The sequence below is a fragment of the Curtobacterium flaccumfaciens genome, from assembly GCF_018598405.1.
Classification (GTDB): domain Bacteria; phylum Actinomycetota; class Actinomycetes; order Actinomycetales; family Microbacteriaceae; genus Curtobacterium; species Curtobacterium aurantiacum.
This window is the reverse complement of record NZ_JAHEWS010000002.1, coordinates 115,212-172,882: the sequence shown is the minus strand read 5'-3', so window position 1 is coordinate 172,882 and position 57,671 is coordinate 115,212. Positions and strand designations below refer to the sequence as shown.

General features: G+C 72.0%; 47 protein-coding genes (2 of these 47 cut by a window edge). 21 read left to right on the top strand and 26 right to left on the bottom strand.

Going from position 1 to position 57,671, the window contains the following annotated elements:
• On the bottom strand, positions 1–613 hold the 5' portion of the coding sequence (locus KK097_RS02330) for a stage II sporulation protein M (protein ID WP_214543577.1). 386 nt of this gene lie to the left of the window's left edge; only the first 613 of its 999 coding nucleotides appear in the window; the start codon lies at positions 611–613; its stop codon lies off the left edge, out of view.
• Between the two features lie 42 nt (positions 614–655).
• Here KK097_RS02330 and KK097_RS02325 point away from each other — a divergent pair, with 42 nt between their 5' ends.
• Positions 656–1,525, top strand: coding sequence for an RDD family protein (locus tag KK097_RS02325; RefSeq protein WP_214543576.1), 870 nt, complete (start codon positions 656–658; stop codon positions 1,523–1,525).
• 129 nt (positions 1,526–1,654) lie between these two features.
• Here KK097_RS02325 and ahcY read toward each other — a convergent pair whose 3' ends face one another.
• Together ahcY and KK097_RS02315 are read right to left on the bottom strand one after the other, a co-directional pair.
• Positions 1,655–3,133: an adenosylhomocysteinase gene (gene ahcY, locus KK097_RS02320; protein WP_214543575.1), complete on the bottom strand. Its 1,479-nt coding sequence runs from the start codon at positions 3,131–3,133 to the stop codon at positions 1,655–1,657.
• 105 nt (positions 3,134–3,238) lie between these two features.
• Positions 3,239–3,454, bottom strand: a complete 216-nt coding sequence (locus KK097_RS02315; RefSeq protein WP_214528333.1) for a DUF3499 family protein — start codon at positions 3,452–3,454, stop codon at positions 3,239–3,241.
• 59 nt (positions 3,455–3,513) lie between these two features.
• Here KK097_RS02315 and KK097_RS02310 point away from each other — a divergent pair, with 59 nt between their 5' ends.
• Positions 3,514–3,954, top strand: a complete 441-nt coding sequence (locus KK097_RS02310; protein WP_214528334.1) for a metallopeptidase family protein — start codon at positions 3,514–3,516, stop codon at positions 3,952–3,954.
• Positions 3,955–3,976: 22 nt separating this feature from the next.
• Here KK097_RS02310 and KK097_RS02305 read toward each other — a convergent pair whose 3' ends face one another.
• The 5 genes from KK097_RS02305 to manA form a co-directional block, all read right to left on the bottom strand.
• On the bottom strand, positions 3,977–5,380 hold the full coding sequence (locus KK097_RS02305) for a DUF5719 family protein (protein WP_214543574.1): 1,404 nt from the start codon (positions 5,378–5,380) through the stop codon (positions 3,977–3,979).
• Positions 5,377–8,214 carry a glycosyltransferase gene (locus KK097_RS02300; protein WP_214543573.1) on the bottom strand — a complete coding sequence of 946 codons (2,838 nt, stop codon included), beginning with the start codon at positions 8,212–8,214 and terminating at the stop codon, positions 5,377–5,379. The genes KK097_RS02305 and KK097_RS02300 overlap by 4 nt, the downstream gene beginning before the upstream one ends.
• A gap of 130 nt (positions 8,215–8,344) precedes the next feature.
• Positions 8,345–8,677 carry a WhiB family transcriptional regulator gene (locus tag KK097_RS18315; protein ID WP_374114433.1) on the bottom strand — a complete coding sequence of 111 codons (333 nt, stop codon included), beginning with the start codon at positions 8,675–8,677 and terminating at the stop codon, positions 8,345–8,347.
• A gap of 189 nt (positions 8,678–8,866) precedes the next feature.
• Positions 8,867–9,829 carry a UDP-glucose 4-epimerase GalE gene (galE, locus tag KK097_RS02290; RefSeq protein WP_214528338.1) on the bottom strand — a complete coding sequence of 321 codons (963 nt, stop codon included), beginning with the start codon at positions 9,827–9,829 and terminating at the stop codon, positions 8,867–8,869.
• A 24-nt stretch (positions 9,830–9,853) separates the two neighbouring features.
• The gene (manA, locus tag KK097_RS02285; protein WP_214543572.1) at positions 9,854–11,062 is read right to left on the bottom strand and encodes a mannose-6-phosphate isomerase, class I; all 1,209 of its coding nucleotides are present in this window, start codon (positions 11,060–11,062) and stop codon (positions 9,854–9,856) included.
• A gap of 66 nt (positions 11,063–11,128) precedes the next feature.
• Here manA and KK097_RS18550 point away from each other — a divergent pair, with 66 nt between their 5' ends.
• Positions 11,129–12,508, top strand: coding sequence for an O-antigen ligase family protein (locus tag KK097_RS18550; protein WP_214543571.1), 1,380 nt, complete (start codon positions 11,129–11,131; stop codon positions 12,506–12,508).
• Between the two features lie 65 nt (positions 12,509–12,573).
• Here KK097_RS18550 and KK097_RS02275 read toward each other — a convergent pair whose 3' ends face one another.
• Positions 12,574–13,950, bottom strand: a complete 1,377-nt coding sequence (locus KK097_RS02275) for a hypothetical protein (RefSeq protein ID WP_214543570.1) — start codon at positions 13,948–13,950, stop codon at positions 12,574–12,576.
• A gap of 107 nt (positions 13,951–14,057) precedes the next feature.
• On the opposite strand from KK097_RS02275, the gene KK097_RS02270 reads away from it, so the two are divergent.
• Entirely contained in the window at positions 14,058–15,344 is a 1,287-nt protein-coding gene (locus KK097_RS02270; RefSeq protein WP_214543569.1) for an O-antigen ligase family protein, read from the top strand.
• Positions 15,345–15,512: 168 nt separating this feature from the next.
• Here KK097_RS02270 and KK097_RS02265 read toward each other — a convergent pair whose 3' ends face one another.
• A complete protein-coding gene (locus tag KK097_RS02265; protein ID WP_214543568.1) occupies positions 15,513–16,259 on the bottom strand; it encodes a polyprenol monophosphomannose synthase in 747 nt (248 codons plus the stop codon).
• Positions 16,256–18,742 carry a glycosyltransferase gene (locus tag KK097_RS02260; protein WP_214528348.1) on the bottom strand — a complete coding sequence of 829 codons (2,487 nt, stop codon included), beginning with the start codon at positions 18,740–18,742 and terminating at the stop codon, positions 16,256–16,258. The genes KK097_RS02265 and KK097_RS02260 overlap by 4 nt, the downstream gene beginning before the upstream one ends.
• Positions 18,743–18,880: 138 nt before the next feature.
• Here KK097_RS02260 and KK097_RS02255 point away from each other — a divergent pair, with 138 nt between their 5' ends.
• Positions 18,881–20,167 (top strand): glycosyltransferase family protein, encoded by a 1,287-nt coding sequence (locus KK097_RS02255; RefSeq protein WP_214543567.1) that lies wholly within the window; start codon positions 18,881–18,883, stop codon positions 20,165–20,167.
• Between the two features lie 82 nt (positions 20,168–20,249).
• Here KK097_RS02255 and KK097_RS02250 read toward each other — a convergent pair whose 3' ends face one another.
• Positions 20,250–22,811 (bottom strand): hypothetical protein, encoded by a 2,562-nt coding sequence (locus KK097_RS02250; protein WP_214543566.1) that lies wholly within the window; start codon positions 22,809–22,811, stop codon positions 20,250–20,252.
• Entirely contained in the window at positions 22,811–23,350 is a 540-nt protein-coding gene (locus KK097_RS02245; protein WP_214543565.1) for a hypothetical protein, read from the bottom strand. Before KK097_RS02245 ends, KK097_RS02250 begins: the two co-directional genes overlap by 1 nt.
• A gap of 249 nt (positions 23,351–23,599) precedes the next feature.
• On the opposite strand from KK097_RS02245, the gene KK097_RS02240 reads away from it, so the two are divergent.
• From KK097_RS02240 to KK097_RS02220, 5 genes are all read left to right on the top strand, one after another.
• On the top strand, positions 23,600–24,502 hold the full coding sequence (locus KK097_RS02240) for an ABC transporter permease (RefSeq protein ID WP_214528355.1): 903 nt from the start codon (positions 23,600–23,602) through the stop codon (positions 24,500–24,502).
• Between the two features lie 3 nt (positions 24,503–24,505).
• Positions 24,506–25,735, top strand: coding sequence for an ABC transporter ATP-binding protein (locus KK097_RS02235; RefSeq protein WP_214528356.1), 1,230 nt, complete (start codon positions 24,506–24,508; stop codon positions 25,733–25,735).
• Complete coding sequence (locus KK097_RS02230; protein WP_214543564.1) at positions 25,654–26,769, top strand: glycosyltransferase family 2 protein; 1,116 nt, start codon at positions 25,654–25,656, stop codon at positions 26,767–26,769. Before KK097_RS02235 ends, KK097_RS02230 begins: the two co-directional genes overlap by 82 nt.
• Before the next feature lie 74 nt (positions 26,770–26,843).
• Positions 26,844–27,995 carry a glycosyltransferase family 4 protein gene (locus KK097_RS02225; protein ID WP_214543563.1) on the top strand — a complete coding sequence of 384 codons (1,152 nt, stop codon included), beginning with the start codon at positions 26,844–26,846 and terminating at the stop codon, positions 27,993–27,995.
• Positions 27,992–28,846, top strand: coding sequence for a glycosyltransferase family 2 protein (locus KK097_RS02220; RefSeq protein ID WP_214528359.1), 855 nt, complete (start codon positions 27,992–27,994; stop codon positions 28,844–28,846). Before KK097_RS02225 ends, KK097_RS02220 begins: the two co-directional genes overlap by 4 nt.
• A gap of 109 nt (positions 28,847–28,955) precedes the next feature.
• On the opposite strand, the gene KK097_RS18545 is transcribed toward KK097_RS02220, so the two are convergent.
• From KK097_RS18545 to KK097_RS02205, 3 genes are read right to left on the bottom strand one after another with little or no spacing between them, the layout of a single operon-like run.
• Positions 28,956–30,782, bottom strand: coding sequence for a glycosyltransferase family protein (locus tag KK097_RS18545; RefSeq protein WP_214543562.1), 1,827 nt, complete (start codon positions 30,780–30,782; stop codon positions 28,956–28,958).
• An 8-nt stretch (positions 30,783–30,790) separates the two neighbouring features.
• Complete coding sequence (gene rfbA / locus KK097_RS02210) at positions 30,791–31,654, bottom strand: glucose-1-phosphate thymidylyltransferase RfbA (RefSeq protein WP_214528361.1); 864 nt, start codon at positions 31,652–31,654, stop codon at positions 30,791–30,793.
• Positions 31,655–31,668: 14 nt separating this feature from the next.
• A complete protein-coding gene (locus tag KK097_RS02205) occupies positions 31,669–32,277 on the bottom strand; it encodes a dTDP-4-dehydrorhamnose 3,5-epimerase family protein (RefSeq protein ID WP_214528362.1) in 609 nt (202 codons plus the stop codon).
• Between the two features lie 98 nt (positions 32,278–32,375).
• On the opposite strand from KK097_RS02205, the gene KK097_RS02200 reads away from it, so the two are divergent.
• From KK097_RS02200 to KK097_RS02175, 6 genes are all read left to right on the top strand, one after another.
• Positions 32,376–33,317: a glycosyltransferase family 2 protein gene (locus KK097_RS02200; RefSeq protein ID WP_214528364.1), complete on the top strand. Its 942-nt coding sequence runs from the start codon at positions 32,376–32,378 to the stop codon at positions 33,315–33,317.
• A complete protein-coding gene (locus KK097_RS18310; protein WP_214543561.1) occupies positions 33,307–34,866 on the top strand; it encodes a glycosyltransferase family protein in 1,560 nt (519 codons plus the stop codon). Before KK097_RS02200 ends, KK097_RS18310 begins: the two co-directional genes overlap by 11 nt.
• Positions 34,863–36,419: a glycosyltransferase family 39 protein gene (locus KK097_RS02190; RefSeq protein ID WP_214543560.1), complete on the top strand. Its 1,557-nt coding sequence runs from the start codon at positions 34,863–34,865 to the stop codon at positions 36,417–36,419. Before KK097_RS18310 ends, KK097_RS02190 begins: the two co-directional genes overlap by 4 nt.
• Complete coding sequence (gene rfbB / locus KK097_RS02185; protein WP_110892679.1) at positions 36,416–37,402, top strand: dTDP-glucose 4,6-dehydratase; 987 nt, start codon at positions 36,416–36,418, stop codon at positions 37,400–37,402. The genes KK097_RS02190 and rfbB overlap by 4 nt, the downstream gene beginning before the upstream one ends.
• Before the next feature lie 11 nt (positions 37,403–37,413).
• The gene (rfbD, locus tag KK097_RS02180) at positions 37,414–38,265 is read left to right on the top strand and encodes a dTDP-4-dehydrorhamnose reductase (protein WP_214528371.1); all 852 of its coding nucleotides are present in this window, start codon (positions 37,414–37,416) and stop codon (positions 38,263–38,265) included.
• A gap of 190 nt (positions 38,266–38,455) precedes the next feature.
• The gene (locus KK097_RS02175) at positions 38,456–39,598 is read left to right on the top strand and encodes a glycosyltransferase family 4 protein (RefSeq protein WP_214543559.1); all 1,143 of its coding nucleotides are present in this window, start codon (positions 38,456–38,458) and stop codon (positions 39,596–39,598) included.
• A 13-nt stretch (positions 39,599–39,611) separates the two neighbouring features.
• Here KK097_RS02175 and KK097_RS02170 read toward each other — a convergent pair whose 3' ends face one another.
• The 6 genes from KK097_RS02170 to KK097_RS02145 all read right to left on the bottom strand — a co-directional run bounded on the left by KK097_RS02170 (position 39,612) and on the right by KK097_RS02145 (position 45,657).
• Complete coding sequence (locus KK097_RS02170; protein WP_250896355.1) at positions 39,612–40,367, bottom strand: family 16 glycosylhydrolase; 756 nt, start codon at positions 40,365–40,367, stop codon at positions 39,612–39,614.
• A 249-nt stretch (positions 40,368–40,616) separates the two neighbouring features.
• A complete protein-coding gene (locus KK097_RS02165; protein ID WP_214543557.1) occupies positions 40,617–40,889 on the bottom strand; it encodes a hypothetical protein in 273 nt (90 codons plus the stop codon).
• A 42-nt stretch (positions 40,890–40,931) separates the two neighbouring features.
• The gene (gene purE, locus KK097_RS02160) at positions 40,932–41,399 is read right to left on the bottom strand and encodes a 5-(carboxyamino)imidazole ribonucleotide mutase (RefSeq protein ID WP_214543601.1); all 468 of its coding nucleotides are present in this window, start codon (positions 41,397–41,399) and stop codon (positions 40,932–40,934) included.
• A gap of 54 nt (positions 41,400–41,453) precedes the next feature.
• Positions 41,454–42,551, bottom strand: a complete 1,098-nt coding sequence (locus KK097_RS02155; RefSeq protein ID WP_214543556.1) for a glycosyltransferase family protein — start codon at positions 42,549–42,551, stop codon at positions 41,454–41,456.
• Positions 42,552–42,658: 107 nt separating this feature from the next.
• Positions 42,659–44,314: a glycoside hydrolase family 6 protein gene (locus KK097_RS02150; RefSeq protein WP_214543555.1), complete on the bottom strand. Its 1,656-nt coding sequence runs from the start codon at positions 44,312–44,314 to the stop codon at positions 42,659–42,661.
• Positions 44,315–44,520: 206 nt separating this feature from the next.
• Positions 44,521–45,657, bottom strand: coding sequence for a 5-(carboxyamino)imidazole ribonucleotide synthase (locus KK097_RS02145; protein WP_214528380.1), 1,137 nt, complete (start codon positions 45,655–45,657; stop codon positions 44,521–44,523).
• 114 nt (positions 45,658–45,771) lie between these two features.
• Between KK097_RS02145 and KK097_RS02140 the strand changes: the two genes are divergently transcribed.
• Complete coding sequence (locus tag KK097_RS02140; RefSeq protein ID WP_214528382.1) at positions 45,772–46,260, top strand: GtrA family protein; 489 nt, start codon at positions 45,772–45,774, stop codon at positions 46,258–46,260.
• A 15-nt stretch (positions 46,261–46,275) separates the two neighbouring features.
• Positions 46,276–47,832 carry a DUF2142 domain-containing protein gene (locus KK097_RS02135; RefSeq protein ID WP_214543554.1) on the top strand — a complete coding sequence of 519 codons (1,557 nt, stop codon included), beginning with the start codon at positions 46,276–46,278 and terminating at the stop codon, positions 47,830–47,832.
• 280 nt (positions 47,833–48,112) lie between these two features.
• Here KK097_RS02135 and KK097_RS02130 read toward each other — a convergent pair whose 3' ends face one another.
• Positions 48,113–49,144, bottom strand: coding sequence for a lysylphosphatidylglycerol synthase domain-containing protein (locus KK097_RS02130; RefSeq protein ID WP_214543553.1), 1,032 nt, complete (start codon positions 49,142–49,144; stop codon positions 48,113–48,115).
• A 110-nt stretch (positions 49,145–49,254) separates the two neighbouring features.
• A complete protein-coding gene (locus tag KK097_RS02125) occupies positions 49,255–51,126 on the bottom strand; it encodes an ArnT family glycosyltransferase (RefSeq protein WP_214543552.1) in 1,872 nt (623 codons plus the stop codon).
• A gap of 106 nt (positions 51,127–51,232) precedes the next feature.
• On the opposite strand from KK097_RS02125, the gene KK097_RS02120 reads away from it, so the two are divergent.
• Together KK097_RS02120 and KK097_RS02115 are read left to right on the top strand one after the other, a co-directional pair.
• Positions 51,233–52,513 (top strand): acyltransferase family protein, encoded by a 1,281-nt coding sequence (locus KK097_RS02120; protein ID WP_214528389.1) that lies wholly within the window; start codon positions 51,233–51,235, stop codon positions 52,511–52,513.
• Between the two features lie 129 nt (positions 52,514–52,642).
• The gene (locus KK097_RS02115; protein WP_214543551.1) at positions 52,643–53,680 is read left to right on the top strand and encodes a GH25 family lysozyme; all 1,038 of its coding nucleotides are present in this window, start codon (positions 52,643–52,645) and stop codon (positions 53,678–53,680) included.
• A 198-nt stretch (positions 53,681–53,878) separates the two neighbouring features.
• Here the strand turns inward: KK097_RS02115 and KK097_RS02110 are convergent, their stop codons facing one another.
• Positions 53,879–55,102 carry a polysaccharide pyruvyl transferase family protein gene (locus KK097_RS02110; RefSeq protein ID WP_214543550.1) on the bottom strand — a complete coding sequence of 408 codons (1,224 nt, stop codon included), beginning with the start codon at positions 55,100–55,102 and terminating at the stop codon, positions 53,879–53,881.
• A 48-nt stretch (positions 55,103–55,150) separates the two neighbouring features.
• Here KK097_RS02110 and KK097_RS02105 point away from each other — a divergent pair, with 48 nt between their 5' ends.
• Positions 55,151–56,353: a glycosyltransferase gene (locus KK097_RS02105; RefSeq protein ID WP_214543549.1), complete on the top strand. Its 1,203-nt coding sequence runs from the start codon at positions 55,151–55,153 to the stop codon at positions 56,351–56,353.
• Here the strand turns inward: KK097_RS02105 and KK097_RS02100 are convergent.
• Positions 56,320–57,671 carry the 3' portion of a hypothetical protein gene (locus tag KK097_RS02100; RefSeq protein WP_214543548.1) on the bottom strand. 67 nt of this gene lie beyond the right edge of the window, so 1,352 of the gene's 1,419 nt are visible here — the last part of the coding sequence; the start codon falls outside the window, past its right edge; its stop codon occupies positions 56,320–56,322. The two genes, KK097_RS02105 and KK097_RS02100, sit on opposite strands and share 34 nt — an antisense overlap.

Sequence of the window (57,671 nt, the reverse complement as noted above, 5' to 3'; positions counted from 1 at the left end):
GGCGTCCCTGAGAGTGCATGATCGCCGCGGAGACCCCGAGGCTGACGGCGTTCTGCATGATGGAGAACGGCACGAAGACGCCGGTGATGCCGAAGGCGACCATCGTCGCGGCGATGTACGCGTTGTTCGTCCAGACCTGCGCGGTGAACGCCCCGAGGCCGCGGTCGGAGTAGTAGTCGACGAAGTCCTGCGTGGCGTACTGGCGCAGGGCCTCCTGCGTGCCGAACGTCGCCGTCGCACCGGGGGTGGTGCTGATCCACACGGCGACGATCGCGCCGATCGCGACCGTGGCGAGCGCGACCCAGATGGTGACCCACCGGATCCGGTAGAGCGCCGCGGGCAACTGCCGGATGAAGAACAGGGCGACCGCGGTCAGCGGGTCGACGGGGGTGCCGGTGAAGCGCAGGCGGGCGCGGAACAGCGTGAGCGAGAGCCGGTCGCCGGTCGCGGTGCGCGGTGCGGCGCCCCGGATGCGGGCGAGGTCGGTCGCGGCCTCCTGGTAGCCGGCGACGAGCCGGTCGACGTCCGCACCGGACGCGTGCCGGGCACGCGCCAGACGGTCGAGCTCCCGCCACCGGTCGCGGTGCACCTCGGTGTACGCATCCAGGTCCACGTGTTCCCCCTCAGGTCGCGCGATGTCCGACAGAATGATCCCATGCCGAAGCCCCGCACGCCGCGTGACCTCGCCGACGCCCGGTTCTCGCGCGAGCTCGACGAGACCGCCGACGAACTCGTGGTGGGCGAGGGCGTCGCGCTCGACGTCCAACCCGCCGGACTCGTGCTGCGACTCGCGGCCGCGCTCCTCGACGGACTGTGCGTCCTCGTCCTGTTCGTGCTCGCGGTGTTCGGGGTCTCACGGCTCTGGCCGAGAGGACTCGAACCGGCCTGGGGCGCGGCGCTGAACATCGTGCTGCTCGTCGTCGTGCTGGTGCTGGTCCCCGCCGCGGTCGAGACCGTGACGAAGGGTCGGAGCGTCGGACGCTTCGCCACCGGAACCCGTGTCGTCCGGGTCGACGGCGGCGCGATCGGCTTCCGGCACGCCTTCACCCGGTCACTCGTCGGCCTGTTCGAGCTCTGGATGACCTTCGGTTCGGTCGCACTGCTCGTCGCCCTGTTCGGCACCCGGCCGCGGCGCCTCGGCGACCTGCTGGCCGGCACCATCGTGCAGCACGAGCGGCTGCCGAAGCAGCGCGACCCCGAGGTGCTGCTGCCGCCGGAGCTGACGGCGTGGGCCGGTGTCGCGGACGTCTCGGCGCTGCCGCAGCGGCTGGAGAACCGGCTCGGGGCGTTCTTCCGCGGGGCTGCGCTGATGCGTCCGGAGCTGCGAGCGGCGGCGGCACAGAACCTGGCGGCCGAGGTGTCGGCGTTCGCGCACCCGGTGCCGCCGGTGCCGCCCGAGGTCTTCCTCGCCGGGGTCGTCGTGCTCCGGCGTCGGCGGGACGTGCGGGCGCTGGGTGCGCGCGCCGAACTGCTCAGCGCCGCGGGGGCGACGGCGTCCGCGCGCCCGCCGGGCTTCCCGCGCTGACGCGGCGCGGGCTGACGCGGCGCGGGCTGACGCGGCGCGGGCTGCTCGCAGAACACCGGTGTTCGCGCTCCGAACACCCGCGTGCGGTGGTTCAGTGCGCGAACACCGGTGTCTTGCGCGAGCAACCGCTCAGTAGCGGTAGTGGTCCGGCTTGAAGGGGCCCTCGACGGGGACGCCGATGTACGCCGCCTGCTCCGGACGCAGCGACGTGAGCTGCACCCCGAGGGCGTCGAGGTGCAGTCGCGCGACCTTCTCGTCGAGGTGCTTCGGCAGCACGTACACGCCGGTCGGGTACTCGTCGCGCCGGGTGTGCAGCTCGATCTGCGCGAGCACCTGGTTCGTGAACGAGTTGCTCATCACGAACGACGGGTGTCCGGTCGCGTTGCCGAGGTTCATCAGCCGCCCCTCGGACAGCACCAGGATCGAGCGCCCGGTCGGCAGCCGCCACTCGTGCACCTGCGGCTTGATCTCGACCTTCTCGACGCCGGGCAGCGCCTCGAGCCCGGCCATGTCGATCTCGTTGTCGAAGTGGCCCACGTTCGCCACGATCGCCAGGTGCTTGAGGCCGAGCATCTCCTCGACGCCCACGACGCCGAGGTTGCCGGTGCAGGTGATGACCATGTCGACGGTGCCGACGACGTCCGCCAGGCGGGCGACCTGGTAGCCGTCCATCGCCGCCTGCAGCGCGCAGATCGGGTCGACCTCGCTGACGATGACGCGTGCGCCCTGTCCGCGGAGCGCCTCCGCAGCGCCCTTGCCGACGTCGCCGTACCCGACGACGAAGGCCACCTTGCCGCCGATGAGCACGTCGGTCGCCCGGTTCAGGCCGTCGGGCAGCGAGTGCCGGATGCCGTACTTGTTGTCGAACTTCGACTTCGTGACCGAGTCGTTGACGTTGATCGCCGGGAACCTCAGCTCGCCGTTCCGGAACAGCTCGTACAGGCGGTGCACGCCCGTGGTGGTCTCCTCGGTCACACCCTGGATGTCCGCGGCGATGCGGGTCCAGCGGTCCGACGACGTCTCGAGCGACCGCGCGACGGTGTCGAGCACGATCTTCCACTCGGTGCTGGCGTCGGCCTCGGGCACGGGCGCGGCACCGGCGGCCTCGGCGTCGGCCCCGGTGTGCACGAGCATGGTGGCGTCACCGCCGTCGTCGAGGATCAGGTTCGGCCCGGTCCAGTCGGCGCCGGCTTCGGCGGCCTCGTCGCTCCAGTCGAAGATCCGGCTGGTGCACCACCAGTACTCCTCGAGCGTCTCGCCCTTCCACGCGAACACCGGGACGCCGGCTGGGGCGTCCGGGGTGCCGGTGGGACCGACGGCGACGGCGGCCGCGGCTTCGTCCTGCGTGGAGAAGATGTTGCAGCTCGCCCAGCGCACCTGTGCGCCGAGGGCGACGAGCGTCTCGATGAGCACGGCGGTCTGCACCGTCATGTGCAGGGACCCGGCGATGCGCGCACCGGCGAGCGGCTGCGACGCACCGAACTCCTCGCGCAGGGCCATCAGGCCCGGCATCTCGTTCTCGGCGAGGCGGATCTGGTGGCGGCCCGCCTCGGCGAGGGCGAGGTCGGCGACGCGGTACGGAGCTGCGATCTGGGCTTCGGTGGGCATGCGCATCAGTCTTCCATGCCGGGAGGCGCGGATCACGAGCCGACGTCGGTCACGTTCCCCGGGCCTCCCGTCCGACCGCCGCGGGTGCGTCGCGGACGCGACCCGTCAGTCCGCGTCGCGGGGCAGCGGCTCGCGCCGCACCACCCGCCAGCCGCCCGGCACACGCAGGGATGCCGCGTGCCGCGCGCAGAGGTCGTACCCGTGCGGCTCGACCCGGGTCGAGAGCGGGCCGATCACGACCATCGAGTCGGCGTAGTCGTACGTCAGGGTCGACGAAGCGCTGTTGGCACAGGCCACCTTGCTGCAGATCCGTACGTCCATCTCGTCAGGGAGCCTAGCGGAGCGTCCGGCGCGCACCCGTCCGCGCGTACGATGTGGGGATGCGTCGGAAGCCTCGCCTCGTCACCCCGGTCGATCGCGGGCGGGGCCGCTCGCGGCACGGCCGGGGCGGACGTTCGAGTGTCACCGGACCCGAGCTCGCACCGATCACCACGCGAGCAGAGGCCTTCGACCGCACCGTCGGCGACAGTGCGCACTACCTGCTCGGCCTCTGGCCCGACGAGCTCGCCGGCGTGGTCTTCCAGGTGGCGGACATGCCGAGCGACACCACCGTGCCGGACGAGATGCCCCGGTGGCGCATCGACCGTGACGCCCGTCGCGTGACCGTCTTCCGGATCCCCGTCGAACGCGTGAACCGCAGCCCCGAGAAGGACGACTCGGACCGCCGCATCATCATCGAGACCGCGGTGTTCCGCGCTGTCGGCGAGCTGATCGGCAAGGACCCCTGGGACCTGGCGCCCGACCGCTACCGGCACTGGTGAGCCGGGCCGGCCGCGTCGGAGGTCAGGGGTAGACGCGGACCGGGGTGGACACGTCGGTCGCCGGTCGCACCGGGAACCCGGCGATGCCGTCGGCGCCGCGGTAGGTGACCCCGGCGACGATGCCCTCGGTCCCCGTCAGCGTGAGCTGCTTGGCCGTCTGCACCGGCAGCGTCACCGTCGCGCCGGACAGGACCTTCAGGGTGCGGCGCTCGTCGCCCGAACGCACCGTGACGGAACGGTCCTCGCGGGTCGGGTTGACGAAGTTCAGCCGGACGCCCTCACCCGGGGCGATGGCGGTGATCGTCTCGTCGCCCAGGGGCTCCGCGGAGGCGAACCACCCGAGGTCGGTGCCGTTGCCCTCGGTCGGCGTGGTGCTGCGGGCGCCGGCGACGACGGGTTCGGTCGAGGTGACGGTGAACGAGTACCGGCCGTCCGGGAAGTCGTCGAGTGCGACGTCCGTGACGACCCCGGGCTCCGCGGTGGCGTTGACGGTCGCGCCGCTGCCGTCGGCCGTGCTGATGCCGAGGGTGACCCGGGCCGACTTCGTGCCGGGGACGAACAGCCGGACGATCGGGGCCGCGTCGGCCGCGTCGTCACCGCGCTGGGCGGCCTGGGCGTCGGCGAGGGCGACCGCGGGGATGACCTGCGCGCGCGACGGAGCGGCGCCGCCGGAGACGATGTCGTAGCCGCCCGGTGTGAGCGTGCGGACGACGGTCTCCTGCATGTGCGCGACGATCTGCCCACCGGACGACGTCACGTGCACGACGGTCGACGCGGCGTCCGACACGAAGCCCGAGAGCGGGACGACCTTCTGCGTGTTCGGCGCCACCACGATGCCGGTGGTGCCCGGGGCGTTGACCGTCCCGCTGCCGTCGAAGATCGCGAGGTCGACCGTGGCGTTCACGTCGGTCGGGTTGGAGAGCGTGATCAGACTGGTGCGACCGGTCTCCGTCGATCCCCCGACGAGCCACGTGGACTGGGTCGGGTCGTCGCACGAGGCCGCGCCAGCGCCGACGAGGTCGCCGCTGGAGACACTCTGCAGGCTGCTGCCGGCGACCTGCGGGGTGGTCTCCCCGGCCGGGGCGGTCAGGAGTCGGGGGTCACTGCCGCCGGTGGTCGAGGCGTCGAGCGAGGACCGTTCGACCGTCGAGCCGGTGGTCGCCGTGGCGACGGTCGCGGTGCCGACGGTGCTGGCCTGCGTCGCGTCGTTGCCGGCGTCGTCGGACAGGCGCAGGGCGCTCCCGGCACAGACGCGCTCGGCGGCGGCGGGGACCGGCGTGACGGTGCGGCCCGCCGGGCGACCCGGGTCGGAGTCGGTACCGATGGCGTGCGCCGCGGTGACGGCACCCGCCGCGACGACGACGGCGACGGCCGTGGCGGTGCCGCGGACGACCCAGCGTCGGACGGAGGAGGGGGTGGTGCTCATTCGTCGCGCTCCTCGTCGAAGGTGGTGGCGGGTTCCTCGGCCTCGATGACGTTCGAGGTGGCACGGCGACGGCGCGGGGCCGTCGGCACGGCGAGCAGGGCCGCCGCGCCGAAGACCACGCCGAGCACGACGAGGTACAGCACGTGCGTGGCCTGGGTCGCCGCGGAGCCGGAGCGGGTGTGGTCGACCTCGCCGTCGTAGTGGAACAGCTGCCCGTTGGTGGTCTCGCCGATGCTCGTGAAGAGCGCGTTCTGGCCGATCGCGCCGGCCGCGCGGTCGTGCACCGTCTGCGCCTCGGGGTCGTCGCCGGCCTCGTCGATGAGCACGAAGCTCACGCCGAGCTCGCGGAGCGCCGGTCGGGGGTCGTAGCCGCTGCGGCTCGCCAGGTTGCCGGCGAGCGTCGTCAGGCGCGCGCCGGACTCGCTCAGGCGCAGGGCGGTGGCGTCGAGCGTGGACTGGTCGTCGAGCGTGGAGCCCTGTCCGCGCTCGAGCGTGACAGCGAGCGAACCGTCGTCCTGCGGGACCACGACCAGCGTGCCGACGTCGGGGTTCGCCTGGGCCTCGGCGTTCACGTAGGCGCTGAGCACCCGGCCGGTGGTCGGCTGAATGGTGGCGGTTCCGAGGTAGAACGCCGCGAAGGCCGGTGCCACCGCGACCCCGGCGAGCACGGTCGCGACGAGCCCGGTGACCGGGGCGGCCTTCGGCAGCACGTCGATGCCGATGCACGCCGCGACCACGAGGGCCATCCAGTACACGGACAGACCGCTGCCCGGCCACACGATGGTGGTCGTCGAGCCGACGCCCGTGACGGTGACGTGGGTGGCGGCGAAGGCCGTGGCGAAGCCGAGGAGCGCGATGACGAGCGCCGAGCCAGCGACCGCCCAGCGGTGTCCGAGCATCGCGCCGATCGCGGCGACGGCCACCGGGAGCACCAGGACGGCCATCACGACCGGCAGGACCCTGGCGTCCAGCGCCAGCCCGGACGTCGCGGGGAGCCAACCGCTCCAGTCCGGCAGCGGCTGCCCGATGGCCAGCTGGAGCGCGGACGGCGCGCGGGTGGCCGACGGGACGCCGGGGTCGGCGAACACGGCGAGCAGGTTGCCGCGTGCCGCCTGCGCCAGGATCAGCGGCAGGAACAGCACGGCGGTCGGCACCGGGATGAAGACGCGACGGTGCGCCCGACGCCAGCCGACCAGGAGCGCCACGAGCCACCCGATCAGCAGGACCGGCAGGAGCGACGGCGCCGAGGCCGCGACGACGGCGAACAGGAGCGACGCCCCGGACGCCCACGCCCACGAGCGGTGTGCCTCGAGCACGGCGACGAAGAGCCACGGCAGGGTCAGGTGCGCGATCACGGCGCCGAGGTGGCCGGTCGTCACCGCGCCGACGAGCGACGGGGCGATCGCGTAGAGCGATGCACCGATCACCGGCACCCAGGTGCGGGTCGTGACCTTGCGCACCGCGAACCACGCGCCCAGTGCGGACAGCGGGAACGCGACGAGCATGACGAGCACGACCGCGGTGGACGGCGACCAGAACACGATCGAGCCGAGCACGGCGAGGACCGCGGCGAAGGGGTCGGAGGGACCGGTGAAGCCCGTTCCGAGCGAGTGGAAGCCGTAGCCGACGTTCTGCCAGAGCTGCCCGGGGGTCGCGCTGAGCGGCAGGAGTCCCCCACCGGTCAGGGCCGGGGAGCCGAGCAGCGGGTAGAGCGTCACGACGCTGAGCACGGCGGCGGCCAGCACCACCCAGATCCCGCCGTCGCCGAGGAAGGACGCCCGCGCGATCGGGGCGTCCTCGACGCGGGCGAGTTCGACGTCGCGCGAGGTGGTGCGGTGCTCGTGCACCCGACGCCAGCTCACCCGGAGCGGTTCGACCGCCGCCCAGCCGAGCTTCCTGGTGCGGGCGAGGTTCTTGCGTGCGCGCCCGGTCCCGCCGCCGAACGCGACGGCGAAAGCGGCGGAGAGCTCGGGGACCACGGCGGCGGGGTGCTTCGCGACGAGGTGCCCGAGTGCCCGGGCGATCGCGAACGGCACGAGGGTGAGCCAGTGCAGCCAGACGAGGCCGGCGGGCGCGTAGGTCATCCGGCGGTGCAGCTGCGCCTGCCGGTGCATCCGGACGCGCCGCGCCTCGGACACGCGCTTGCGACCGAACTCCTCGATCGGTCCGGCGCTGGTGACCTTGGCCCCCGGCACGAGGGCGACACGGTGTCCGGCGAGGCGGACCCGCACGCAGAAGTCGAGGGCCGCGTCGACGTCCGGCAGCGCCGGGTCGAAGCCGCCGAGGTCGTCCCAGACCGACCGGCGCACGAGCATGCCGCCGGCGGCGACGCCGAGCACGTCGGTGTTCCGGTCGTGCTGGCCCTGGTCGAGCTCGTCCTGCACCAGGACGATGGACCGGCCGAAGCGGGTCATGCTCTCGCCGAACGCACGGATGAGCGAGGGGTCGTCGTCCGCGACGAGCTTCGGGCCGGCGACGACGACCGACGGTGCGATCTCCACGGCGGAGAGCAGGTCGGCGAGTGCGGTCGGCGCCGGCGCGTTGTCGTGACCGAGGATCCACAGCCACTCGTCGACCGGTTCGTCGGTCGCGGCGGGCGGCGCGCTGCGCTCACCCTGCCGGACGGCGTCGCCGAACGCCCTGCCGGCGGGGAGCCGGACGAGCTGTGCGGACCCGCCGAAGGACAGTTCTGCGGTCGATCCGTCGGTCGTACCGACGTCGACGACCACGAGGTTCTCGGGGTGCCGGGTCTGGGCGGCGAGCGCGTCCAGGGTCCGGTCGAGGTGGTCCGCCCCGTTGGCGGCGACGAGGATCGCGGTGACTCTGGGCTGCATGACGGGCGTCACTCTACGGTCTGGAGGCGCGGTGTCGGCTGCGGACGGCGGCGCGGCGTAAAGCTGTGGGTGCGCTCACTGCGCGGTGCGGGACGGGCGCTCCACGCGCCTCCCGGACGGGGTGGGGCGGCTACGCCCTTTTCCGCAGCTTGCGGCGTTCGCGCTCGGAGAGGCCACCCCAGATACCGAAGCGTTCGTCGTTCTCGAGCGCGTACTCGAGGCACTGCGCCCGGACCTCGCACGAGGTGCAGATCTTCTTCGCCTCGCGCGTCGAGCCGCCCTTCTCGGGGAAGAACGCCTCCGGGTCGGTCTGCGCGCAGAGCGAGTCGACCTGCCAGGCGAGCGGGTTCTCCTCGTCGTCCGTCTCCGGCCGCCGAACACCCGGGACGCCGAGCGCCACGGGGTCGACGTGCCAGTCTTCCGGAACTCCGGCGTGGAAGTCGGAACCGTTCACCCTGATCACCCCTGACGTCTCGATAACGGGACCACAACAATTGAAGTCGTTGCCTGTAATTACAGCGGTGTCATTCGCCTGAGTCAAGTCGCGGATCATAGAAGGTGCTGACCGCCCCAGCGTGTCATGTCCCCCGTTTGGGCGTGTCGCGCCGGTTCTGTCGACTTTGCGGGGGACACCTGACACGTCCTCACGCGCTCAGGATGCGCTGCGGCGGGCCTCCCAGGCACTCGAGACCATCTCGTCGAGGGAGTGTCGCATGGCCCACTCGAGGTCGCGGGCGGCGGCTTCACCGGTCGCGACGATGCGGGCCGGGTCGCCGGGGCGGCGCGCAGCGATCTCGGGATCGAAGGCGATCCCGGTGCCCGCCGCCATCGCGTCCATGATCTGGCGGACGCTCACCCCGTCGCCGCTGCCGAGGTTGTAGGCGCGCTCGAGCGGCTCCCCCGCCTCGAGCTTCCGCGCGGCCACCGCGTGGGAGTGCGCCAGGTCCGCCACGTGCACGTAGTCGCGCACGCAGGTGCCGTCCGGGGTGTCGTAGTCGTCGCCGTTGATGCGCGGGGTCCGACCTGCGAGCAGCGCGTCGAAGACCAGCGGGAACAGGTTGTGCGGGCTGGCGTCGTACAGGTCGGGCTCGCCCGAGCCGACCACGTTGAAGTAGCGGAGCGAGGTGGTGGTGAAACCAGCAGCGACCTCCATGTCGCGCAGGAGCCACTCCCCGATGAGCTTCGACTCGCCGTACGGCGACTCCGGGTTCTTCGGGGTGGACTCGACCACGGTCTCGACGTCCGGCGTGCCGTAGACGGCCGCGCTCGACGAGAAGACCGCCTTGGTCACGCCGGTCTCGGCCATCGCGCGGAGCAGGGTCGCCATGCCGGTGACGTTCTGCTCGTAGGTGTGCAGCGGGCGCTCGACCGAGACGCCGGCGTACTTGAACCCGGCGACGTGCACCACACCGGTGACGTCGTGCTCGCGGAGGGTCCGTGCGACGAGTTCGCCGTCGAGGATCGTGCCCTCGACGAACGGCACGTCGTCCGGGACGAACGCGCGGAAGCCGCTCGAGAGGTCGTCGAACGCGACCGTGTCGATGCCGGCCGAGCGCAGTGCTCGGACGACGTGGGACCCGATGTACCCGGCACCGCCGGTGACCAGCCAACTCATGCCCGCCACGCTAGCGGACGACGGCTACGCCCCGGTGGCGATGAACACCGTCGAGGTGATGCCGTCGGGCGAGTCCGCCTCGACCGTCACGTCGCCCTCGTCCGGCGTGATGAAGCACGCCTCCCCCTTGCGGAGCAGGGTGGCCGACTGCGCGCCGACGAGTGTCACGACGCCCTCGGTGCAGATGGCGATCGACGGTCCGACCAGCGGTGCGACACCGCCGGTGCTCATGCCCACCGGGCGGCCGTCACCGTCCACCCGCAGCAGCACGAAGCCGACGCCGTCCGGCGCGAACCGGTCGACGCCGGGGGCGACGCGCTCGGGCTCGAGGACCGGGGCCGGGTACGCGGTGAAGTCGAGCACGCGCAGGAGCTCCGGCACGTCGACGTGCTTCGGCGTGAGGCCACCGCGGAGCACGTTGTCCGACGGTGCCATCAGCTCGATGCCGAGCCCGTCGAGGTACGCGTGGATGTTGCCGGCTGGCAGGTACATGGCCTGCCCGGCGGTGAGGGTCACCCGGTGCATGAGCAGGGAGACGACGATGCCGGGGTCGCCGGGCCAGCTGGTCGCGAGGTCGCGGACCGTCGCGGTGTTCGGCGTGAGCAGGTCGTCGTCGAGGGCGACGGCGAGGTCGCTGGCGGCCTGCACCACGGCGAGCGCGGACTCGTCGGCGGTCTCGAGCCAGCGGACGGTGTCCTCGAGCCCGTGCAGCAGGTGCACCTCGAGCGGACCGAGCCGCCCGCTGCCGGCGTCGAGCACTCGGACCTCGGCCAGGGTCTCCTCGACGGGGCGGAAGCCGCTCAGCGCCTCGAACCGCTCGCTCAGGGCCACGACGAGCTCGGGCTTCGGGAACGGGTCCTTGTAGTTGCGTGCAGGGTCGTCGAGTGCGATGCCCTCGCGCTCTTCGCGGGCGAAGCCCTCCTCCGCCTGCTCCGGCGTCGGGTGCGCCTGCAGCGAGAGCGGTGCCGCCGCCGCGAGCACCTTCAACAGGAAGGGCAGCCCCGTGCGGTCCGGACCGAGTGCGGTCTCCGGCTCGTCGGCGATCCAGTCGCGGAGCGTGTCCGCGCCGCCGACCATCGCCGGGTTGACGACGACACTGGGACTGCCGGCGTGGGCGCCGAGCCACAGCTCCGCCTGCGGGGCCCCCGTGACGGTGCGTCCGAGGAGCTCCGGGATCGCGGTGACCGAGCCCCAGGCGTAGTCGCGGGGGGTGTTCGTGATGCCGAGGAACATGGGCCAGAGCCTACCGGCGCTCCCGAGGGAGTCCTGCTGACGGCGACCGGCCGGTACCCTGGCGTCGTGACGAACACCTGGCCGCTGGCGCGCGGGACCGTACCCGAGCGCGAGGCGTTCGCCTTCGGGGCGACCACCCTGTTCGTGCTGTTCGCGGGCGACGCCCTGCCGAACACCCTGACGTGGGTCGGCGCGGGTGTCCTGTGGGCACTGGTCGCGGCGTGGGGCATCACGATCCTGGTCCGGGCGAAGCCGCCGCTCGTCCGCACGCCGTGGGCGCTCTGGGCGTTCCTCGGCTGGTGCCTGGTGACGCTGATCTGGTCGCACTGGCGCTTCGCCACGATCTCGAGCCTGACCGTGCAGGTCATCTGTGCCGCCGTGGCGTTCACGATCGCCTCCACCCTGACGTGGCGCCGGATCACCGACGCCCTGAGCCTCGCGCTCCGCTGGGTCCTCATGCTCTCGCTCGTGTTCGAGGCCGTCGTCGCGGTGTTCGTCCGCCACCCGATCGCGCCGATCTGGACCGACTACGGGGACCGCGACGTCCCCGACGCCTTCTACTTCTCGCGGGCTGAGCTCTTCACCGGCGGCCGGATCCAGGGCCTGCCGGGCAACGCCAACCTGCTCGCGATGGTGGCCCTGCTGGTGGCGATCGTCGTCGCCGTGCAGTTCGCCGAGGGCCGGATCCGTCGGAACCAGGCCGTCGGCTGGCTCCTGGTCGCCGTGCTCGGCCTCGTCCTCACCCGTTCGTCGACGGTCCTCGCCGCCGCCGTCGTCGTCGCCGTCGTCGCGCTGGTCGCCATGTGGATGCGCCGGGTGCCGACCGAGCGCCGCACCCCGCGCTACCTGCTGCTCACGGTCGGCGCGGTCGTCGTCGCCGTCGCCGCGTCCGTGCTGCGCGGCCCGGTGTCCGAACTGCTCGGGAAGGGTTCGGACGCCACCGGCCGCGGCGAGATCTGGGGCAAGGTCCTCGGCCTGATCGACCAGCACCCGGTCGGCGGCTGGGGCTGGATCGGGTACTGGTGGCCCGGCATCCCGACGCTCGCCGACCTGGCGCACCGCAAGGGCGTGACCTACCTGCAGGCCCACGACGCCTACCTGGACGTCTGGATGCAGACCGGGATCATCGGCCTGGTGCTCTTCGCGATCTACGTGGTCACGACGCTGTCCCGCTCGTGGGCCTGCGCGACCCGCATCGGGTACGACGCCGCACTCCGCCCGCGGTCCTTCGACCCGGTGTCGCTCCTGCCGCTCCTGGTCGTCGTCGCCCTGCTGGTGCAGTCCGTCGCCGAGTCCCGCCTGCTCTACCAGGGGAACTGGGTGCTGTTCGCCCTGCTCGCGATCAAGACCCGCATCGTGCTGACCGGCGAGGAGCCCGTCTCCACCGGCGACGGCCCGCGGACGCCGCGCACCAAGCGCGAGTTCCGCTGGGCAGGCACGCGCTGACGCGCACCCCACCGCACCCGCACCACGCACCGCGCACCGCGCACCGCGCACCGACGGACACGACCTCAGCGCGACACCCACGAGCACGCCACCGGGGACGACCACGGGTTCGACCGCACCCGGGCGACCTCGAGTGACGGGTCCGCGTCGCAGGCCTCGACCGCCGTCGGCAGCTGTCCCGCCCACACCGGGCCCTCGCTCCGCCGGGTCTCGGCCGGCGCGACGTGCAGCACGGCCGACGCGACGACGGCGGTGACCACGCACCACCCGGTGACGGCCCCGACGAGGCGACCCGCGCCTCCCGTCCGTCCAGTGCCATGCGACCACCGGGGCGCGTCGACGAGCGCGGCGGCGGCGACCACCGCGGCGCTGACCAGCAGCAGGCCGGCCGCGGCGGCGTAGCGCTGCGGCGGCAGGGCGGCCATCGCGGCCACCGGGGCCGACCAGCGGACGCCGGCGTCGTCGTTGGCGAGCAGGGCCGCCCACCACACCGCGCCCGAGCCGACGGACAGGGCGACCACCATCCACCGGGTGCGGGGCGGACCGACGACGACGGCCGCGACCAGGACGAGCAGGAGCACGACGGCGGGCACGAGCACGACGGCCCAGCCGTGCTCCAGGACGGCCGTCAGGACGGCGCCGACGCGCGGGTCCCACGCGCCTCCGACGGGGCCGAGCAGGTACCCGGCGAGCACGTCCCGGACCGCGGGCGACCCGGGGGCGACCTCGCGCGGGTGCGTCAGGGTCGTGACGCCCTGCACCGCCAGGCCGACGAGCACGACGAGGGTGACGGGCAGAGCGGACCACGGTCCGGCCGCCCCGGCGACGCGGACGTGGGCGCGGCCGCGGCCGGGCCCGCCGGGCGTCCAGGCCAACAGCAGCAGGGGTGTGAACAGCACCGTCAGCGGCTCGGTGAGCACGGCCGCGCCCGCCACGACGGCGAGCGCCGCCGCAGCCCACCACGAACGGGTGCGGAAGGCGAAGACCCACGGCACCAGGACGAGCAGGTACCAGTGCAGGTTGGCCGCGTTGCCGCTGATCTCGTAGGGCGCGAGCGGCAGGACGACGGGGACGGCGGCGAGCACCAGCCGGAGCGGCCACGGGCGGACGACGTCGCGGGACAGCACGAACACCAGGGCGCACACCCCGCCGACGACGGTGCACGAGGCCAGTGCCACGACCTGCGCGTAGCGCTCGGGCGGCAGCGCGTACCCGAGGTCGACGATCAGCCGGGGCAGCAGGTGCACGTACCCGGCGTACGGGTGCAGCAGGGTGTCGAGCGGGCCCGTCGCGATCCGCTCGCGCAGGAACACGCCGCCGTCCTCGGCCCAGACGGTGTTCCGCGGCACGGGACCGAGGCGGTACCAGGCCAGCGCGGTCGTGAGCAGACCGACGACCACCGCGACGAGGGGGACGCCGGCGACCCTGCGCGCGAGGTCCATCCGGTGAGGATAGTTCGGTGATCGCGCATCGTCGATACAGCCACACCGCGATGCGGCGGGCTGGTCACAAGGTCGTGCGCCAAGATGGACGGGTGACGGACGGTCGGGTGAGCAGGAACGTGCTCGGGCGCCGGTACCTCTCCGCCTGGATCGGCTTCTCGGCCGGTGGACGGTTCAGCCAGGCGCTCGCGACGGTCATCGTGCTGTTCGGTTTCGGCCAGCCCACCGTCGAGGCACTGGTCGGTCGGGCGGGGACGTGGGCGGTGCTCGTGACGCTGTTCGTGCTCGCGGGCCTGAGCCTGCTCGGCCAGCGCTACCGGATCGAGTGGCACGGGGTCCTCCCCCTCTCGCTGCTGGCCTTCGTCGGCTACTGCGCGTTGAGCGTGCTGTGGAGCGAGTACTCGTGGGTGGCGCTCCGCGGCCTGGTGCAGACGGTGTGCTTCATCGGCCTCGGGCTGTACCTGGCGCTGGGCCGCGACCTGGTGCAGGTGATCCGGGCCTCGGGCGACGCGTTCCGCATCCTGCTCGTGACCGCCCTCGGGCTCGAGGTCCTGTCCGGCCTGGTCCTCGACGTCCCGTTCCCGGCGTTCGGCATCCGCGGCGACATCGCGTACGGCGGCCCGATCCAGGGCATCGGCGGCACGCGCAACTTCATGGGCTTCATCGCCGCGATGGCCCTCGTCACCTTCGTGGTCGAGTTCCTCACCCGCTCCGTCACCGTCTGGCGTGCGATCGCCTCGACCTCGCTCGCCGTCATCGCCCTGATGCTCGTGCAGTCCCCCATCACCGGGCTCGCGATGATCGCGCTCGCCGTCACCGCGCTGGCGCTCTGGTCACTCCGGCACGCACGACCGGCGACCAGACCGGTGGTCAACGGCGTCCTCGGTGCTGTCGTCCTGCTGACGCTCGCCGTCGGGGTGCTCGCCCGGCACCGTCTGCTCGCCGAGATCGGGGCGGCCGGCGGCACGGCCACCCGGACGGACCTGTGGTCGCAGATCCGGGTCCTGGTGGAGCGCTACCCGATCCAGGGCTGGGGCTGGGTGGGCACGTGGCCGACCGAGCCCGTCGTGCCCTACGTCACGCTCATCGACCCCGCCGGCGTCCGGTTCACCTCGGGCCTGAACGCCTTCGTGGACGCCTGGCTGCAGATCGGCTTCGCGGGCACGCTCCTCCTCGGCATCACCGCGTTGCTCGCCTTCGCGCGCGCCTGGGTGACGGCGACGACGTTCCCCGGGGTGGCGTACGTGTGGCCGGCCGCCGTGCTCGTGCTGCTCGCCGTCACCAGCACGGCGGAGAGCTACCTGCTGCACGGCGCGGGCCTGATGTTCTTCGTGACGGTCCTCGTGATCGCCGCGCGGCGCCGCTCGTGGCGCCGGCACCTGCCGCGCGTGTAGCCGCGGTGCGGCGCGACCCACCGACGGCCTGGAGGCCCGTTGCGGCCCCGCACCGCGCCTCCAGGCCGTCGCGCCCAGCGTTCCGGGCCCGCGCTTCGTGAGCAGGAAAGGTCGCCTGCGCGGAGGCGACCCGACCGTTCCTGCTCACGAAGCGAGCGAGCGAGCGCCCTACGGGCGCGTGCGGCGACCGAGACGGCGCTGCACACCCCACTGGGTGACGCGGAGCATCGCCTCGAGCACGATGGACCGGCTCATCTTGGAGACGCCGTGCACGCGGTCACGGAAGCGGATCGGCACCTCGACGATGCGGCCGCCGAGGGCGTCCACGCGGAGCGTCATGTCGACCTGGAAGCAGTAGCCCTTCGAGTCCACCGAACCGAGGTCCATCCGCGCGATCGCCGACGAGCGGTACACGCGGTACCCGGCGGTGATGTCCCGCACGTCCAGCCCGAGCACGAGCCGGGCGTACGTGTTCGCGCCCCGGCTCAGCGCCTGGCGCCGGAGCGGCCAGTCGACGACGGACCCGCCGGGCACCCAGCGGGACCCGATGGCGAGCAGGACGTCGTCGGACGCGGAGACGGCGTCGACCAGGGCCGGCAACCGGTCGGCCGGGTGCGACCCGTCGGCGTCCATCTCCACCAGCAGCGGGTACCCGCGATCGAGGCCCCACCGGAACCCGGCGACGTACGCCGTGCCGAGCCCGAGCTTGCCGGAGCGCTGCAGCAGGTGCACGCGGTCGTCCGCCGCTGCCAGGGACCGCACGATGTCCCCGGTGCCGTCCGGGCTGCCGTCGTCGACGACGAGCACGTGGGCAGCGGGCACCGCCGCCAGCACGGCGGCGGTGATCCCGCGGATGTTCTCGGCCTCGTCGTACGTCGGGACGATGACGAGGGCAGTGGTCTGCCCCGGGGTCACCGGTTGAGGCGCCGCTTCACCTTGCCGGCGACGCTGCGCGGGCCCTCGGTGCGCAGGTAGTGCACGGCACGGCCGAGGTCGTAGCGGACGCCGGAGAGCTTCTTGCGGTCCGGCACGCGCACGCGCATCTTGTGCGGCTCGATCGACGATGTGGTGTCGCGCACCGACTTGTCCGCCGCGCGGATCGGGTTCCGGCAGAACTCGACGAGCGGGGCCAGGACGTTCTCCCACGTGAACTGCTCGCGCACGCGGTCGACGTTGCCGATGAACTCGGTGCGGGCCTTCTTGTCGAAGAGCGCCGTCTCGAGCGCGGTGGCCAGGCCGTCGATGTCCTGCTCGTGCACCGCGATGCCGAGCTTCTCCTCGGCGACGAGGTCACCGAACGAGTCACCGGCCGTCGTGACGATCGGCAGGCGGGCCCAGAGGTAGTCGAGGATGCGGGTGCGGAACGAGAACGTGGTCTCGAGGTGCTCGTAGTGCGTCGAGACGCCGGCGTCGGCCTCGAGCAGGTACGCGCCGCGCTCCTCGTACGGGATCCACTGGTCGTTGAAGAACACGTGCTTGCCCGTGAGGCCGAGGGCGTCGGCCTCGGCGCGGACCTTCGCCACGATGTCCATCTCGGGGACGTCGGGGTTCGGGTGCTGCACGCCCATGAAGAAGAGCTTGACCGACGGACGGCGCTCGGCGAGCTGCGCGATCGAGCGGACCAGGGTGATCGGGTCGAACCAGTCGTAGATCCCCCCGCCCCAGACGACGAGCTTGTCGTTCTTGCCGATGCCGGGCACGACGCCCTTGACCCGCTGCTGGTCGTGCACCGGCGGGGTCGACGACAGCCCGAACGGCACGACACCGATGAGCGAGCGCAGGTCGGCGTCCCGCGAGTACGTGCGGGCGTTCACGCGGCCGGAGCCGGCGAGCTGGCCGAGCCAGAACATGCGCTGACGCTCCGAGGCACAGATGAAGTAGTCGCCGAGCTCGAGCTGGTGGTTCAGGGTGTCCGAGGCGTCGAGGATCTGACGGTTCCACTTGTCGACGTCGTCGCTGCGGCCCTGCTCGAGCTGCTCGAGGTGCAGCGGGTCGTAGACGTCGACGACCAGGATCTTGCTGGTCGACTCGAGCACCGGGAACAGCCGGAGCGCGTGACCCTGCACGATGATGACGTCGGCCCAGCCCTCGTGCTCGACCATCTGGCGCGGGTGGCGGTGCGGGACCGTGACGACCTCGTACGACGGGTCGATCGGCGACGAGCGGGTCAGGCTGACCACGCGGACGTCGTGCTCGGACGCGAGCTGCTTCGCCATCTGGGTCGCGCGGATCGCCGGACCGGCCATCTTCGCGCCGATCGAGTCGCCGGTGATGATGAGGACGCGGCGGCGGGTGCCGACCTCGAGCACGCCGAGGGAGTGCACGATCTTGTCGTAGCCGGCCAGGTAGTTCTCGATCGGGTACGCGGGCTCGTCGCGGTTGCCGAACAGGCGGAGGAGCTCGCGGTCCGACCGGACGCGGGTCGCCTGGATCTGCCGGCGGGACTCGGTCATCGACGGCAGCTGCTCGACGAACTGGTCGACGCCGTAGATGCCGGCCATGCTCGTCTTCGGCACCGGGATGGTGGGCACGCTGTCGTCGCCGGGGTTGCGCAGGTCGAGCTCGGTGGAGTCGAGTTCCCCGCGGCCCACGGCACGGCGGACGGCGAGTGCCAGCGAACCGGGCAGCGCGGCGGCGAGCTGCTCGTCGCCGAGGTTCTTGTAGAGCGTGAATAGGGCGTTCCGCTCGAGCAGGTAGGTCTCGCGGAAGTCGCCGAACTTGTTCATCGACGCGTGGTGCTTGTGGAACGCGACCGACTTCGGCTGGTACCGGAAGCGCCAGCCGAGCAGGTTGAGCCGCCAGCCGAGGTCGACGTCCTCGTAGAACATGAAGTAGCGGTCGTCGAAGCCGTCGAGCTGCTCGAAGAGCTCGGCGCGGATGAACATCGCGGCGCCGGTGCCGAACAGGACGTCGGTCTCGCTCTCCCACCGGCCGGTGTCCGGCGACCCGGCGAAGGGCTTGTAGCCCATGCCGTACCAGGTCATGGCGGCCTCGGTGAAGTCGACGTTGACGCCTTCCCAGTCGAGGACCTTCGAGGCGACGGCGCCGATGTCGGCACCAGAGGCGAACGTGGCCATCGCCTCGCGCACCCAGCCGGTGTCCGGGCGGGCGTCGTTGTTGAGGAACGCCACGACCTCGCCGGAGGACTTCTCCACGCCGAGGTTGCAGCCGCCGGTGAACCCGAGGTTCGCGCCGGCGTCGATCAGGGTGAAGTCGAGGGTCGAGGCCTTCAGACGTCCGAGGTGCTCGGGGCCCGAACCGTTCTCGACGACGATCACCTCGAGCTTGTCCTGCGGCCAGTCCTGCTTGCGGAGTTCCGCGATGCTCGTCAGGGTGTCGTCCGTGCCCTTGTAGTTCACGAGGATGACGGACACGACTCCCGGCTTGCGCTCTGTCACGCGAGTTCCTCCAGCAGCTGCCGCGCACCGGGCGCGGATCGATGGCTCGGCCAGCGAGGTGCCGCGGGCCGATGACACCCTACAAGGCGCGCCCAGCGACTCCCTGTCGGCGCTGCGGATTCGTGCAGAATGGCGTGCGTGACCGCAGTGATCCCGAGCACCCCCATGTCCTCTCCCCTCCGCGAGGACTACGCGGCCCTCGCGGCCGACGAGCACGCCGAGGGCCCCCGCGGCACGATCCGCTTCGCGGTGTCGACCGCCGACCCGGCCGAGGGTAAAGGCGACCTGTTCGTCGCGCTCGGCCTGGCGCGGGCGCTCCGGGCCGAGGGCTGGGGTGTCGCGATGTGGCCGCTCGAGCGCTGGGGTGAGGAGCTCCCCGCCGACACGGCCGTCGTGGTCAGCATGATCGAGTCGTTCGTCCCCGGGTACGTTCCCGCCGGCACCGCCCTGGTGGCGTGGGTGCGCAACTGGACCGCCCGGTGGGCCGCTCTGCCGTACCTCGACGAGTTCGACGCCGTCTGGACGTCGTCCGGCACCGCCCGCGACGCGATCGCGGCGGCCTACACCGGCCCCGTCGAGGTCGTGCCCATCGGCGTCGACACCGAGCTGTTCACGACGGACGTGCCCGGACCGCGCGAGCGCACCGACCGCGCCGTCACGACGGTCAACTTCTGGGGCGTCCGTCGGCGCGTGCAGGACGTGCTCGCCGAGGTCGCCCCGGCGGAGCCGATCGTCTGGTTCGCCGCGAACGTCGACCACGTCGAGGCCTCCGCGGGCGTCGAGCTCCGTCCGGCCGTGTCCTACTTCGCCCTGCCCGAGGTCTACCGTGCCGCCGGCTTCGTCGTCGACGACGTCATCGAGCCGGCCGCCGAGTACGGCACCCTGAACTCCCGCCTGTACGAGTCGCTCGCGTCGGGCGCGCTGCCCGTCACCGACTGCGCGCTCGGGCTCGACGAGCTCGGCCTGTCCGACGTGCCGGTGTTCGAGGACGCCGACTCGCTCGAGCGCGTGCTCGCCATGCCCCGCGAGGAGCGCACCGCCCTGGTCGCCCGGCTGCGCGCCGTGGTCGTCGACCGGCACTCCTTCCGCAGCCGTGCCGAACAGGTCGGCCCCTCGCTCGACGCCGCCGTCGCAGCCGCCTCGGGTCGGAGCGGCGGGCGGAGCGCGTTCCTCCGCTGGGCGACCGCGCAGCGCGAGACGCTCCGGCAGGCGGAGCACGACCGTGACGTCCACCTGGCCGGCGTGCACGACATCAACGCGCGCCTGGTCGCGTCGGAGCAGCAGGTCGGCGCGTACGACACCGCCCGCCGACTGGCCGAGGCGGAGCGCGACCAGATCGCGGCCCGCTTCGAGGGCCTCACCCGCTCCCCCGAGTACCGCCTGCTGCACGGTGTGGGCCTGATGGCGCGGCGCGTGCGCCGCTGACGGCCGTCGACGCGACCACGTGACGGACGGGAGGCCCGGTACCAGCTGGTACCGGGCCTCCCGTCCGTCGTGTGGTGACCGTCTACTGCACGGTGACGGTCTTGGTGCCGAAGCTCTTGTAGGTGCCGCTCGGCAGGTCCTGGAAGTAGACGCGCACGGTGTGCGTGCCCTTCTTCACCCCGGTGAGCTTCCGCGACAGGCCGACGTCGGAACCCCAGTCCGGGTGCACGGCCTGCACGTCGGTGCGGGTCGCGTTGACGGTGCCCGGCGAGACGGCCACGCCGTCCAGGTGGATCTTGTACTTGACCGGGTCCCAGACGTCCGGGTCGATCGCCCAGCCGGCCACCGTGACGGTGCCCGTGCCGCCAGTGGCCGACTCGTACAGGCCCTTGACCGAGCCGGTCTTGCCCGTCTTGCCGGTGGTCGGCGGGTCGGTGACCGTCACGCTCTTCGTGCCGAAGCTCTTGTACGTGCCGCTCGGCAGCTCCTGGAAGTACACCCGCACCGTGTGGGTGCCGGCGCTCAGCCCCGGGATCTTCAGGGAGAGCCCGACGTCGGAGCCCCACGCGGGGTGCACGGCCTCGACGTCGGTCCGCTTGGCGTTCGCCGCACCGGGGGCGATGGCGACGCCGTCGACGTGGATCTTGTACGCGACCGGGTCCCAGACGTCGGGGTCGATCGCCCACCCGCGCACCGTGGCGCTGTTCACGCCGCCGACCACGGACTCGAACGCACCCTTGACCGAACCGGTCTTGCCCGTCTTGCCGGTCGTGCCGGACGCGTCGGGTTCGGCCGTCGAGGCGGCGCTCACGGTCACGCTCTTCGTGCCGAAGCTGACGTACTTGCCGCCCTGCAGGTCCTGGAAGTAGACCCGCACGGTGTGCTTGCCCGCCTTCAGGCCGGTGAGCCGGAGCGTCAGGCCGACGTCCGAGCCCCACGTCGGGTGCGTCGCCTCGACGTCGGTGCGCGTGGCGTCCGCGACACCGCTGTTCGTGCTCACGCCGTCGACGTGGATCTTGTACTTGACGGGGTCCCAGACGTCCGGGTCGATCGCCCAGCCGCGCACCGTGGCCGTGCCGACGCCACCGGTGACGGAGTCGTACGAGCCGCGCACCGTTCCGGTCTTGCCGGTCTTGCCGGTGGTCGGGGCGTCGACGACGACCGACTTCGACGCGACCTTGACGTACTTCGTGCCGGGCTTGTCCATCACGTACAGCGTCACGGCGCGCTTGCCCGCGCTGATGCCGCCGATCGTCTTCGAGAAGCCGAGGGTGCTGCCGACGCCGGGGTAGACCTTCGCCACGTCGGTGCGGGTCTTGTCCGCCGTGCCGGTGGCCTTGCTCACGCCGTCGACGAGGATCTTCCATGAGCCGGGCTTGGAGGAGTCGGGGTCGAGGACCCAGCCGCTCGCCGAGATCGTGCCGACGCCGCCGGTCGCCGAGTCGAGGACACCCTTCGGCGCTGCGCTCGTGATGGTCCGGGTGTAGCAGCCGAGCAGGGTGTTCGCACCGCGGCCCTGGTTGATGGCGTAGCTGCAGACGGAGTGCTTGCCGAGGCTCAGCCCGGTCAGTTCGGCCGAGAACCCGTGCCTGGTGTTGTTCGCGCCGAGGGTGCCGGCGAGGTCGCTGCGGGTCTTGTCCGCGGTGACGGTCTTCGTGCCGGCGCCGTCGACGTAGAACGCGACGCGCAGGGCGTTGGTGGTGTCGGGGTCGGCGGCCCACCCGGTGACGGTGATCGACGAGGTGGAGGTCGCGGTCACGGAGTCGACGTCGCCGTACGGGTTGCCGCCGCCGGCCGCGGCACCGAACCAGTCGGTGTACATGCGCCAGAAGTTGCGGTTGCCGTAGGCCGAGCAGCTGTCGCCGGAGCCGTAGAGGTTCGACATGGCGGCGGCGTTCGGGGTGTACGGCGTGTAGATGTACAGCCCGGCGGTGGCCTGGTTCTGGATGTAGACGGACTTCCGGCCGCACGCCGAGTTCGGGTTGAGCAGGATCGAGTTCGTCCGGCCCGCCTGGTACGCCCACGACGTCGGGGACGCCTGGTACCGCTTGAACTGCAGGGCGGCGGCGTAGACCTGCTGGCCGAAGCCGTAGTAGGCCGGGTCGCACGGGGCGGTGTCCGGGCACGCGAAGCCGGTGGCGTGCAGGTACATGTAGGACGTCGGCGAGGACGTCGTGACGATGCCCTGCTCCTTCTGCAGGAGCACGAGGAGCACCTTCTGGCTGATGCCGCACGCGGCACCGACCTGGGCGATCATCGTCGCGGCCGTCTTGGTGCCGCCGGCGATGGCCTTGCACCGACCGGAGACGGCGCCGATGGAGCTCATCTTCTGCGAGAAGTCCTTCAGGCAGGCGGGGCCGCCGGACGCCTTGCGGCAGTTCGGCGCGACGCTCGTCAGGAACGACTGCACGGCGGCGGCGCTCATCGCCGAACCGTTGTAGAAGTTCGCGTCGCTGATGATGTTGCCCGGGTCGAAGTCCGAGGCGACGGCGGCCGAGGCCGACCGGGTCGTGGCCTGCTCCGCGAGCACGGTGCCGAAGGTCAGGCCGCTCACCGCGACGGCAAGGGACGCGACCAGGGCCAACGAGCTCCGGAGGGACCGACGGACGGGTCGGTCGGGGCGGGGGGAACGGGTGGGACGCATCACGGGACCTCGGCGGTCAGGGGGTCGGACGTCGTCGACGCGGAGCCGACGGCGTAGGTCAGGGTGACGGACCAGGTGCCGCTCGGCACCTTCGCCGCGGGGAACGACACCTGCGCGCAGTTCACCGACGAGGCACTCGCCTGCGCGGTGCTCGTGGCGGTGCGCGTGACGCCGTCCTTCGTCGCGGTGAAGGTGCACTTCCCGCTCGTGTCGGTGGTGCCGGAGACCAGGCCACCGGCCTGGAGCGTCTTCGACCCGGTGTCCCAGCCGGCGTAGGTGACGACGGCCGTGGCCGGGAACGACGACGGGTCGGTGTCCGGCTGGCTCGTCGCGCCGCTGCCCGGGAACGCACCGGGGGTGTCGTCGTCGGAGGCGCTGCCGCCGTCACCGTCGTCGGGCGCACCGTCCGTCGGCGTCGAGGCCGTGTCGGTGGGGGCGGTGGTCGCCGAGTCGTCGGTCGGGGTCGCGCTCGGGGTGCGCGAGGCGGACGCGGACGGCGACGGGGTGGCGTCGTCGCCACCACCGGAACAACCGGCCAAGAGGAGACTGAGTGCACCGACCACCGCGAACGCAGCGATCGGCCTGGATGCGAGGAGCATGCTGACGGGCCGTCCTGTGGATGTTGACAAGGGTCCGGGTTGCAACAACGGTAACTCGAAAGTGAAGGTTGAGGGTTGGATCGGCCGGAATCACCCCCACTCGGGGTGCACGACGACCGTCGCCCAACCCCGCCGCGCGGGCCCGGTGAGTATGCTGTTCCGGTCCTGCCCCCACGAACGAAGAGACGTATGGTCGACCAAGCCCGCATGACCGCGCTCGCGGCGGAACCCCTCGTCGTGATCGGCGCTCCGACGAGCGCCTTCCGCGGGACCTTCCGCGAGCTGCGCGACGTCTTCCGGCAGCGCGAGATGCTCGGCATGCTCGTCCGACGTGACCTGAAGGCCCGCTACAAGGACTCGGCACTCGGGTTCGTGTGGACGCTCGTGCGCCCGCTGACCCAGCTCCTCATCTACTACTTCGTGATGGGCCAGGTGCTCGGAGCCGCGAAGGGCATCGACAACTTCGCGATCTACGTCTTCACCGGCTTGACCGCCTACACGCTCTTCAGCGAGATCGTCGCGGGGTCGACCAGCTCGATCGTCGGCAACAGTGGCCTGATCAAGAAGGTCTACATCCCGCGCGAGGTCTTCCCGCTCGCGAGCGTCGGCGCCGCCCTCGTGAACTTCACGATCCAGTTCGCCATCCTGCTGGCGGCGACCGTCGTCATCGGGGTGTTCCCGTTCCACGAGGGGCTGCTCTACCTGATCCCCTCGCTCCTGGTGATCCTGGTCTACGGCGCCGCCATCGGCCTGGTGCTCTCGGCGCTCAACGTCTACCTGCGCGACGTGCAGTTCGTCATCGACGTCGGCCTCATGGTGCTGCTGTGGGCGTCCCCGATCGTGTACTCGTACTCCATGGTCGTCGCGCGACTCAAGGTCGACTGGATCCTGGCGGTCTACACGAACAACCCGCTCACCCTGTCCGTCCTGGGCATGCAGAACGCGATCTGGATCCACGACCCGGCGAAGGTCGTCTACCCGGACCACCTGCTGCTCCGACTCGCGATCGCCTTCGTGATCGGCGTCGTGCTCCTCATCGGTGCGCAGCGGATCTTCTCCCGCCTGCAGGGCAACTTCGCGCAGGAGCTCTAGACCATGGCCATCAGCACCCCCGTCGCCCCGACGACCACCGGGGACACCACCGAGCGCCCCGACGTCATCGTCATCGACCACGTCCGCAAGCGCTTCACGGTGCGCAAGGACAACACCCTGCGTGAGCGCATCGTGACGCTCGGCCGTGCCGGCCGGAAGCACCGCCAGGACTTCTGGGCCCTCGACGACGTCACCGTGTCGATCCAGGCCGGCTCCACCGTCGGGCTCATCGGCCAGAACGGCTCCGGCAAGTCGACCCTGCTCAAGGCGATCGGCGGCATCATCCAGCCGACGTCGGGCACGGTCTCGCGCCGTGGTCGCCTGGCCGCCCTGCTCGAGCTCGGCGCCGGGTTCCACCCCGATCTGTCCGGCCGCGAGAACGTCTACCTCAACGCGAGCCTGCTCGGCCTCAGCCGGAAGCAGACCGACGAGAAGTTCGACGACATCCTGGCGTTCTCCGGCATCGGGGACTTCATCGACACCCAGGTGAAGTTCTACTCATCGGGCATGTACGTGCGACTCGCCTTCGCCGTGGCCGTGCACACCGACCCCGACGTCCTGCTCGTCGACGAGGTCCTGGCCGTCGGTGACGAGGCGTTCCAGCGCAAGTGCCTCGACCGCATCCGCACCTTCCAAGAGGCGGGGAAGACGATCATCATCGTCACGCACTCGCTCAGCCAGGTGCAGGAGATGTGCGACCGCGTGGTCCTGCTCAACAAGGGCAAGGTGCTGCACGACGGTGACCCGGTCGCCGCGGTGAGCATGTTCCGCGAGGTCCTCGAGGAGCGCCGGCTCGGCGAATCGAGCACCGACGTCGCCGTGGGTCGCGGCAAGGTCCTCGGCGCGAGCGTGCGCGTCGACGGCAAGGAGCCCCGCGCCGAGGTCATGCCCGGCGACGACCTGGTGGTCGAGATGGAGTTCGAGCACCTGGACGGCATCGCCGACTGGGAGGCCGCGGTCCAGATCAACAACGCCGCCGGCCAGGTCGTCTACGGCACCACCACGGGCATCATGGGGCTCACGCTCCATCCGCTCCACGGTCGTCGGAAGCTCCGCCTGCGGATCGCCGACACCGCGTTCGGCACCGGCAAGTACTTCATCAACGTGTCGATGATGGACTCCGCCGGCCGCCACCTGCACGACATGCCGGAGTGCGACTCGTTCGAGGTCCCCGCCTTCGAGAACGCCGTCGGCACGGTCTACGCGCAGCCCTCGATCGAGGAGCTCGACTGACCCCGGTCGACGGCACGCTGCGCACCGCGGTCGTCGTCGTCAACTGGAACCGCGCCGACCTGACCACCGCGGCCGTCCGCGCCGTGCTCTCCGAGGGCACGGCCGACGAGGTGATCGTGGTCGACAACGGGTCGTCCGACGACTCGGTCGCCGTGCTCCGCCAGGCGCTCCCGGACGCCACCGTCATCGCGCGGGACGACAACGGCGGGTTCGCGGCTGGTGCCAACACCGGCATCCGGCACACGGACACCGACGTCGTCGTGCTCCTGAACAACGACGCCGTGCCCGGGCCGGGCTTCGTCGCGGCGCTCCGCGACCACCTGGCGCACGCCGGGCCCGAGGTCGCCGCGGTGACGGGCCGCATCGTGCTCGCCGGACGCTGGACGGGCCTCCCGGCCGGTGTGGAGCCCGCCCACGGCCAGCGCGTGCTGCGTGACCACGACGGCCGTCGCTGGACGCCGTCGGCGGACGGCGAGGTCCGGCTCAACTCGACCGGCGTCCGCGTCGACCGCGACGGCAACGGCATGGACCGCGACTGGTTCGCGCCCGTCGACCGCGTCGCCGACGTCGACGTCTTCGGCTTCTCCGGCGGTGCGTCCGCGCTCCGGCGCACGGCACTGGACGACGTCGGCCTGCTCGACGAGTCCCTGTTCATGTACTACGAGGACACCGAGCTCGCCTGGCGGCTGCGCCGCCGCGGATGGCGCGTCGAGCACGCGGCCGACGCGGTCGTCGAGCACGACCACTCGGCGTCGTCCGGCGTGCAGAGCGACCTGTTCGTCTTCCGGAACGCCCGCAACCGCATCGTCGTCGCGCTCTGGCACGCCCCGTGGCCGACCGTCGCACGGGCGGGTGCCCGCACCCTGGCGCGCGGCCTGCGCGGGCTGGCCTCCGGTCGCACCCGCCGGGAGGCGCGGCTCGTCCTGCACGCGCTGGTGGACGTCGCGGGGACCCTTCCGGTGCACCTCGCGCGGCGGCTCCGCGAGACGCGGCGCGCGTCCGTCCCGCGCCGCAGCGTGGACCCGGGCGCATGAGCGCAGCGGGCTATCCTGGACGCTCCCCCGTCGACGGCCCCGGCCACGACGTCACCGCCCGGAAGGAACCACGCGTGCCGCAGCTCACCGTCCTCGTCGACGGGACCGCGGTACCGGAGGCCCTCGGCGGCGTCGGACGCTACGTCGAGGGGGTCGTGTCGCACCTGACCGACCCGTCGCTCGACGTCCACCTGGTCGTCCGCCCCGTGCACGCCGCACACTTCCGTGCGATCGCGCCGCACGCGACCGTGCACACGGCGCCGTCGTGGACCGACTCGGTGCCGCTGCGCTTCCTCTGGGAGCAGACCGGGCTGCCGGCGCTCGGCCGTCGGCTCGGGGCGCAGGTGCTGCACTCCCCGCACTACACGTTCCCGTTCGGCTGGCGCGGCGGGTCCGTCGTCACGCTGCACGACGCCACGTTCTTCTCGAACCCCGAGTGGCACTCGCGCCTGAAGCGCACGTTCTTCACCTGGTGGAGCCGTCGGTCCCTGCGCACGCGGCCCGTCGTCGTCGTGCCGAGCGCCGCGACCGCGACCGAGGCCGCCCGCGTCGTCCGGGGCATCCGCGCCGACGTCCGGGTCGCCCCGCTCGGCGTCGACCGCACGGTCTTCCACGAGCCGGAGGTCGCGGCGATCGAGGACGCCCGCATCGCGGCGACCCTGCCCGAGGGTGCGCCGTGGATCGCGTTCCTCGGCACCATCGAGCCGCGGAAGAACGTCACCGCACTGCTCGACGCCTACGCCGCAGTGCGCGCCGCTCGCGCAGCTGCCGGCTCGGAGACCCCGTGGCTCGTCCTGTCCGGGGCCCGCGGGTGGGACGAGTCGGCCATCGCGCGACTCGACGCTCTGCAGCCCACCGACCTCGTCATCGAGGCCGGCTACCTGCCGCTCGAGGACCTCGCCGGGTTCCTCGGTGGTGCCGAGTTCGTCGTCTACCCGTCCCTCGGCGAGGGCTTCGGGCTGCCCGTGGTCGAGGCGATGGCCTCCGGCGCGTGCGTCCTGACCACCCGGCGGCTGTCACTCCCCGAGGTCGGCGGCGACGCGGCCGTCTACAGCGAGCCCGACGCGACCGCGCTGGCGTCCGCGATGACGGCGCTGCTGGACGATCCCGCGCTCGTGGCGTCGCACCGGGCGGCCGCGTTGTCCCGGGCCTCCTCGTTCACCTGGGAGGCCACGGCAGCCGTGCACGTCGAGGCCTACGAGTCCGTCGCCGGGGGTGCGCGGTGATCCGGGTCGCGGTGCTCACGGTCACCTACAACACCGGCGAGACCATCCGCCCGTTCCTGGCGAGCGTCGCCGGCGCGTCGAAGGACCCCGTCGCCGTCGTCATCGCGGACAACGGGTCGGCAGACATCGACGCGCTCCGGGCGATCGGTGAGTCGTACGGCGCCGTCGTGGTGTCCTCCGGCGGCAACCGCGGTTACGGCGGTGGCATCGACGCGGCCCTGAGTGCCCTCGACGACGTCCTGCCCGACGTGCGCCCCGAGTTCCTGCTCGTGACGAACCCCGACGTCGTGCTCGGCGAGGGCTCGATCGACGAACTCGTCGCCGCCGCCGACCGGTTGCCGTCCGGCGGGTCGTTCGGGCCCCGGATCCTCGACGACCAGGGCGAGACCTACCCGTCCGCCCGACAGCTCCCCTCGCTCCGGACCGGGCTCGGCCACGCGGCGTTCTCGCGGTTCTGGCCGGCGAACCCCTGGAGCCAGCGGTACTGGTCCACCACGAAGGTCGTCGAACGCGAGGCCGGCTGGCTCTCCGGCGCGTGCTTCCTCATCCGGACGTCGTTGTTCCGCGAACTCGGCGGGTTCGACGAGTCGTACTTCATGTACTTCGAGGACGTCGACCTCGGGCAGCGCGTCGGCCGCTCCGGCTCGGCGAACGTCTACGTGCCCACGGCCGTCGTCACGCACACCGGGGCACACTCGACGTCGTCGAACCGGCGCCGGATGGAGATCGAGCACCACCGCAGCGCGTACCGGTTCCTGTCGCGGAAGTACCGGGCGTGGTGGCTGTGGCCGCTGCGCGTCGTGCTGCACGCCGGCCTGTCGCTCCGCGCCCGCTGGGTCACACGCAAGTAGCTCGGGCGGCCTGTTCGCAAAACACCGGTGTTCACGTGTTGCACCGCGGTCTGCGGGTGTTCCAAGCGCGAACACCGGTGTCTTGCGGGGCCGGGCACCCCCGACGGTGTCAGGGGCGGCGGGGGTGCAGGCGCGTGCGCTCGGCACGGGCCGCGGCGAGCAGCACAGCGGCGCGGGCGTCGAAGGAGTGCTCGGCGGCGATGCGCTCGGCCACGGCGGCTCGATCGGCAGCAGTCGGCCAGGCGTGCGACGGGTCGAGCAGCGCGGCGAGGTCGTCACGGGAGCCCGCCACCGCCAGGGTCGGCACGTCGAGCAGGTCGGACAGCCCGGCCACCGGGTCGGTCACGACGACTCCCCCGGACGCCAGCACGTCGAACACCCGGTTCGACACGAACCCCCCGGCTGCCATGTCCGGCCAGTGGTCGTTGAGCACCACACGCGCCGAGGCGTAGGCCGTCGCGACCTCGGCCCGGCTGAGCGACGGTTCCCCGAGCGCTGCGTCGGGGACGATCCCCTGCCACCCCGGGCCGTGGACGCGCAGGTCGGCTCCGAGCGCCACGGCATCGGCGATCACCGGCCGTGCCGCGCCGCGCGTCGAGCCGACGAACGCCACCCGGTCGGCATCGGGGCTCGTCGCCGTGCGCGCGCCCGGGTGGAACACCGCGGGGTCGGTCGCCTGCAGCAGCGTGCGGACCGGCACCCCCGACCGTGCAGCGGCTGCCGCGGCCCAGGCCGGCCCGGCAGCGAAGGCCGCGTCGAACGACCGGAGCTCGGTGTCCGAGACGTCGTCGGGGTGGCTGATCACCCAGAGCAGGTTCACGGAGGCCGGGTTCGGCGGCACCCGGTCGAGGCCCCGGATCACCAGGGTGACGTCGTCGCCAGCGTCGTCGTCGCGCACGTGGGCGTCGCGCCGGTCGACCCGGACGCGCTGCCCCACCCGCTCGAGTGCCCCGGCGAGCTCGGCTGCGAAGTGCACGTCGCCCCAGCCGTCGCCCTCCGGCCCGGCGGGCGCCGCGATCTTGAGCGACCAGGTGAGGTGTTCGTGGCCGCCACCGGTCACGCGCGCGCTCGGGGACACCGGCCGGGCGCCCCACGGCGGCAACGGCGGGCCGGCGAGGACACCGTCGCCCTCGGGCTCGCGGTCGCGCCAGGCGGCGAACGCGTCGACCGTCGCGGCGTCGACCGTACGGCCGGCCTCGACCGCGCGGGTCGCCTCGCCGAGGACTCGCACCGGTCCGCCGTGGGCATCGGCGACCGCGCGGCTCCAAGCCGTCAGCGTCATGCGTTCGTCCGGGAGGCACGGTGCCGGCACCAGCGCCGCCCCCGGCACCGAGAGCACGGGTTGGTCCGCCGCGAAGACGGTGGCTTCGTCGGTCACGGTGCCGTCGCGGTCGTCCGACCACGGCAGGGCGCCGGGGCGCAGCAGCCGGGCACCGGAGCGGATCGTGCCGTCCGGCATCCGGACCCGGGCCTGGGCGACCGAGCCCGCCGCCGCGAGGGCGTGGAGCGCCGGCACCTCGACCGACACCGAGGTGTCGACCAGCACCAGCGTCCGGCCCACGCCGGCTGCGACCCCGGCGTTGATCGCCGAGCCGAGGCCGTCGACGGGTTCCGGTCGGGCCCAGGGCAGCCGACGGCCGAACGGGTCGATCGGCGAGGCGTCCGCGACGTAGCTCACGGCCCGGACGTCGACCCCACGGCCGAAGGCATCACGGGCGTCCGAAACGAGTCGGGCGACCTCGGCGTGCCGGTCTGACCGGGTCGTGACGAGCACCGTGACGTCATGGTCCAGCCGCGGCAGCGGGTCCGGGAACCCGGTCACGGGAACGACGGACGCCGCCGTCACGGACGCGGGACGGGCCTCCAGGCCGGGGTGGCCGGAGGCCGTCACGTCCGGACGGCGGCGTCGACCGAACCAACCGGGGGCGGGGGTCACGTGCGGAGCTAGACGCCGAGGAGTCGCTGCAGGTAGACGCCGTAGCCGCCCTTGACCAGCGGCGCGGCGAGCTCGGCGAGCTGCGCGTCGTCGATCCAGCCGTTCCGCCAGGCGATCTCCTCGATGCAGCCGATCTTGAAGCCCTGGCGGTCCTCGATCACCTTCACGTACTCGGACGCCTGCATCATCGACTCGAACGTGCCGGTGTCGAGCCAGGCGGTGCCGCGGTCGAGGACCTGGACGCCGAGTTCGCCGGCCTCGAGGTAGCGCTCGTTGACGGTCGAGATCTCGAGCTCCCCGCGGGCGCTCGGCTCGATGGTCTTGGCGATCTCGATGACCTTGTTGTCGTAGAAGTACAGACCGGGGACGGCGTAGTTCGACTTCGGCTCGGCCGGCTTCTCCTCGATGGAGACGGCTGTGAAGTCGTCGTCGAACTCCACGACGCCGTACGCCTTCGGGTCGGCCACGTGGTACGCGAAGATGGTCGCGCCCTGCACGTCGGTGTTCTTCCGGAGGTTCGTGCCGAGGCCGGTGCCGTGGAAGATGTTGTCGCCGAGGACGAGCGCGACACTGTCGTCGCCGATGAAGTCCTCGCCGATGACGAACGCCTGCGCGAGGCCGTCCGGCGACGGCTGCACGGCGTACTGGATCTCCATGCCGAGCGCCGAGCCGTCGCCGAGCAGTGCCCGGAACTGGTCGTTGTACTCCGGCGTCGTGATGACCAACACCTGTCGGACGCCCGCCATCATCAGGGTCGACAGGGGGTAGTAGACCATCGGCTTGTCGTAGATCGGCATGAGCTGCTTGCTGATGCCCTTGGTGATCGGCCAGAGGCGCGTGCCGGAACCGCCGGCGAGGATGATGCCCTTCATCGGTGTCCCGTCCCTTACTTCTTCGTCCGGAGCGACTCGGTGTACGCGACGCACTCCTCGTACGTCGGCAGCAGTCCCTGTGCCGCGGCTTCCTCGAGCGTGGGGGCGCTGGTGTCCTTCTCGGAGAGCACCAGCTCGCCGAGGCCCTCGGGCAGGTCGAGCCCGACCGTCGGGTCGAGGATGGTGATCCCCTTCTCGCGCTCGGGGTTGTAGTGCGCGCTGACCAGGTAGTTCACGGTCGACTGGTCCTCGAGCGCGACGATCGCGTGGCCGAGCCCCTCGGACAGGTAGACGGCCCTGCGGTCGACGTCGTCGATCCGGACGGAGTCCCACTGGCCGAACGTCGGCGACCCGACGCGGATGTCGACGATGTAGTCGATGAACGCCCCGCGCACGGCGGTGACGTACTTCGCCTGGCTCGGCGCGACGAGGGCGTAGTGGATGCCGCGGGCGACACCGGCCGCGGAGATCGACATGTTCACCTGGCGGAGGTCGAGCGGGTGACCGACGGTCTCCTCGAGCACGTCGGCGCGGTACGCCTCGAGGAATGCTCCTCGTGCGTCGCCGTGCTGGACGGGCGTGAACTCCCACGCGCCAGGGATCTTCAGTTCGCGGATCTGCACCGGGGAAGCCTAGCAAGCCGTGAGTTCGCATAGGCTGTCATGGTTCTGTGCCCCGCGCCCCTTGCGCTGCGACTCCCGAAACGAGACCAAGCGAGCCCGTGAAGCTATTCGTCCAGATCCCCTGCCTCAACGAGGAGAACACCCTCGCCAGCGTCATCGACTCCATCCCGCGGGAGATCGACGGCATCGACGAGATCGAGATCCTGGTGATCAACGACGGCAGCACCGACCGCACCGTCGAGGTCGCCAAGGAGCACGGCGTCAAGCACTTCGTGCACCACACCACGAACATGGGCCTCGCCCGCTCGTTCCGTGACGGCGTCGACTACGCGCTGCTGCACGGTGCGGACATCGTCGTGAACACCGACGGGGACAACCAGTACCCGCAGGCGCAGATCGCCGAGCTCGTCCAGCCGATCCTGCGCAAGGAAGCCGAGATCGTCATCGGCGACCGGCAGACGCGCACCATCGAGCACTTCTCCGGCTTCAAGAAGCTCATGCAGCGCTTCGGTTCGTGGGTCGCGAGCCGCGCGGCCGGGCTCGACCTGCCCGACGCTGCGAGCGGGTTCCGCGCGTACTCGAAGTACTCGCTGATCCGACTGAACATCGTGACGCGCTTCAGCTACTGCATGGAGACCATCGTGCAGGCCGGCTACAAGCGCCTGGCGATCGCGTCGGTGCCGATCACGACGAACCCGAAGACCCGTGAATCCCGGCTCTTCAACAACATCTTCCAGCACATGTTCGAGTCGGGCTCGGCGATCGCCCGCGTCTACCTGATGTACCGGCCGATGGCGCTGTTCCTCTGGGTCGCCGCGGTGCTCGGCGCGCTCGGGCTCTGGCCGCTCATCCGGTACCTGGTGCTCCTGGCGATGAACACCGGCGGCAACCACCTGCAGTCGATCATCCTCGGCGTCGTCCTGCTCATCACCGCACTCCTGTCGATCGTCATCGGCGTCGTGGCCGACCTCACCCGCCTCAACCGCACGCTGGCCGAGGAGCAGCTCGACCTGCAGAAACTGCAGCGGTATGGCGACTGACACGGCCCCGGCCGTGTCGCGCTCCGATGTCCGACCCGTGGTCGGTCGGCGCGAGCGCATCCTCGTGATCGCGATCACGGTCGCGTTCGCCGCCGTCCTCGCGGTCTGGGCAGTCGTCACGACGACGTACAAGGCCCCGGACGAACCGACCCACGTCGACGCCGTGCTGCACCTGGCGGTCGGTGACGGCTGGCCCGAGCCCGGCGCCATGCACTACCTGAACGCGGTGCACGACACGCAGATCAGCAACATGCGGCAGTCGACCGACGCGAACGCGACGTGGGGCGAGCTGCTCCGCGAGTTCCCTGGCGTGCACCCGACGAGCATCGACCAGATGTCGCAGCACCCCGCCACGTACTACGCGCTGGCCGCTGGCGTGCTGCACCTGGTGCACTTCGAGGACCTCCGCTGGGACCTCGCCGTCATGGCGCTCCGGCTCTTCGACGCCCTGCTGGTCCTGCCGCTGCCGTTCCTGGCGTGGGCGACGGTCCGTCGGCTCACCCGGTCGCCCCGGGCCGCCCTGGTCGGGGGTGCCGCGGTGTTCGCCCTCCCCGAGGTCGCCTCGATCGGCGCTTCGGTCACGAACGACGCGCTCATGTTGCCGCTGGCCGGGGCGCTCGTCTACTTCGTGGTGCGCCTGCTCACCGGTGACCTCCGGGTCCGCACGACGATCTGGATCGGTCTGCTGCTCGGGGCGATGCTGCTCGTCAAGGGCACCGCCCTGCCCGCGATCCCGTTCGTGGGCATCGCCGTGATGGCCGCGGGCTGCTCCCGCGCGACCGTCTGGCGGAACGCCCTCCGGACGCTGTGGACCCTCGGGATCGCCGCCGCGGTCGGCGGGTGGTGGTGGTTGCGGAACATCCTGGTGTACCACGACATCCAGCCAGACGGCATGGCCGGTGCCCGCCCACCGATGGCGTTCCCGGCCGGCACCGCCGCCAGCCCCGAGGTGTTCCTCCGCGACTACTGGAACGGCGTCACCCGCACCTTCTGGGGCAGCGTCGGCGGCCTCACCCAGTTCCAGCTCGCCCAGGTCCTGATCGACGGGCTGACCATCGCCTCGCTCGTCGGCATCGTCGTGTGGGGCTTCCGCCGCGGCCCGTCGCTCCGCCCGGCGGTCGTGCTCGCGTCGTTCCCGGTCATCCTCATCGCACTGCACCTGCAGAGCGGGTGGGGCGGGTACGTGCGGAGCACCATCGTCGCCGGCACCCAGGGGCGCTACTACTACCCCACCCTCATCGCGCTCATCGCCCTGAGCGCCCTCGCCTGGCGTCGCGTGACGGTGACCGCTGCCGGTGCCACCCGGCTCGCCGTCGGGATGTCGATCGCGGCGATGGCCATCGCGCTGTACGGGGTCGTCTACGCGCTGCGGGCCTTCGGGCGCGACGCCGCCTTCTGGGTTGACGAGTTCGCGGTCGGCCGGTTCGACCGCTACGGCATGGTGCCAGCGGGCACGAACTTCACCCTCGTCGCCGTCGCCGCGGTCGCGCTGACGGTCACCGCGGTGCTGCTCGTCCGCTTCATGCGCCGTCCGGAGGTGACCGCGTGAGCGCGCCACGACCGCTCGTCGCCCGCCACGAGTGGGTCCTGCTCGGCACGATGACCCTCGCCTGGCTCGCCTTCCTGCTCACGTTCGCGCTCGTCACGCCGGCCTTCGGCGCACCGGACGAGCCCGCGCACGTCGACGCCGCGTTCCGGCTGGCACTCGGGCTCGGCTGGCCGCACGGGGGCGAGATGCACTACCTCGCCGCCGTGCGCCAGATCGTCGAGCACCCGGTCCCGGCGGTCGACCGGCCCACGGTCGACGCGCTCATGGCCGCCGTGCCCGGCGACTCCCCCGCGATCGACCCGATGTCGCAGAACCCGCCGACCTACTGGCTGGTCGCCGCCGGCATCCTGCGGGTCATCCGCTTCGGCGCGCACGACTGGGCGACCTCGGTGCTGGTGCTCCGTGTGTTCGACCTCCTGCTCGTCACCGCGCTGCCGGTGCTGGTGTGGGCGACCGTCCGCCGGGTGACCCGCTCGCCCCGGACCGCGCTCGTCGCCCCGGTCCTGCTCTTCGCGGTGCCGCAGCTGGCGCAGGTCGCGTCCGGCGTCACCGTCTGGGCCCCGGTCATCCTCCTCGGTGCCGTGCTCGTCTGGCTGAGCACGCGCGTCCTCACCGGTGACCGCTCGTGGTGGACCACCGCGGGGCTCGCCGTCGCCGTGACCGGTCTGGCCGCCCTGAACGCGCTCGGGCTGCTGGCCGTCCCGTTCGTGGTCCTGGTGTTCGTCCTGTCCCCGGACCGGTCGTGGGGCCGGCGCGCGCTGCACGCGGGCGTGGTGGTCGTCGCCGCCGCCGCGGTGTCCGGCTGGTGGTGGGTCCGGACGCTGCTCGTCAGCGGGACGCTCCTGCCCGACGCCCTGCGCGCCGTCACCACCGTGCAGCCGTACCCGGCGGGCGGAGCGAACCCCGGGGCGTTCGCCGGGCGCCAGTGGGACGGCCTGACCGCGTCGTTCTTCGGCGCACTCGGAGCGAACCAGTGGCCGCTGCCGCCGGTGGTCCTCGACACCCTCGCGGTCGTGGGGCTGGCCGTCATCGGCTGGTCGTACGCCAGGCGCACCCCCGGCCGTCGTGTGACGACGATCCTGCTCGTCTGGCCGGCGGTCGTCCTCGTCGCCACGCTCGCCTACAACTGGCGGAACTACCTCGGCACGCACCAGGGCAACGGGCTGCAGGGCCGGTTCCTGTTCGTCGCGATCGTCGCGCTCGTGCTCGCCCAGGCCGTGGGCTGGCACGCGCTCGTGGTCCGTCCGGTGCTCCGCCGCCGCCTGGCCCGGCTGGCGGCCGTCGGCTCGCTCGCGATCGGTGCGTACGGCATCGGGCTGACGTACCGGGGCGCGTGGGAGAACACGCAGTTCCGGGTCACCCCGGGCGGGCTCTCGGCGATGGCCGGAGGCGCGGTCACGGGGCCGTACCCGATCGCGCTGGTCGTCGTCCTCTTCGCGGCGGCGGCCGTGGCGACGGTCGTCCTGGTGTGGCGCACCTCCGCCGACCCCACCAGCGGCCCGCTAGAATCGCCGCCGACCCACGAACCGACCGTCAGGAAAGAGAACTCGTGAAGATCCTCGTCACCGGAGGAGCCGGCTTCATCGGCTCGAACTTCGTCCGCCGCACGCTGGAGGACGCGTACCCCGGCCTCGAGGGCGCCGAGGTCGTCGTCTACGACGCACTGACCTACTCCGGCAACGAAGCGAACCTCGCCCCGGTCGCCGACTCCCCCCGCTACACCTTCGTGCACGGCGACATCCGCGACGCCGCGAAGCTCGACGAGGTCGTTCCGACCGTCGACGCGATCGTGCACTTCGCCGCCGAGTCCCACGTCGACCGCTCGGTCCGCGACTCCGGCATCTTCGTCGAGACCAACGTCGTGGGCACCCAGCGCCTGCTCGACGCCGCGCTCCGCCACGGCACCGAGCGCTTCGTGCACGTCTCCACCGACGAGGTCTACGGCTCCATCAGCGAGGGCTCGTGGGACGAGGAGCGCCCGCTCGAGCCGAACTCGCCGTACTCGGCGTCGAAGGCCGGCAGCGACCTGCTCGCCCGCAGCTACCACCGCACGCACGGACTGAACCTCTCGATCACGCGCTGCTCGAACAACTACGGGCCGTACCACTTCCCCGAGAAGGTCATCCCGCTGTTCGTCACGAACCTGATCGACGACCAGCACGTGCCGCTGTACGGCGAGGGCAACAACATCCGTGACTGGCTGCACGTCGACGACCACACCCGCGGCATCGCGATGGTCCTGACCCGCGGCCGCGCCGGCGAGATCTACAACATCGGCGGCGGCACCGAGCTGACCAACAAGGAGCTCACGCAGCTGCTCCTCGACGCCACCGGCAAGGACTGGTCGTACGTCGACCGCGTCGCCGACCGCCTCGGCCACGACCTGCGGTACTCGGTCGACATCTCGAAGATCCAGGCCGAGCTCGGCTACGAGCCGCTCGTGCCGTTCGAGCAGGGCCTGGCCGACGTCGTGCAGTGGTACCGCGACAACCGCGCCTGGTGGGAGCCGCTCAAGCAGCGTGCGGCCCTGAGCTGAACCGGCACACCGTGACCAGGTACCTCATCACCGGCGCCGCCGGAATGCTCGGCCAGGACCTCCAGGCCGCGCTGGCCGGCCGCGACGTCACCGCGCTGTCTCGGGCGGACCTCGACATCACCGACCCGGCGGCCGTGGACGCCGCCGTCGCCGGGCACGACGTCGTCATCAACTCGGCCGCGTACACGAAGGTCGACGACGCCGAGGACCACGAGGACGACGCGTACGCCGTCAACGCGACCGGGCCGAGGCTCCTGGCCGAGGCCGCGGTCCGCCACGGCGCGAAGCTCGTCACCGTCTCGACGGACTACGTCTTCGACGGCAACGGCACCGCGCCCTACGCCGAGGACGCCCCGACCGACCCGATCAACGCCTACGGCCGTACCAAGGCCGCAGGCGAGGCGTTCGTCCGCGCGATCGCTCCGGACACCTCGTACGTGGTCCGCACCGCGTGGATCTACGGCGCACACGGCCCGAACTTCGCCGCGACGATGCTCCGGCTCGCTGGGTCGCACGACACCGTCAGCGTCGTCACCGACCAGGTCGGCCAGCCGACGTGGACGGGTGACCTCGCAGCCCGGATCGTGGAACTCGTCGACGGGGACGCCCCCGCGGGCACCTACCACGGCACGAACGCCGGTCAGGGTTCCTGGTTCGACTTCACGCAGGCCATCTACCGCGAACTCGGCCTCGACCCGGAGCGCGTGCTGCCCACGGACAGCGCCGCGTTCGTCCGCCCGGCACCGCGCCCGGCGTACAGCGTGCTCGGGCACGACGGGTGGTCACGCGCCGGACTCGCGCCGATGCGCGACTGGCGCGACGCGCTGCACGCTGCGGTCGCGGCGGGTGCGTTGACCGCGTAGGCACGGCTCTCGACCTGGAGGCGCGGTTCGGGTTCCGCACGTCGCGGACCCGACCCGCGCCTCCTGTCCGACCACCGACCGCGCCCAGGGGGCGTCGGGATCACCCTGGTAGTGTCGGGCAGCCGAGCGCGGGGCCGGCCCCCGGCCCCACGCCCACGGGCCCACGAACCACGACGAGGAGCACAGCACCATGACCACCCTCCACGTCATCGTCGACCAGGTCGTCGCTCCCGTGCCGGGCGGCATCGGGCGCTACGCCGAGGAACTCGCGCGCCACCTGGTCGAGCACGCGCCGAGCGGCTGCGAGGTCGCCGGGGTGGTCTCCGCCGTCGGGTCCGACGAGATGGCCCACCTGCGGACGCTCCTGCCGGGACTGTCCGAGCTGCAGCGGCTCCCGCTGCCCCGCCGCGAGCTCTCGCTCGCCTGGCAGGGCGGGTTCGTGGGCGGCATCGCCAAGGGCATGGTGCACGCGCCGAGTGTGCTCGCACCGTTGGTCAAGCACGACCGCTTCCAAGACCCGGGTCGGCAGACCGTGGTGACCGTCCACGACGTCGTGCCCTGGACCAACCCCGAGACCCTCACGCCGCGCGGCGTCCACTTCCACAAGGCGATGGTGAAGCGCGCGTGGAAGCACGCCGACGCCGTCGTGGTGCCGACCCACGCCGTCGCGGGGGCGCTCAACGAGATCCACCGGTTCGACGACCGGCTCCGCGTGATCGGCGGCGCTCCGAGCGGACGCCTCCGTCTGCCGGTCGACGCCGACCTGCGCGCGGAACGGCTCGGGCTGCCCGACCGCTACGTGCTCGCCGTCGGCACACTCGAACCGCGCAAGGCACTGTCGTCCCTGATCCAGGCGATGGCCCACCCGGACGCACCGGCCGACGTCCCCCTGGTGATCTCCGGTCCGGACGGCTGGGGCGACGTCGACGTGTACGGCACGGCCGAGCGTGCGGGCCTGTCGCGTGAGCGGGTGAAGGTACTCGGTCGCATCGACGACGCGGACCTCGCGGTGGTCTACGACCGCGCGACGGTGTTCGTGTTCCCGAGCCTGGCCGAGGGGTTCGGCCTGCCCGTGATCGAGGCGATGAGCTTCGGCACTCCGGTGATCCACTCCGACGACCCAGCCGTGGCAGAGGTCGCGTCGGACGCCGGCGTCACGGTCGCGCGGTCACCGCGAGAGTCCTACCCCGCGCGCCTCGCCCAGGCGGTGTACCAGGTCGTGAACGACCCGCACCTGGCCAGCCAGCTCGCCGTTGCGGGGCCGGACCGCGCACGCATGTACGACTGGTCCGACTCCGCCGCGGAGACCTGGCAGCTGCACGCCGACCTCTGACGGTCGGACCGGGTCAGCCCTTGTACGTGTAGGTGCTGACCCAGTCGATGTACAGGTGCCCCGAGTCGCCCCAGTCGCCCACCTGGAACATGTAGCGGTGCGCGGTCTTCGGCACGTCGTAGGTGATCGTCTTGATCACCTTGCCGTCGAGGCGGTAGCGCACGGACTTCCCGGGGATCCACTCGATCGAGTACGTGTGCCACGAACGCCACGAGACGCCGGTGCTCAGGCTCGTCGCGTTGGCCTCCTGACCGGCGATCATCGAGTGGTGGTGCAGCATCGGCTGCTGGTCGAAGTTGGCCTCGGGGTAGTCGATCTCCCCGTCTGCCCAGCGATCGGACGACGGCCAGAGCATGAAGGCCGCGCCGTTGCCGGCACCGCCCGTCGCCTTGGCGCGGACGATGAACTTGCCGCCCTTGTGGCCCCAGGCTCCGGTCGGCGTGCCGAAGGTGCCGGCGGCGCCGTGCTTGCCGTCGAGCTTGACGTCCATGTACCCGTTGTGCGAGCTGATCTGCGAACCCGAGTAGTACATGCCGCCGGTCCCGTCCGGGTACGGCTGCCAGGACTTGGCGTACTTCTTGGCGAAGGCGCCCTTGGCGCTGGCCGCGGTGCTGAACTGCTCGCGGAAGGTCTGCTTGAAGTTCCCGACGTCGCCGAGCGGTGCCGAGCTCGCGGTGGCTGCGGTCCCCTGACCGAGCGGACCGGCGACGAGTGCTGCTCCGAGGAGCACGACGGCGAGTGCTGCCCTCCTGGTGGTGCGTTTCTGCATGAGGTCTGTCACTCCCTGACGTGACTGTTCGCACCCGTTCGGTGTGGGTGCCGGGCGACCGTCTCTCGGCTGCCCGGCGTTCACGGTAGTTGCTGTCCACAATCTGCGCCCGGGGGTTGACACAACTCCGCACCCCCAGTACACGGGTATTGCACAAGGGCCCAACCGCTGGGAGAAGTCCTGGTCAGTCGGCGTGGCGTGCGGGCGGAGGCATCCGGGGCGGGTGTCCGCAGACGCTGTCTCGCGGGGTCAGGCCCGCGCGCGACGACGTCGCACGACCAGTGCGAGCACGACGGCGGCCACCGCCGCGACGACGGTGACGACCGCGGCGACCGCGGCGACGTGCACCGACGCGAGCATCGACTCGTACTGCGACTTCGTCGACACGAAGCCCATCTCAGCAGGGCCGAACCAGCCGGACACCGGGTTCATCGGGCCGGCTGCGACCAGCGCGAACCCGCAGACCACCGCAGCGACCATGGCGATCACCGAGAGGACGAGGACGGGGACGGCACGGCGCATCCCGCTACCGTAGCGCGGCCAGGGACACCGCCGGGACGACCGCTAGAGCGAGTCCCGTAGGCGTGCCGCCTTCTCCTCGACCAGGCGCTCGAGGCCGTCGGCGTACTCCGTCAGCCGAGCGGCGACGGCCGGTTCCGAGGAGCCGATGATCCGTGCGGCCAGCAGGCCGGCGTTCGCCGCACCGTTGATGGCCATCGTCGCCACCGGGATCCCCGCGGGCATCTGCACGATCGAGAGCAGGGAGTCGAGGCCGTCGAGTCGCGCGAGTTGCACCGGCACGCCGATCACCGGGAGCGTCGTCATCGATGCGACCATGCCCGGCAGGTGTGCCGCCCCACCGGCGCCGGCGATGACGACACGGATGCCACGCTCGGCAGCGCCGCGGGCGAAGCGGGTCATCTTGTCGGGGGTGCGGTGTGCCGACACGACGTCCGCCTCGAACGGGATGCCGAGTTCGGTGAGGATCTCCGCCGCTGCCCGCATCGTCGGCCAGTCGGAGTCCGACCCCATGACGATCGAGACGAGCGGCTGTGCGGGTGCGGCGGTGTCGGTCACGCGACGAGCCTAGCCGAGCAGCACCCGCCGCCAGGTGTCGCCGTCGTGGCCGATCGTGCGCTCGCCCGAGACCCACCGTGCGGCGCGTTCATCCGGCCCGCCACGCTCGACGGCGGCCCGGACGGCATCCCGCCACGCGTCGACGGCGTCCGGCACGGCGACCGCTCCGTGCGACCGTGCGACCGCGTACGAGGGGCGGTCGGACACCACGGCAGGCAGTCCGAGCGCCGTGTACTCCAGGAACTTCAGGTCGCTCTTCGCGCGGTTGAACTCCTCGTCGCGGAGCGGCGCGACCCCTGCACTCCAGCGCCCCCGGTGTGCCACGAGCCAGCGGGAGAACGCCGGGTAGTGCCCGTCCGGGACCTCGACGCGGCGGAACCAGTCGGCGCCGCCCTCCTCGGTCACGCCGATGACCTCGAGCCGGATCGGGGTGCCGTCGGCGGTGGCGAGGTCGGCGAAGACGTCACGCAGGAGCTCGAGGTCCGCGGCGTGGGTGAGCGTGCCCATGTACAGCACCCGGTGCTCCCCCTCGGGCCGCTCGTCGTCGTCAGCGGTCGGACCGGCGGTCCAGATCTCCGGATCGAGGGCGTTCGGCACGACGACGACGTCCCGCGCCACCGGACGGACCACGTCGGCGAGTTCGGGCGTGCTCACGACGACGGTGTCGGCGCCGCGCACCAGGGCGTCGATGGAGGCGAGGCGGTCCGGGTCGTACTCGGCACGGGCCAGGCGTGCGCGCCCGGACGCGGTGAAGAAGTCGTCGTCGACCTCGGCCACGACACGGATGCCGCGGGCTGCGGCGGCCGACAGGAAGGGCTGCACGCTGTTCCGGGGCAGGATGTCCCGCTGCACCAGGAGCGCGGCGTACGGGGTCGTGTCGGTCCCGTCGACGAACACGGCCGGGTCGACCTGGCGTACCTCGGCGGTGCCGCTCGCGGCGAGGTGCTCGGCGCGCCGGACGACGCGGACGTGGGCCGAGGCCGGGTGGGCTCCCCCGCCACCTGCGACGACGTACCCGAGGACGGGCAGGGGCACCGGCTGCGGAGGGGTCGACGCGACGGCACGGCGCAGACGTCGGGCGGCCCGGCGGACGAGATCACGCGGCATGCGCCCATCCTCTCGCACCCCGCACGGTGCGAGGTTCCGTGCTTGGTGCGAGCCCGAGGACCTCGCACGGAACACGGAACCTCGCACCGGACGACGACCACCGCGCCTCAGCGCACCGTCACCGTCCGGCACGGGGACGCCCTGCGGTCCACGCCGATCCCGGTGTTGTGGGCGATCGCGCAGACCGTGTGCTTGCCGGCAGTCACCCGGACACTGCCCGCGAAGCCGTGCGAACCGCCGGATCCCCAGGTCTCGTCGACGTCGGGACGCTCCCGCCCGGCGTCCAGCGAGGTCACCCGCTTGCCGTCGACGGTGATCGCCACCCGGGTCGCCGACGACACCGCGTCGCCGTCGAACGCCCAGCCGCGCACGCTGACGCCGCGGGACGTGGCCGTCACCGAGTCGAGCCCGGCGTAGGGGTCGTGCCGGTAGGCGCGGACGGTCGAGCAGCCGAGTGCGGCGTCGGAGCCCGCGCCGATGTTCACCGCGGTGACGCAGACACGGCGAGCGCCGGCCGCCGCGGGCACCACGACGTCGAACCCGTGGGTGGCGCCGACGCCCGAGCGTGCGTCGACGTCGGGGCGGTCGAGTCCGGCGGTGGTGACCCCGGCGGACGCACCGTCGACGGTCGCCCGGACCCGCACGGGCTGCGTGGGGTCGTCCTCGTCGTAGGCCCAGCCGGACACGCGGACGCCGCCACCGGCACCGGCGACGACCTCGAGCGAGCCACGGGGTCGCAGGTCGGCGGTCGGAGCACCCAGGCGGGCGTTGGCGACGAGGGCCTGGGCGTACGTCGAGAACCACTTGCCGGCGGCCGGGGCGCCGTTGCAGGTGCCGTCGCTCGCGCCGGGGGTCTTCACCCACAGCAGGGCGTCGAGCGCGGTGCCGTCGGACACCACTCGGGGCGAGGTGCCCAGCCCGGCGCCGGGGCCGTTGCACCAGGTGCCGCGCCAACCCTGCCCGTTGCGCGAGGTGTCGATCACGTAGTGGGAACCCCCGGTCGCGGCGGACACCTTCTGCGCGTACGCCTGCTCCTGGGCGGTCGGGTAGTAGTTCGCGACGTTGGTGAAGAAGCCGCGGGCCTGCTGCACGCCGGCGCTGTTCAGCCGCGCGGCCATGGTCGCCGGCTGCACCCAGTTCGAGTTGCCGGCGTCCAGGTAGGCGGGGATCCCCGCGGCGGTCAGCCCGGCGACGGTGCGGGAGAGGATCCGGTAGCGCTGCTCGTCGAGCGTGGTGCTGCACTTGGCATTGCTGAGCATCGCGAGTGAGTCCGGTTCGACGACGACGGCCGCGCGGTGGCCCGCGAGCGCCGCGGTGACCTGGTCGACCCAGGCGTCGTAGGACCGCTCGTCGAACCCGCCGGCGGAGTACCCGCCACAGTCACGGTCGGGAATCGCGTAGAGCACGAAGACAGGGGTGGTGCCGGACTGCTCGGCGCCGGTCAGGGCGGTGCTGATGGTCTTGGTCAGCTGGGTGCCCTGGCTCCAGTCACCGAGCCAGGTCGCGACCGGGTAGCCGGCGATGGTCTTCGCCGCGGCAGCACCGGCGGGGTCGGTGGCGGCGAGGGCCGCCTGGGCCTTCGCGGCCTCGCTCGTGGGCGACCGGTACGGTCCGGCGCCGTAGAGCGACGCGGACGTGGCCGAGCGGATGGTGGACGCCGAGGTCGCGGCGGACGCGGTCGCGGTCGGCAGCAGGCCGGCGACGGCTGCGACGAGGGCGACGGCGGCACCGCAGACGGCGGTACGGCGCGGACGGCGGCGCATGGAGACTCCCCTGGACGACGGACACGGACTGTTCCAGGGGAACACGCGCCGCCCGCCCCCACCAGCCTCCCGAGCGGGTGCCACCCGAGGGGGTGTCCGCAGAGCGGCCGACAAGCGCGTCCCGCACCCCGGACGCAACGGGAGGCCCGTGGCGGCGTCGCCACGGGCCTCCCGTTGCGTCATCCGGTCGCGTCGGGAACGCGACCTCAGTCGTCGAAGTGCGCCGCGGCCGCGCGCGCCCGGTAGACGACGTCGTCGACGTCGTCGCCGAGCACCGTGACGTGCCCGATCTTCCGACCGGGCCGGGGAGCCTTGCCGTAGAAGTGGTACTTCGCCTCGGGGAAGGCCTCGAGCGCTGCGGGGTACCGGGCGGCGAGGTCGCCGTCGGCGGGCCCACCGAGCACGTTGACCATGACGGACGCCGGGGCGAACGAGCCGGTGGCCCCGAGTGGCAGGTCGAGGACGGCACGCAGGTGCTGCTCGAACTGGCTCGTGGTGGCGCCGTCGATGGTCCAGTGCCCGGTGTTGTGCGGACGCATCGCGAGCTCGTTGATGAGGATGCGTTCGTCGTCGGTCTGGAACAGCTCGACCGCGAGGACCCCGGTGACCCCGAGCTCCTCGGCGATGCGCACCGCGATCGACTCGGTCAGGTCGGCGATCCGGCCGGCACTGTCCGGGGCCGGGGCGATGACCTCGGCGCAGACCCCGTCGCGCTGCACGGTCTCGACGAGCGGCCAGGCGACGACCTGCCCGGAGGGACGGCGTGCCACGGACTGCGCGAGCTCGCGGGTGAAGGGAACGAGTTCCTCGACCAGCAGGGCCTGGTCGCCGCCGGCCTCGGCCACCGCGATGAACCAGTCGTCCACGTCGGCGGCGTCGGAGACGACCCGCACGCCCTTGCCGTCGTAGCCGCCCCTGGGCGTCTTGACGACGGCTCGGCCGCCGTGGTCGGCGAGGAACGCGCGGAGCTCGTCCGGGCCGTGCACGGCGGCCCAGTCCGGGACCGGCAGGCCGAGTTCGCTGAGTCGGCGGCGCATGGTGATCTTGTCCTGCGCGACGGCGAGTGCGTCCGGTCCGGGGTGGACCGCCACCCCCGCGTCGACCAGCCTGCGCAGAACGTCCTGCGGCACGTGCTCGTGGTCGAAGGTCACGACGTCGACCTGCCGGGCGAACTCGAGCACCGTGTCGGCGTCGTGGTAGTCGCCCTCTGCGGTGGCGGCGATGGCGGCGGACATACCGGGCCCCTCGGCGAGCACCCGGATGTCGACCCCCAGTTCGACCGCGGCCGGCACCATCATCCGTGCCAGCTGTCCCCCACCGATGACCCCGACGCGCAACGCCATGCTGTGTGATCCTTCCGGCGTTCCCACCGTGCGGTGTGAACGCGTTGTCTACAATCGCTGTTCGGGTCGTTGCACTGCACGACCGGTCACAACTCTACGGATCCTGGAGGGCTCGTGCGGCGCCTCATCGCCCAGCTGGCACGCTTCGGTGTCGTCGGTGCCGTCGGCTTCGTCGTGGACACCACGGTGTTCAACGTGCTGCGCATCACGGTCCTCAACCCGGAGGACGTCCACTCGGGGCCGTTCTGGGCGAAGGTGATCTCGACCGTCGTGGCGATCTTCGTCAACTGGATGGGCAACCGGTACTGGACCTTCCGTGAGCAGCGTCGAGCCGTGGCCACGCGCGAGGGCATCGAGTTCGTCGTCGTCTCGCTCGGCGGCATGGTCATCGCGCTCGCCTGCCTCGGGGTGTCGCACTACGTGATGGGGCTGACCTCGGTGCTCGCCGACAACGTCGCGAACGTCATCGGCCTCGCGCTCGGCACGGTCTTCCGGTTCTGGCTCTACAAGGTGTGGGTGTACCACCCCGAGCGGACCGCAGCCGGACCGCTCGCCGACGCCGACGCCGCGGAACCCGAACCGCGGGTCCCCCACGACGCCTGACCTAGGATCGGTGGGGTGACGGCCGAGACGACCACCACCCCCGCTCCACCCCGCACCGCACGCTGGGAACGCGTCGCGATCGCGGTGATCACGGCGACCTTCGGGCTCTGGCTGGTGGCGTGGGCCCTGATCGTGCCCGTCTTCGAGGCGCCCGACGAGACCGCGCACATCGACGCCTCGGTGCACCTGGCCCTCGGCGACGCGTGGGCGGCCCCCGGTGAGCTGTACGTCACCAACGCCGTGCAGGCCGCGAAGGTCGAGCAGGCGACGAAGCCGTCCGACGAGTGGTCGACGGTGAGCGAGCTGCTGCAGAACGCCCCGGGGCCGTCGGCGACGGTCAACCAGATGACCCAGCACCCGCCGACCGCCTACCTGGCCGGTGCCGCGGTGCTCCGGGCCGTCGACTTCGGTGAGCTCCGCTGGGACCACGCGTTCGTCGCCCTCCGCCTGGCCGACGTCCTGGCCGTGACCGCGCTGCCGTTGCTCGCCTGGGCGTCGGTGCGCCGCGTGACCCGTTCGCCCCGCGCGGCCCTGATCGGTGCCCTCGCCGTGTTCGCGACCCCCGAGCTCGCGTCCATCGGTTCGTCGTTCTCGAACGACGCCCCGGTGCTGCTCGTCGCGGGGATCGTCGTGTGGCTCGCGACCCGCCTGCTCACCGGCGACACCCGCTGGCGCACCACGATCGCACTGGCGGTGGTCCTCGGCGCCCTGGTCTGGATCAAGGGCACGGGGTTGCCCGCGGTGCCGTTCGTCGCGGTGGTCGTGCTGTTCGCCGGGGCCGGGGTGCTGTCCCTGCGGCAGCGGATCCTCCGCACGGTCGTCGCGATGGCGGTCTCCGGCGGCATCGGGGCCTGGTGGTGGCTGCACAACCTCGTGTCGTACGGCCGCGTCCAGCCGAACGGCTACACGGCGATGCGTCCTCCGAAGGACTTCCCACCGGGCGAGAGCCCCACGCTCGGACACTTCCTCGACGTCAGCTGGGGCACCCTGACGCGCACGTTCTGGGGCAGCTTCGGGGGCCGCGCCCAAGTGACGATCGGTGACCTGCTCACCGCCGTCCTGACCCTGGTCGCCCTCGTGGTCCTCGTCGGCTGGGCGTTCCGCCGAGGCCCTGATCTGCGGGTGGCGCTGTGCCTCGCGGTGTTCCCGGCGCTCCTGATCGGCATCCAGAACCGCACGAGCGCGCACTCGTACCTGACCACGACCGAGGTCGCCGCCACCCAGGGCCGCTACTACTTCCCTGCGATCGTCTGTCTCATCGTGCTGAGCGCGCTCGCCTGGCGACGGCTGGTGCCGGCCGGAACGACCCGGACACGGGCGGCGATCGCGCTGGCGGTCGTGCTGCCCGCCGTCGGGGTGTACGGCTTCGCGGTGGCGTCGGCCTGGTTCTGGAACGCGGCGGTGTTCCCGGTGACGGGCCGCGGGCTGCTGCGGTACTCCGAGATCGGGCCGGTGTCGCCCGCGGTGCTCGTGGTCGTCGTGCTCCTGGTCGCGGTGGGGCTCGTCGCATCGGTCGTGCAGGTCGCCCGGGCCGACCGCCGCGCGCGCCCGGTGACGGTGCCCGCCGCCTGACCCGCCCGGCCGCCGGCCGCCGGGTGCGCAGGACATGCCGCCGGCGCGACGCCGGGGGTGCACGAACCGCCGCCGGGCGCGGCCACAGGCGACATGTCGTGCCCCCTCGGCGGACGCGCACGGCGTGGGGTGGACGCCCCACGAGACGGACGGGAGGCCCCGTGCCAGCCGGCACCGGGCCTCCCGTCCGCCGTCACGCACGCCCCGTGCCCCACCCGGTGAGCAGAAGACGTCGGGTCCCGGTGTGGGACCCGACGTCTTCTGCTCAGTCGCTGTCGCGTCAGGCGGCGGGGGCGCCGCCCTCGACCGCCGACGGGTCGTCGCTCGGGCGGTTGCGCCGGAACCACGTGGGGGCAGCGGCGCAGAGCAGGAAGAGGCCGTCGACGGCCAGGCTCCAGATGCGGGTGACCACGACCACCACGAGGGCGACCGGCACCGGCATCACGAGTGCCAGCAGGAGGGCCTGCACGCCCTCGCGGACGCCGAGCCCGCCGGGGGCGAAGACCGCCAGCATGCTGATCGCCGAGGCCATGCTCGCGGCACCGATCACGAACGCGGCGTCGGAGAGCTTCAGCGAGGGGTACACCGCCAGCGTGATGAAGTAGTAGGCCGTTCCGGAGAGCACCGCGCCGGCGACGTACAGGCCGGCACCGCCGATGACCGTGCCGAGGTTCGGGCGGACGTCGGCCTCGAGCGGCTTGCGACGCAGGATCTTCAGCGCGATCCCGATCAGGAACACGAACACGCGCGGGATCAGGCAGACGACGCAGCCCACGAACGCCGCGATCATCAGGACGATCAGCCACGGGTCGAGGTCGTGCGTGCGCGGGTCGATGAGCAACAGCACGAGGGCCAGGGCCAGGGTCGCGGCGATCTGCAGGGCACCCTCGAGCAGCCCGCTCACGCCGAGCCGAGCCTTGGAGACGCCGTGCTTCGAGGCGAAGTAGACCTTGCCGATGATCCAGGTCGCGGCACCCGGGATGTAGCGGCCCATCCAGGACTTCGCGTACACGTAGGTCAGGGTGACCCCGCTGCCCTTCAGCCCGGTGGCTCCGAGACGCCGCAGCAGGTAGAACCAGATGCCGACGCCCCAGTAGCGGAACCCGAGGCTGATCACCGTCGCGACGACCACCCAGGACCACTGCCAGTCGAGCCCGGCGAGCTGTCCCCAGTCGACGCCGCGCAGGTACAGCACGAGGAACACCGCGAGCAGGACGTAGAAGACGATGGGGATCGCCTTGCCGAGGAACCGCCGCCGCTTCGACGGACGCTTCCCCTCGGGCGCGGGGGTGTCGCTGGTGCTTGCGGACAAACGGGTCTCCTGCTCAGGTCACGGGCTCAGGTCATGCTAGACGGTGGGGCGGGCCGCTCCCTGCGGTGCTGCTGCGGGGTGCGCGCTGCGGTGCCGTCACCGGGCGAGCGTCACCGGGCGAGCTTGACGATCTGCACGCGGCAGGGGATCTCCGGGTCGGTCGACCGGTCGGCGCTGCACGAGATCGTCGCGTTGTACGTGCCGACCAGCTTGCCGGCCACCGAGTAGTCGCGCGCCGGAGCGGTCGCCGGGTCGAACTGCACGAAGTACTGCACGCCCTCGTCGATGAACAGGTTGCGCATCGCGTCGGAGTGGTACGTGTAGCCCTGACCTGAGCGACCGTACACACGCGTGTCCGTCAGGAACGCGAGCGACGACAGCGAGCGGTAGTTCGAGCCGATGACGGTGGCGTCCTCGGGCAGGGCGCCGCTCGCCCGGATCTGGTCGGCGAGCCGGACGATCTCCGGCACGTCGGTCGGCCCGAGCACGCGCAGCGCCTCGGTGCGGTTGACCGACGGGTAGAACGGCGCCGGCGAACCGAGCCAGTTCTGCGTGTAGGACGCGATGGGCACCACGGCGATCGCGAGGCAGGCGACGATCGTGCGGACCACCCCACGGCGGCGGACCAGCCGCCAGACGGCCGGCAGCATGAGCGCGCCGATCATCGCGGTCAGGTAGAAGAGCGGCCAGTAGTAGCGGGCGTTGCCGCCGCCGCTCGACGACGACGTGATCATGCCGTAGCCGACGAAGTACACCAGGGTCGTCGCGGCGACGATGCAGGTGAACGCGTAGCGGCGGAAGCGGACGACGCCGATGACGAGTGCGGCGGCGAAGAGCAGGGCGATCGGTGCGGCGAACGGCGCGAACGTGCTGATCTTCTGCAGGTAGTACGGCAGGGCGAGCATGCGCTCGTGCAGGTAGTACCCGGCGCGGGCCGCGATGCCGGACTCCTTCGTCACCTTGGGCGCGGTGTCCTCGGCGGCCGACTCGGTGCGCGGCGGCACCACGGCGGGGTCCGGGTTCTCCATCGGGCCCTGCTTGTAGACCGACGGGGTGAAGTCCTCGTTGGGCGAGAACGCGTGGTCGTTCGGCGGGACCGGCAGGAACGGCCAGTCGGTGGCGCGGCCGCCGTCGTCGAACTTCGAGCCGATGTTCACCGACAGCGACGACCCGAGGGTCACCGTGCCGTACTTGACGGTCAGGGCACCGACCCAGGGGGCGATGACGACGGCGAACACCACGATCGTCGCGACCGGGGCTGTCCACCAGTGCCGCACGGGCTCACCGCGACGGCGCGCTGACCAGACGCGCAGCAGCAGCCAGAGGATCACGGCGCCGATGGCTACCGGCAGCAGGAAGAGCTTCGTGAAGTAGCCGAGGGCGGCCACGACGCCGAGCACCGCGCCGGAGGCGACACGCGCACGCGTCGACCCGTGCAGCGCCTGGTCGGCCCAGCGGAGCGCCCAGAGGAACCCGACGACCCACGCGACGACGAGCAGGTCCGGGGTCTGCACCGACACCGCGCTCATCAGGGCGGGGATCGCGGTCACCATGAAGAGCACGGCGGGGACGATGCGGTGGTTCTGCGACCAGACGAGCCACCCGCCGATGCCGAGCACGACGGCCACGGCGAAGCAGTTCACGATCGCGAACGCCGTCTGCAAGCCGAGGCCGAACGCGACGAACGGCGCCATCATCCACGACACCAGCGGCGACCAGTACGCGTTGATGGCGTCGGGGAACCAGCCGTTCGCGTACTCGCGCGCGATGCCCATGTAGGAGATGCCGTCGACGTTCGTCACGCCGAGGCGGTTGTGGTACGCCACGGCGGCGCTCAGGACGACGCCGACGACCACGAGGACGGCCAGGATCAGGGGTGCGACGACGTGCCGGTACCGCCGTGTGACCGCCCCCGAACGCCGTCGAACGGGCTCGTGGGTGATCTGCGGTGCTGCGGGCGTCGTCACGGTCACGTGCTTCATCATGACATCCGTTCGCTTGTCGGACCGCACTGAGGCGGATCGCGGGTCGCACTCGGCGTGTGGGAGACTGCCGGGGACCCCGCTCCGACCACCTCGAGGACGTTCGTTGGCCACCGAAACCCGCGCAGCCGAATCCGCAGCCGAACCGACGGCCGCCGCTCCCCGCGCCGGGGGCCGACTCGAGTTCCCGTACCTCGACGGACTCCGCGGGCTCGCTGCCCTCGCCGTGGTGTTCTACCACGCGTACCTCTTCACGGGGACGACCGGCACGGGGCCGACCGAGCTGCCGTGGCTCCGACCGTTCATCGGCTGGGGCTACCTCGGCGTCCCGCTGTTCATCGTCCTGTCCGGCTACGTGCTCATGCTGCCCGTCGTGACCCGGTTCGACCGCTACCGGTTGCCCGGCGGTTTCTGGAAGTTCATCTGGCGCCGCGCCCGACGGATCATCCCGCCGTACTGGGCGTCACTGGTCGTCTTCGCGCTCATCATCCTGTTCGTCCCGGTGATGGGCCAGCCCGGCGGCACGCAGTGGGACACCAAGCTCCCGATGGGCTGGGGCACGTTCCTCACGCACTTCTTCCTGGTGCACGACTTCTTCCCGCAGTACATCGGCAAGATCAACGGCCCGATGTGGACGGTCGCCGTCGAGTGGCAGATCTACTTCCTCATGCCGCTGCTGATCCTGCCGCTCTGGAAGGTCTTCGGCGGATGGGCCACCGCGTCCTCGCTCGTCCTGATCGGCATGTGGATGGGCTCCGAGAGCCGCTACTCATGGATGCACCCGTGGTTCGTCGGGCTCTTCGCGGTCGGCATGCTCGCCGCGGAGCTCACGGTGAAGGCCCGCGACGAGCACCTCACCGGCAAGCTGAACACCTCGAAGCTCGGCGGCCCGCGCTGGCAGGGCGGGGTGTTCGTCGCCGCGATGTTCGTCGGCATGCTCCTCGTGTTCTTCCGCAACCGCGACTACTGGCAGCACCAGACCTGGCCGTCCGAGGTCGTCCTCGGCATCTTCGCCGGCATCCTGCTGACGTGGATGGGACGCCGGGCGGTGACGGGGCAGCACACCTGGCTCGCCCGGTTCTTCGCCTGGAAGCCGTTCGTGCTCCTGGGCCTGGTGTCGTACTCGGTGTACCTGTTCCACAGCCCGCTGCTCGGCCTCGGCAACCTGCTGCTCCTGCCGATGGGGCTGTACCCGAAGTGGCAGTTCCTGCTGATGATCTTCGTGGTCATCCCCGTCGTGCTCGCGATCTGCGTGGGCTTCTGGTGGCTGGTGGAGCGCAACTTCCTGAACCGTCGCCAGAAGCACGCGACCCGCGAGGTCTCGTCCCGCGGCCGACTGCCAGAAGTCGAGACCGACGACACCGAGGACACGCGCACGACCCGCTAGCCCCCCCCTCCGCCGGGGCCGTCGGGTGTGCGTCGGACGGACATGTGCCGCCGAGGCCAGGTAGCATCGCTCGGACCGCGGCGTGGGAGATCAGGCCCCACGGCATCTCGACAGGGAAGACGAGACCACATGCGCGCACCGATCAGCAGGCTCCTCGGGCTCGGCACCGCTGCCGTCGTCGCCGGGGCCATCACCTTCGGCAGTGGCCCGGCGGTCGGCGTGACCACGACCACGACCGGCCCGACCACCGCGACGCCGGCACCCACGCCCGCCGCGAGCACGCCGACGCCCGCGGCGACGCCGGCACCAGCCCCGGACGCCGCAGCGCCCGCCGCCGCCCAGCAGCTCTCCATCGCCGAGATGGACCGCACCGGCAACCACACCATGGGCGCCGGCATCGCCGCCCACGCCGGCGAGTCCCACGTGACCACCGCCTCCCCTGACGTGTCCTCGGGCGGCGGGGTCAGCGCGCAGGCCCTCAGCTCGTCAGCCGCTGCCGCCGCTGCCGGCGGGCCGCCCCCCGGCCGGGTGCAGGGCTTCGACATCAGCGCGTGGCAGCCGAGCGTCAACTTCCTGCAGGCGTACCGCAACGGCGCCCGGTTCGTGTACGTCAAGGCCACCGAGGGCACCTCGTACGTCAGCTCCACCTACAAGCAGCAGTACGCCACGGCGAAGCAGCGCAACCTGTACCGAGGCGGCTACGTCTACGCCCAGCCGAGCCAGGCCAGCGGCGCCGCGACCGCGAACTACTTCTTCGCCCACGGCGGCCAGTGGAGCAAGGACGGCAAGACCCTGCCGCCGCTGCTCGACATCGAGTACGGCAGCGCCGCCCAGGGCACCTGCTACGGCAAGTCGTGGTCGTCGATGCGCAGCTGGATCAAGGACTTCAACAGGACCGTCGTCGCCAAGACGGGTCGGTACCCCGCGATCTACACCACGACCGACTGGTGGAAGCGCTGCACGAACAACAGCAACCAGTTCTCGAAGAACCCGTTGTTCGTCGCGATCTACCCGGTGAAGAACTTCACCTCGCCCGGCACCCTCGGGCGCAGCTGGTCGAAGTGGACGTTCTGGCAGTGGGCGGCCAGCGGCACGCTCCCCGGTGACCAGGACGTCTACCGCAACGACATCACGTACCTGAAGCGCTTCGCCTCCCGGACGAGCTGACGCCCCGTGCGAGGTTGACCGCTCGGTGCGCGCTTGCGAGCGCGCACCGAGCGGTCAACGCCGCACCAGGCGACGACGGCCCGACCGATGGCGCCAGCCACACCAGGCTGACGACGGACGGGAGGCCCGTGGCGGTGTCGCCACGGGCCTCCCGTCCGTCACGGGCGCACGATCGCGCCCGTCGTGCAGCGGACGACGTCAGCGGACGTCGCGCGTCGCCTCGGCGAAGTCGGCGTCGAGGGCGGTGGCCATGCGGGCCACGCCCTCGGCGAGCTGCGTGCGGACCGCGTCGCGGTTCGCGTCGAGCGCCTCGAGCTGCGCCGTGACGTCGTCGACGAACGTGGGTTCGAGCGCCGCCTCGATCGGCTTCGAGTACGCCTGCTGGCCCATCTGCTCGAAGAACAGCCGGCCCTTGTCGACGTAGTACAACACAGCGGCGGGGACCCCGGCGATGGTCGCGACGATCGCGGAGTGCAGGCGGCTCGCCAGGAAGAGGCGGCTGCGGGACATCAGCCCGGCGTACTCGGACGGCGAGAACTCGTCGGCCTCGACCACGTGGGTGCGGTCGGCGTGCCGCATCAGGGCGATGACCTCGCGGGCGAACGCGGCGTCGCCCTCGGATGCCTCCATGTGCATCGGGTAGAACACGACGTCGGCGTCCCAACGGTCGATGACGCGGTCGGCGAGGTCGGCGACGGCCTGTCGGTAGGTCACGAGCTTGTCGCTGTCGACGCCGGTCTGGCGGAAGCGCTTCGGCAGGAACCGGAACGGGATCCAGCCGCTGCGCTTGTAGTGGAACCAGCGCCGGACGCCGAAGCCGATCGAGCCCTCGAGCCGCTCGGCGGTCAGACCGGTGGTGCGCTCGAGCCGCTCGAGCACGTCGGCGTCCGGAGCGGTGACCGTCCCGACGACCGCGGGGTCGAAGGACGAGACGATCGGTGTCGTCACGCCCCAGGACAGGAGCTTGTCGCGGGACTCGTCGTCACGGACGGCGAACGCGCTGCACAGGTCGACGGTGGCGCGGATCAGGCGCTTGCTGATGCCGGCGGTGGTCGGGCCGATGCCCTGGAAGGCCCCGACGAGGTTCTTGTTGACCACACGGACGAGCAGCATCTTGCCGAACCAGTACACGAGGCCGAGCTTGTTCGTGTAGTCCTTCAGGATCTCGCCGCCACCCCAGAGCACCACGTCGGCACCACGGGCCGCACGGAGCAGGGCGAAGAGGTCCCCGATGCCGGTGCTGTACGGGGAGACCGGCAGGAACCGGATCCCGAACCACGCGGCGTCCCGCTCGGGGTACTGGGACAGGGAGACGATCTCGGCGTCGGGCCACCGGCGACGGACGAGCTCGACGTTGCCGGCGAGGATCGCCCGGTCCCCGCGGTTGTGGGGCGAATCGCTATTGTGGATCAGTACGCGCACGGGGTGAGAGCCTACCGGACCGTCCCCCGCCACCCCCGGAAAGGCACGATGTCCCGCACCACTCGCTCCGCCCGCTCCCACCCGGACCGCCCCCGCCTGCTCGTCCTGGGCTCGACGTTCCCGGCCCGTCCGGACGACGGCGTGCCGGCGTTCGTGCTCGACCTCGCCCACCAGGAGGCGACCGAGTTCGACACCCTCGTGCTCACCCCCCGCGTGCCGGGCGGCGCCGCGAAGGAGCGCATCGGCGAGGTCGCGGTGCGCCGCTACCCGTACTTCCCGCGCCGGTTCGAGGACCTCGCCGACGGTGCGATCCTCGACAACCTCAAGGAGCGTCGCTCCCGGGTCGTGCAGGTCCCCGCGCTGGTGCTCGCGCAGTACCTGGCCGTCCGTCGCCTGGTGCGCTCCGCGAAACCGGACGTCATCCACGCCCACTGGGCGATCCCGCAGGCCCTCGTCGCGACCCTGGCCGCCCCCGGGGTGCCCGTCGTCGTGACGACGCACGGCGGTGACATCTACGCCCTCCGTGCGGCTCCCCTGGTCCGGCTCAAGCGCTGGATCTTCGGTCGCTCGGCGCACGTCACCACCGTGAACTCCGAGATGCGCGACCGCCTGACCGAGTGGGGCGTCCCGGAGTCACGGTCCACCGTGATCCCGATGGGGGTCGACCTGGGCCCCGCCCGCGACACCCGCGCCCGCGTCGCGCCGCAGGAGCACCACGTGGTCGCCGTCGGCCGGCTCGTCGAGAAGAAGGGCTTCGGCAACCTGATCGAGGCGCTCCGGGGACTCGGCGCCGACGTCCCGTGGCGGCTCACCGTCGTCGGCGACGGCCCGTACCGCGCGCAGCTCGAGCAGCAGGCAGCGGGTCTGCCGGTGACGTTCCTGGGGCAGCGCGGTCGCAGCGAGGTGCTCGAGACCCTGGCGTCGGCCACGGTCGTCGCGGTACCGTCCATCCCCGCTGCGAACGGCGACCAGGAGGGCCTGCCGGTCACCCTGCTCGAGGCCGCGGCGGTCGGTGCCGCGATCGTGGCGAGCGACCTGCCGGGCATCCGCGACGTCGTGCAGGACGACGTGTCGGGCGTGCTCGTGCCCCCGGGCGACGTCCCGGCGCTCCGCGCGGCACTGCAGCGCGTGCTCACCGACGACGCGGCACGGTCCCGTTACCAGGAGCAGGCCGTCGTCTCGGCAGCCGAGTTCTCGACGGAGCGGATCGGCGAGCGCTACCGGGCGGTGCTGCGCGCGGCGATCGCGTAGAGCACCACGGTGGCGGCGGCGCACACCGCCGCGGCCACCGAGGCCAGCACGACGACCGTGCCGGAGTGTCCGACGAGTTCCGACCCGGCTGCGTCGAACAGCGACCAGGTCGGCACGAACGCCGCCACGGCCCAGGCCAGCGCCGTCCACGTGCCGATCCGTCCCCAGGCGAGGAACCCCGCCGCCATCGCGAGGGCGATCGGCACCAGGACGGTGAGCGTGTAGCGGTTGAGCGGCGCGCCGCCGCCGGCCGCGTAGCGGATCTCGACGACGACGAACAGCAGGGTCACGACGACCAGCATCGCGACGACGAGCCGGCGCGGCCACCGGTCCTCGTCGGCCGGACCCCGGGGCCGGAGGCGACGCGCCACCAGGGCCGCGACGAACAGCAGCACCGGGAGCAGCAGCAGCACCCACGGCAGCGGCGACGCGATGGGCAGCGCACCCCGGAAGAGCGCGAACAGCTGGCGCCAGAACCCGAGCATCGAGACGATCTCGACCTCGGACCAGTGCGGGCGGGGCGTGTACCCGGGCCACGCGGTGGGCCGGCCGCTGAACGAACCGGTCAGGGCCTGGTTGCGCAGCCAGAACCACCCGGACGCGGCGGCCGCGGCGGCGAGGGGCACCGCGGCCACCAGGGCCCGGGCGGCGAGACCGTGCAGGCGTCCGAGCCGCACCGTCCGGGCCAGCGCGAACGCGACGACCATCGCGACGAGCCAGAGCGCGAAGGTGAGCCGTGTGGTGGTGCCGGCGGCGGCGATGAGTGCTCCCCCGACCGCGAGCCCCGGACCGACGCCGGACCGGAGTGCTGCGCCGGCCACACCGCACGCGAGCGCGCACGTCAACGCGGCGAGGGAGTCGTTGTAGACGACGCCGCCCTGCACCACGAGGACGCTCGTCGACGCGGTGACGACGGCGACGGTCCCGGGCAGCCGCACCACGCCCGGGAAGCAGCGGGAGGCCGCCCACGCCGCACTCGGTACGACGGCTGCGGCGAACACCGCGTTGCAGAGCCGGCCGAACACGACCGCCTGCACGGGGTGCCCCGCGTCGACGAGCGGCCCGATCACCGGGGCGAGCAGCACGTAGTACAGCGGCGGGTGCTGTGCGACCCACTGCACCGGCGGCGTCCCACCGAACCCCGGTCGGAACCGGATGCCGTCCAGGAGCACCGGCAGCTGGCCGTGCCACACCCGCAGCACGTAGTCGACGTGTGCGGACTCGTCGACGCTCGCGAGCGGCATCGACGAGAAGGTCCGCGCGACCGAGGCCGTCAGGACGAGCAGCATGGCAGCGAGGACGACCGGTGTCGCCCATT

Bases quoted from the DNA above. Each gene is read 5' to 3' on its own strand.
- KK097_RS02325 (WP_214543576.1), top strand. From the start codon at position 656: ATGCCGAAGCCCCGCACGCCGCGTGACCTCGCCGACGCCCGGTTCTCG.
- ahcY (WP_214543575.1), bottom strand. From the start codon at position 3,133: ATGCCCACCGAAGCCCAGATCGCAGCTCCGTACCGCGTCGCCGACCTC.
- KK097_RS02315 (WP_214528333.1), bottom strand. From the start codon at position 3,454: ATGGACGTACGGATCTGCAGCAAGGTGGCCTGTGCCAACAGCGCTTCG.
- KK097_RS02310 (WP_214528334.1), top strand. From the start codon at position 3,514: ATGCGTCGGAAGCCTCGCCTCGTCACCCCGGTCGATCGCGGGCGGGGC.
- KK097_RS02305 (WP_214543574.1), bottom strand. From the start codon at position 5,380: ATGAGCACCACCCCCTCCTCCGTCCGACGCTGGGTCGTCCGCGGCACC.
- KK097_RS02300 (WP_214543573.1), bottom strand. From the start codon at position 8,214: ATGCAGCCCAGAGTCACCGCGATCCTCGTCGCCGCCAACGGGGCGGAC.
- galE (WP_214528338.1), bottom strand. From the start codon at position 9,829: ATGAGTTGGCTGGTCACCGGCGGTGCCGGGTACATCGGGTCCCACGTC.
- manA (WP_214543572.1), bottom strand. From the start codon at position 11,062: ATGTTCCTCGGCATCACGAACACCCCCCGCGACTACGCCTGGGGCTCG.
- KK097_RS02275 (WP_214543570.1), bottom strand. From the start codon at position 13,950: ATGGACCTCGCGCGCAGGGTCGCCGGCGTCCCCCTCGTCGCGGTGGTC.
- KK097_RS02250 (WP_214543566.1), bottom strand. From the start codon at position 22,811: ATGCGTCCCACCCGTTCCCCCCGCCCCGACCGACCCGTCCGTCGGTCC.
- KK097_RS02240 (WP_214528355.1), top strand. From the start codon at position 23,600: ATGGTCGACCAAGCCCGCATGACCGCGCTCGCGGCGGAACCCCTCGTC.
- KK097_RS02235 (WP_214528356.1), top strand. From the start codon at position 24,506: ATGGCCATCAGCACCCCCGTCGCCCCGACGACCACCGGGGACACCACC.
- rfbA (WP_214528361.1), bottom strand. From the start codon at position 31,654: ATGAAGGGCATCATCCTCGCCGGCGGTTCCGGCACGCGCCTCTGGCCG.
- KK097_RS18310 (WP_214543561.1), top strand. From the start codon at position 33,307: ATGGCGACTGACACGGCCCCGGCCGTGTCGCGCTCCGATGTCCGACCC.
- KK097_RS02175 (WP_214543559.1), top strand. From the start codon at position 38,456: ATGACCACCCTCCACGTCATCGTCGACCAGGTCGTCGCTCCCGTGCCG.
- KK097_RS02170 (WP_250896355.1), bottom strand. From the start codon at position 40,367: ATGCAGAAACGCACCACCAGGAGGGCAGCACTCGCCGTCGTGCTCCTC.
- KK097_RS02165 (WP_214543557.1), bottom strand. From the start codon at position 40,889: ATGCGCCGTGCCGTCCCCGTCCTCGTCCTCTCGGTGATCGCCATGGTC.
- purE (WP_214543601.1), bottom strand. From the start codon at position 41,399: ATGGGGTCGGACTCCGACTGGCCGACGATGCGGGCAGCGGCGGAGATC.
- KK097_RS02155 (WP_214543556.1), bottom strand. From the start codon at position 42,551: ATGCCGCGTGATCTCGTCCGCCGGGCCGCCCGACGTCTGCGCCGTGCC.
- KK097_RS02150 (WP_214543555.1), bottom strand. From the start codon at position 44,314: ATGCGCCGCCGTCCGCGCCGTACCGCCGTCTGCGGTGCCGCCGTCGCC.
- KK097_RS02145 (WP_214528380.1), bottom strand. From the start codon at position 45,657: ATGGCGTTGCGCGTCGGGGTCATCGGTGGGGGACAGCTGGCACGGATG.
- KK097_RS02125 (WP_214543552.1), bottom strand. From the start codon at position 51,126: ATGAAGCACGTGACCGTGACGACGCCCGCAGCACCGCAGATCACCCAC.
- KK097_RS02115 (WP_214543551.1), top strand. From the start codon at position 52,643: ATGCGCGCACCGATCAGCAGGCTCCTCGGGCTCGGCACCGCTGCCGTC.
- KK097_RS02105 (WP_214543549.1), top strand. From the start codon at position 55,151: ATGTCCCGCACCACTCGCTCCGCCCGCTCCCACCCGGACCGCCCCCGC.